We start from the raw sequence: 56,074 nt of genomic DNA, 5'->3' as shown, positions 1-56,074 counted from the left end.
CGCCGGTCCCAGCCGCGGAAGCCCGTGGCGCCGGCCACGACGAGGCGCCGGCCGCCCGGCACCGCCTCGGTGACCGCGACGACCGCGAAGCCCATCCCGGCGGCGACCGACCCGTCGGCTTCGGGCTGGTCGTCGGCGTAGGCCACGGGCTCGGCCAGGTCGACGTAGCCCGGCAGGCACGTGGCGGGGGCGCGTCCGGTAACCACCGTCCACGTCCGTCCGGCGCCGTCCACGGTGGTCGTCGTGCGGACGGGGTGGGGTGTGTCCAGGACGGCTGCGACGGCTCCCTCGGGGTTGGCGGTGCCCGCGCCGTCAGCCCCGGCCCCGGTCGCCCGGGAGACGAGCACCCCCGCCGGCGCGGAGACGAACGTCTCGACCGTGACGCCGTCGTGCGTGGAGCGGGCGACGCCGTCGCGCAGGTCCAGCTCGCGGGCGTAGGACGATCCGTCCGCGTCGGTGGCGTACGTCCACCGGAGGCGGCCGACCGGCTGGTACGCCTGGGTCCAGCGGCCCGACTGGTTCCGGCGGGCCAGCTGCTCCGCGCGGGCCAGGTCGCCGCCCGCGATCGCGGCCCGGATCTCGGTGAGGAGGACCGGGCCCGGCGCCTCGACGTCCGGCACGCCGGCGTCATCGTCGCCCGGTTCGGCCAGGGCCGCGGCGTCCTGCGGGCCGGCACCGTGCTCACCCGGCCCACCGGACCACAGGGTGTCGAGGTTGAGGTCCATCTCCTCGGTGCCCGGCCGGCCGCGCAGGGCGGCCCCCAGGCGCCCGTCGCCGAGCAGGAAGCTGTCGATGAAGGAGGGCGCGGGGGTGTCCAGGCGGATGACGTGGCGGGTCATGGGCGGGCTCCGTCGGCCGAGGGCGGTGGGGCGGGCGGCGGTCGACCGAGGTCGGGCCACGGCCGGGAGAAACCCTCCCACAGCCCTGGCTCAGCTCAGCTGGCCCTGCCGGCCACGAGACCTCGGTCTGGAGCCACCGGGACGGTGGAGACTTCCACCTACCCGACCACGAGGTGCCGGCGACCGTCGATCTGCTCCCCGACGATGTCGAGGTGGCCGGCGTGGTGGCCGTCTCCAGCAGGAGCCTGAGCACGCAGGCGCGTGCGTCGGCGAAGCGCGGGACGGGGAAGACCTCCTCGGGGGCCACCAGGCGGGGGAGGCGTCGAGATCCGCCTCGGCGAGCACGGCGTCCCTGCGGCCCCGCCGGCGTCGGTACTGCTCCACCGCTGCCGCACCGGTGGTGACCTGAGCCTTCCAGCCGTCCTGGACCAGGCCGATGCACTCCGTGTCACCGCCGACGATCGCGCCGGCCCAGAAGATCTCGACGTCGTACGTGAGGTGGTTGAGCATCTGAGCGATCGACCACCCGGATGGCATGACCGTTCGCGTCAGGTCGTCCTCGCCGAGCCCCGCGACGGCAGCCAGCACATGATCTCGTTCGGTGTCGAGGTGGGCGAGCAGGCCGGCACGTTCGCTACTCATCCCGGCACCGTTGGCCCCGCCCTAGGCTTCGGGAGGCTGTGAGGTGCTCCTGACCGGAGGAGAGGTGCCGGCGTTCGGAGCGGGTGACGGGAATCGAACCCGCGCTATCAGCTTGGGAAGCTGAAGTTCTGCCACTGAACTACACCCGCGTGCGCCTGAGCGCGCCGCCACTATACCCAACCTCGGGCGTCCGGGACGAACCGGCTCCGGCGCCGCGGTGTGTCCGGCGGCGGGCCGGCCGGGCTGCCGCTGCCGGGTGGCACAATCGCACGCGTGCTGCTCTCCGACCGTGACATCCGGACCCAGCTCGACGCCGGCCGGGTGACGCTCGAGCCCTACGACGTCGAGATGATCCAGCCGGCCAGCATCGACGTGCGTCTGGACAAGTACTTCCGCCTCTTCGACAACCACCGGTACCCGGTCATCGACCCGGCGCAGGACCAGCCGGACCTCACCCGTCTCGTCGACGTCGGACCGGACGACCCGCTGGTGCTCCACCCCGGTGAGTTCGTCCTCGGCGCCACCTACGAGCGAGTCACCCTGCCGGACGACATCGCGGCCCGCCTCGAGGGCAAGTCCTCCCTCGGACGCCTGGGCCTGCTCACCCACTCCACGGCCGGGTTCATCGACCCCGGCTTCACCGGGCACGTGACGCTGGAGCTGTCGAACACGGCAACCATGCCGATCATGCTCTGGCCGGGGATGAAGATCGGCCAGCTCTGCTTCTTCCAGCTCTCCTCGGCCGCGGAGCGCCCGTACGGCTCCGGCGCGACCGGGTCGCGGTACCAGGGCCAGCGCGGCCCGACGGCCTCGCGCTCGCACGTGAACTTCCACCGCACACCGGTGCGCTGAGCCGATGGCCGACGACACGACGGCCCGCCCCACCCTCGACCGCGGCCTCGCCGACCCCCACCACCTCCTCGTCCTGCCGGCGGAGGTGACCGCCGACGACCTCGAGGCGCTCGCCGTCTCCCGGGACGAGGACGCCGGCTGGGCGGGGCCGTCGCAGCTGCGCGTCCAGGCCGGCGTCCAGCTCACCGGTCCCTGGGGTCTGGACCGCGCCCTGCGCAGCGGCTTCGACCTACCTGCCTGGGCCGACCACGCCTACCTCCTGCTCTGCCCGGTGCAGCGCGGAGGACCGCTGCCGCCGGAGCTGCGGGGGATCGACCCGGTGCTCGACGCCTTCCCGGAGGGCGTCCCGCACGGGGTCGAGTCCGAGGCGCTGGGCCACCTTCGCGCCTTCGCCCGGCGCCTCGGTGGCGCGGTGCGGCTGGCGGGCTCCGGCGCCGTGGTCGTGCCCGACGCCGACGCCGCGGTCGACCTCACCGTGCTGGCGCCGGTCTGGCTCGATCACGACGTCTGCCTGCAGGTGCTCACCCAGACCCTGCCGGAGGTCCACTCCCTGCTCGACGACATCCCCGACGAGCTCGCGCGTCTGCAGGTGCTCGAGGGGTACGCCATCGTCGCCCACCTGGGCGAGGGGGACCTCGTCGAGGTGGCGGTGGGCGGCCTTCAGCAGCCGCCGGTCGTCCTGCGGGGGACGCCCTGGGCGCACGGCGGTGTCGTCGCCTACGAGGTCCGGTGGCGTCCGCATCACCCCGAGCAGGCGTTCGCGGCCCGGCCCTCGCTCGGGCAGCGGCGTGCGCGGGCTCGCGCCGGGGCCCTCATCGAGCGCACCGTCCTGGCGCTGCACGCCCTCACCGGCGGCGAGATCAGCGACGACGACGGCTTCCTCGTCGAACCCGGGGACCTCGGTCGGGACTGACGCGGTGGCGCACGGCCGAGCGAGTACCTCGCGGGTCGGGTCAGTGGGCTCGTCACCACGGGCTCGACCCGGTACCTGCTGAGTGGGCGGGCGCCGGACGGGGTGGAGCTGTCGGGACGCGTGAGTCGGACCTGGCGAGCACCGGACGGGGCGTGGCCCCTGGCACGCCGAAGGGGTCCCGGCCGGTGGCCGGGACCCCTTCGGTGGTGCGGTCAGGCTGGTCAGCTGGTCAGTGCTTCCTCAGTGCTGCCTCGGTGCTGGTGAGTGCTGGTCAGTACCCGCGGACGGTCCCGGCGGAGTCCTGCGCATGGCCGGACACCGCGTCCTTCTGGTGGGCCGCCTCACCCTTGACCTGCTGGGCGCCCTCGGTCGCGGTGGCCTTGACGTCCTGGGCCCCCTCGGTCGCGGTCGCCTTGACCTGCTGGGCGCCCTCGGTGGCCGTGCCCTTGACCTGCTCGGCCGCCTCCTTGGCGGGCTCACGGAGGTTCTCGCCCATCTCCTTGGCCAGGCCCTTCGCCCCCTCGGTGACGCCCTGGACGGCGTCGCTCTCCTTGGCCTGCGTGGCGAGCTCGCGCTCCTTGCGGGTCGAGGGGATGAGCGAGGAGGCCAGCAGACCTACGCCGAAGGCGATGACGCCGGCGGCGAGGGGGTTGCCCTTGGCCTTGGCCTTGACCTGCCCGGGGGCGGCCTTGGCGGAGCCGGCGACCTGGTGGGCGCTGTCGGACAGGCCGCTCGCCCGGTCGCCGACGGAGGTGGAGGCGTCGTCGGCGGCGCCGAAGACCTTCTCCTTGACGCCGGTGACGGCGTCCTTGACCTTCTCGCCCTGGCGGTGCGCGATCTGGCCGGGGCTCATCTTGTCGCCGAGCGCGTCGACGTTCTGCGAGAGGTCGGCGCGGGTCCGCTCGATATCGGCGCGGATCTGGTCGGGGTCGTTGCTGGTCATCATCGCTCCTGTCCCTTGAGGGCGGTCGGGATCTTCTTCACCGTGTCGGTCGTCTGGGGGAGCCCCTCGACCTGCTTGACGTTCTTCTTGCCCTGGAGGGCGAGGACCGCGGCGACGATCCCCCAGAGGACGGCGACGATCAGGCCGGACCAGCCCAGTGCGGGCTCGGCGCCGCCGTCACCGATCAGTGCCCCCAGGCCCCACCACAGGGCCAGGGAGAGGAACAGCAGGACGAAGTACCCGGCGACTCCCGCGCCGCCGAACAGGCCGGCGCCCTTCCCGGCCTTCTTGGCCGACTCCGCGGCCTCTGCCTTCGCGAGCGCCATCTCCTGGCGGATCAGCGTGGACAGGTCCTCGCTCACCCGGCCGATGATCTCGCCCACGGAGGCGTTCGCCGGGTCGCTCGCGGGGACGGCGGACGTGGGTCCGGGGACGGTGCTCATCGGACGTCACTCCCCAGCGGGTCGCCCGAGCCGTAGCTCGGCGTCCCGTAGGTCGAGCTCGTGGACCCCGACGTCGGGGTGCCGTGCGCCGGGAACTCCGTGGTCGTCCCGGCGGTGGTGCCCGGGACGGTCGTGGTCTCGGAGGTGTACGGGTCGGTGGTGACCCGGGCCCCGGTGAGCGGGTCGACCTCGGTGCTGCGCGGGGTCACCACGTGCCGGGCGCCGGTGTCGGTGTCGTTCCCGGCGTCCTTGAGGCTCCGCGCGAGGCGGCCGGCGACCAGCCCCAGCCCCGCCGCGATCGCGACGAAGGTCCCCGGGTGGCGACGGGCGTACGACTGGACGTCCGCGAGGACCTCCTCGGGCTCGCGGTCCTCGAACCAGCGTCCGGCCTTCTCGAGGTAGTCCCCGGCCTGGCGGGCGAGGTCGGCGGCGAGCCCGGTCTGGGCGTTGCCGTCGGCGAGGGCGGTGAGCTCGCCGGAGAAGGAGCGGAGGCCGCTCGCCAGGCGCGTCTGCTGGCCGGAGGCCTGCTGGCTGAGCTCTCCGCGGCTCTGGTCCCACAGCTGGCGCGCCTGGTCCTTGGCGACGGCGACGGTCTGCTGCGCCGTCTCCTTCGCCTGGCCGGCCGTCTCCTGGGCCTTCTCCTTCGCCTGGTCGGCGGTCTCGCGGGTCTTCTCCGCGGCGACGTCCTTCACCTCGCCGGCGCTCTGACCGGCGTGGTGCGCGACGTCGGACGCCTCCTGCTTGGCGGCGTCCTTCTTGCCCGGCTCGTCGGTGCCGTAGGCGGTGGTCTCGCCGTAGGTGGTCGTGGCCGCGGGGACCGCAGGCGCCGGCGGGTACGCCGGGGGCATCCCGGTGCTGCCGAGGGGGTCGCGCGGTTCCGTGGGGCGGCCGTACTGGTCCGTCATGGTCAGTCCCTTCAACGGTCGTCGTCTTCGGTTTCAGCGACGTTGCTTCCCATGCTTGGACGGTTCGTCCGATCGCGCACGCTGAAACGTCTGTGACGCGACATCGCGCAAGAACCTGAGTGTGCGTGTTTGAGGGCTGAAATGGCGGTCTGCCAACGAAATGTCGCGCTCGCAGGCGTGGGGAACCGATGTGGGACTCCCGGGGCGCTGAGACGAGTCGAGTAAAGACTTCACCAAGTGAACAAGGTACGAAGCGGTTCTGGCGCGATATGGGTCCGGCGCATGGTGTACGGCGGCGTGGCGCAGCTCGCGCGTTGCGGCGGTGCGCGTCGCCGGTCGTGCGCGTTGCTCCGGCTCTGCGCGTTGCTCCGGCTCTGCGCGTTGCTCCGGCGGTGCGCGTGGCGCGGCCGGACCTCACCGGCTCGGTGAGCCCCGTCAGTCGGCGGGGGCTGGATCGCCCCGGCGAACCGCCGCGAGCAGGAGCTGTGCGACGTCGAGGACCTCGACGTCGTCGCCGTTGGCGGCGGCACCGTCGGAGAGCATCGTCGTGCAGAAGGGGCAGGCGGTCGCGACCGCCGTGGCGCCGGTCGCCGCCGCCTCGCCCGCCCGCGCGGAGGAGATGCGCGTGCCGACGGTCTCCTCCATCCACACGCGTCCGCCACCGCCGCCGCAGCACATGGCCGTCTCGCCCGAGCGTGGCATCTCGGTCAGCGACAGGCCGGGGACCGCGCCGAGCAGCTCGCGTGGCGGCGCGTAGACCTGGTTGTGCCGGCCGAGGTAGCAGGGGTCGTGGTAGGTCACCGTCCGGCTCGCCTCGCCCGCGGCCGGTGCGACCGGGGTCAGCCGGCCCTCGCGCACGAGCCGGTCGAGGAGCTGGGTGTGGTGGACCACCTCGTAGTGGCCGCCGAGCTGCGGGTACTCCCGGGCCAGGGTGTTGAAGCAGTGCGCGCAGGTCACCACGATGCGCCGGGCCCCGACCTCGGCGAGGGTCTCGACGTTCTGCGCGGCGAGCATCTGGAACAGCAGCTCGTTGCCCGAGCGCCGCGCGGGGTCGCCGGTGCAGGTCTCGCTGTCGCCGAGGACGGCGAAGCTGACCTCCGCCGTGTGGAGGAGCTCGGCGACCGCCCGGGTGGTCCGGCGCGCCCTGTCCTCGAAGGCGCCCGCGCACCCCACCCAGAAGAGGTAGTCCACCTCGGCGGCGCTCTCGACGTCGGCGCCGACGACCGGGACGTCGAACGGCAGGCCCTTGGCCCACTCGAGCCGCTTGCGCGGCGCGAGCCCCCACGGGTTGCCCTTCGACTCGAGCTTGCGGAACATGCCGCCCAGCTCGGCCGGGAAGGCGGACGCCATGAGAACCTCGTGACGGCGCAGGTCGAGGATGTGGTCCACGTGCTCGATGTCCACGGGGCACTGGTGCACGCAGGCGCCGCAGGTGGTGCAGGCCCACAGCACGTCGGGGTCGATGACGTCCGGGACGAGGTCGGACGGGACGGCGGAGACGCCGCCCGGACCGGTCGCGCCCGCCTCGGAGAGGGCGCCGAGGACGTCACCGGAGTGCGGCCGGAAGCCGTCGCGGCCGGCGAGGGCAGCCGCACCGATCTCCTCGGGGGAGGCCGCGGTCGGTGCGGCGTCCGACGTGGCCGGACGTCCCGAGGCCGGCGCCGCGGCCCGCAGGAACGGGGCGGCGGCGCTCGCGTGGTCGCGCAGGGCGAGGGTGAACAGCTTGGGGGACAGGGGCTTGCCGGTGTTCCAGGCCGGGCACTGGTCCTGGCAGCGGCCGCACTCGGTGCAGGTGGAGAAGTCGAGCAGGCCCTTCCAGGTGAACTCCTCGACGTGCCCCACGCCGAGCGTGGCGTCCTCCGGCAGGTCGTCCAGGGCGGCGACGTCGAGCGGGGCACCGCCGACGAGCAGGGGCTGCGCAGGTCCCAGGGCCGGGCCGCCGTCGGGCTCGCGCCGGGCGTAGACGTTGACGACGGCGAGGAACCGGTGCCACGCCACCCCCATGGACGGCTGCAGCCCGATGACCACCATCCAGCTCATGGACACGACGATCTTCACCGCCGAGACGACGGTGATGGCGTCGGCGAGCGCTGCCTGCCCCGTCCCCACCAGCGGCTCGCCCAGCCACGCGGTGAGGGGGAAGTGCAGCGGCGTCGCGAGCTGGGCCAGGTCCGGCTCGCCGGCGTAGTAGGCGTACTCGAGCACCCGCAGGGCCAGGACGCACACGACGACGACGGCGATGACCGCCTCGACGAAGTAGGCCTGCCACCGCGTCGAGCCGAAGAACCTCGAGCGCCGGCGCTCGGGCAGCGGCTCCCCTGCGCGCGGGCGCCGGCGCAGCCGCACCCCGGTCAGGAGGACGATCCCGGCCAGGCCGAGCCACGCGAAGGCCTCGACCAGCCACTCCCAGGGCGGGAGGTGGCCCAGCAGCGGCAGCGCGAACGCGGGGTCGACCACCTGCCCGTAGCCGGTGACGAGGGTGAGGAACAGCAGCGGGAAGGAGACCATGACCAGCCAGTGCGCCGCCCGGACGGCGGGGCGCTGGCGGAAGTGGCCGTGCCCGAGGACCTCGCGCACGAGGGTCCGCGCCCGCCGGCCGGCCGGGGACAGTCGCCCGGGAGCGGGCCGACCGACCCGGACCTGACGCACGATCGACGAGGCGCCGCGGGCGAAGAGCGCCACGCCGGCCACCGTGGCGAGGACCACGACCACGAGGGAGATCGTCTGCAGCAACGAGGGGTCCTTCCGGTGGGCTGGGCCCACGGTACCGCCGGAGGCCGTAACGGCCGCCCCGCGGACGCCTGCCCGCGCGCCCGCAGAGCGTGACAGGGCGCACCGCCGCGCACCGGGGTTGTTCAAGAATTGATAAACTCGCCCAGGAACCCTCCCCCTGCCCCGAACGGTGCGACGGCCGGCACGGGTTCGTTCTTGACCGCACACGACTCCGGGGAGCGGCCATGCTGCAGCTGCTGGCGATCCACCTGGTCGCCGCGCTGCTCGCGCCCCCGCTCGTGGCCTGGCTCGGCCGGCGCGCGTTCCTCGTCCTCGCCGCGGCACCCGCGTCGGCGGCCGTGTGGGCGGCGGCCGTGTCCGGCCGGGTGCTGGCGGGTGACCACCCCGAGCAGGTGGTCGCGTGGGTGCCGAGCCTGCAGCTCGAGCTCGCGTTCCGGCTGGACACGCTCTCGTGGCTGATGACCCTCGTCGTGGGCGGGGTCGGCGCGCTCGTGCTGGTCTACTCGGCGGCCTACTTCTCCCGGTCCGCGCACGCGCTGGGCCGCTTCGCCGGGGTGTTCGTCGCGTTCGCCGGCTCGATGCTGGGCCTGGTCACCACCGACGACACGCTCATGCTCTACGTGTTCTGGGAGCTGACCACTGTCACCTCCTTCCTGCTCATCGGGCACTACCACGACCGGCAGTCCTCCCGGCGGGCCGCGCTGCAGGCGATCATGGTCACCACCTTCGGCGGGCTGGCGATGCTCGCCGGCCTGATCATCCTCGGCGAGAGCCGCGGCGGCTCCTACCGGCTCGGCGAGCTCGTCGCGACGGCCGCGGCCGGCGAGCTCGGGGTCGGCGCCCACCCGGCGCTGGTGCCGACCGCCGTCGCCCTCGTCCTGCTCGGCGCGGTGACGAAGTCGGCGCTCGTCCCCTTCCACTTCTGGCTCCCGGCGGCGATGGCCGCGCCGACCCCCGTCAGCGCCTACCTGCACGCCGCCGCCATGGTCAAGGCCGGCATCTACCTCGTCGCCCGGCTCGCCCCGGGCCTGTCGGAGCTGCCGGTGTGGCGCTGGACGGTCGTCGGGGTGGGCCTCACCACCCTCGTGATCGGCGGGTACCGGGCGCTGCGCCAGTACGACCTCAAGCTCGTCCTCGCGTTCGGCACCGTCTCCCAGCTCGGGCTGGTCATGATGCTCGTGGGTTACGGCGACGCAGCGGTCGCCCTGGCCGGGCTGGCGATGCTGCTCGCGCACGCCCTGTTCAAGTCCGCGCTGTTCCTCGTCGTCGGCGTGGTGGACTGGGCACTGGGCACGCGGGACCTGCGCAAGATCTCCGGCCTCTGGCGTCGCACGCCCGTCCTGGCGGCCGCCGGCGCGCTCGCCGCTGCGTCGATGGCCGGCCTCCCCCCGACGGCCGGCTACGTGGCCAAGGAGGCCGCGCTCGAGGGCCTCGTCCACCGCGGCGCACCGATCGACTGGGTCGTGCTCGTGGGCATCGCCGCCGGGTCGGCCCTGACCGTGGCGTACTCGCTGCGCCTGTGGTGGGGCGCTTTCGCCGACAAGCCCGGCGTCGAGGCGGCGGAGCCGCAGAAGACCTCCCGGCTCATCATGGCGGCGCCGGTGCTGCTGGCGGTCGCCGGCGTCGTCGTGGGTCTGGTGCCCGGGCTGGTCGAGCGTCACCTCGCCCCGCACGCGGGGACCTACCCCGGCGAGGAGGGCCACCTGACCCTGTGGGGCGGGGTGGGCGTGCCGCTGCTGACCACGGCCGCCATCCTCGCCACCGGCCTGGCACTGTTCCTCGCGCGGGGCCCGGTGGAGCGCCTCCAGCGCTCCTTCCGCGACCTCGAGGGCGCCGAGGGGGCCTACCGGCGGCTCCTGCGGGCCCTGGACAACGTCGCGGCCGATGTCACCGCCTGGACCCAGCGCGGCTCGCTGCCGGCGTACCTGTCGATCATCCTCCTCACCACGATCACGCTCGCCGGCGGGGCCGCCCTGCTCGGCGGCGACACCTGGCCCGAGGGGCTGCGGCCCTGGGACAACCCGCTGCAGGCCGTGGTGGCCGTCGTCGTCGCCGTCGCGTCCGTGCTGGCCGCCCGAGCCCGCCGCCGCCTCAAGGCGGTCGTCCTGCTCGGCGTGGCCGGGTACGGCGTCGCCCTGCTCTTCGAGCTCCACGGCGCCCCGGACCTCGCCCTGACCCAGGTCCTCGTCGAGACGGTCACCCTCGTCGTCTTCGTCCTCGTGCTGCGCCGTCTGCCGGCCTACTTCTCCAACCGCCCGCTCGTAGCGTCACGGTGGTGGCGGGCCGGGGTGGCCGTCCTGGCCGGGGTGACCGTGGCGGGGCTCGGGGTGCTCGCCGCCGGCGCGCGGATCCACGAGCCCGTCTCGGTGGACTTCCCCGCCGAGGCGTTCGAGTTCGGCTACGGCAAGAACATCGTCAACGTCACCCTCGTCGACATCCGCGCGTGGGACACCATGGGCGAGATCTCCGTCGTCGTCGTGGCCGCGACCGGTGTGGCGTCGCTGATCTTCCTGCGCGCCCGGAGCGGCCGCATCGACCGCCCCCGCAACCTGCGCTCCGAGGGCCGCGCCCCCGGCGCCCCGGCCGTGTGGGGCGGTGGACGGCCCGACCCGGCGGCCGAGCTGCGCCGCCCCGGGGCCGGGGCCGCGCAGGTCCGGGCTCCCGGGCGCGGGCGCACCTGGCTCGCGGGCGACGCCACCCTCGCCCCGCAGCGCCGCTCGGTGATCTTCGAGGTCGGCACCCGACTCGTCTTCCACACGCTCATCGTCTTCTCCCTGTTCCTGCTGTTCTCCGGTCACAACGCCCCCGGCGGCGGCTTCGCCGGCGGCCTCGTCGCGGGGACGGCGCTCATCGTGCGCTACCTCGCGGGCGGTCGGTACGAGCTGGGTGAGGCCGCCCCGGTCCACCCCGGACTGCTCCTGGGCGGCGGGCTCTTCCTCTCCGCCGGCGCCGGGGCGGTGCCCCTGCTCCTCGGTGGGACGGTCCTGGAGACGACGATCGTGGACGTCGTCCTGCCGGTCTTCGGCCCCGTGAAACTGGCGACGGCACTCTTCTTCGACATGGGGGTCTACCTGGTGGTCATCGGGCTCGTCCTGGACATCCTGCGTTCGCTGGGGGCCGAGGTCGACCGGCAGGGCGAGATCGAGGGCAACCAGGCCCCCGACGTCGCCTACGACGACCCGTCCCAGCTCGCCGACGACGCCCTGCCGGCCCGGGACGACCGCGCCGAGGTCCCTGACGCGCTCCCGAGGGGGCAGCGATGATCGAGATGACACCCTCCGCGGCCCTGGTCGTACTCGTCGCGGTGCTCGTGGGCACCGGCGTGTACCTCATCCTCGAGCGCTCGCTCTCGCGGGTCATCGTCGGGGTGGCGCTCATCTCCAACGGCATCAACGTCCTCATGCTCATCGCCGGCGGCCGCGCGGGCGGCCCGCCGCTCATCGGTGACACCGCGACCGAGGACATGTCCGACCCCCTGCCCCAGGCGATGGTCCTCACCGCGATCGTCATCACCCTGGGGATGACCGCGTTCCTCCTGGCCATGGCCTACCGCTCCTGGCAGCTCAACGGTCACGACGAGGTCCAGGACGACCTCGAGGACCGCCGTATCGCCCGCAGAGCGGCCCGCGACGAGCTCTCCGCCCGCGCGACCGACGACGTCGGCTCCACCCTCGCGGAGGACGCCGCGGCCACCCGGGACGAGACGGCCGTCCTGGGCAGCGAGCACGCCTCGCGCGGGCACCACGCCCCCGCGCTCGCGGCCGACGACGAGGAGGCCCGATGACCTGGCTCGTCGCCCTGCCCGTGGTCCTGCCGCTCATCGGCGCCGGTTTCGCGCTGGCGCTGGCGCGCCACCCGAAGGTCCAGGTCATCGTCTCGGTCACCACCCTCACCGTCGTCCTCGCCGTCACCGTGGTGCTGCTCGTCCACGTCAACGACGGCCCCGTCGTCCTCGACGTCGGGAGCTGGGCCGCACCCGTGGGCATCGCCCTGGTGGGTGACCGCCTCGCCGCGCTGCTGCTGGTCGTCTCCGTCGCCGTCACCCTCGGGGTGCTCCTGTACTCCCTCGCGCAGGGCATCGCCGACGGGGACGAGGGCGCCCCGGTGGCGATCTACCACCCGACCTTCCTCGTCCTGTCGGCCGGGGTGTCCAACGCCTTCCTCGCCGGGGACCTGTTCAACCTCTACGTCGGGTTCGAGATCCTCCTCGTCTCCAGCTTCGTGCTCATCACCCTCTCGGGCACCCGTGAACGGATCCGCGCGGGGACGATCTACGTCGTCGTCTCGCTCGTGAGCTCGATCGTCTTCCTCACCGCGATCGCGCTGGTCTACGCCGCGGTGGGCACGGTGAACCTCGCTCAGCTGGCGATCCGGCTGCCCGAGATCGCCCCGGGGACCCAGACGGTGCTCCAGCTCATGCTGCTCGTGGCGTTCGGGATCAAGGCGGCCATCTTCCCCCTCTCGGCGTGGCTGCCGGACTCCTACCCGACGGCCCCGGCCCCGGTGACGGCGGTCTTCGCGGGCCTGCTGACCAAGGTCGGCGTCTACGCCGTCATCCGCACCCAGGTGCTCCTGTTCCCCGGTGGCCAGCTCGACGAGCTCCTCAAGTGGGCGGCGCTGGCGACGATGGTGGTGGGCATCCTCGGCGCAGTGGCGCAGGAGGACATCAAGCGTCTGCTCTCCTTCACCCTCGTCTCCCACATCGGGTTCATGATCTGGGGGATCGCGACCAGCAGCGAGGCCGGCCTCTCGGCCGCCATCTTCTACGTCACCCACCACATCACGGTCCAGACCTCCCTGTTCCTCATCGCCGGACTCATCGAGCGGCGCGGCGGCACCACCTCGCTGGTGCGCCTGGGGTCCTTGGCCAAGGCGGCGCCGCTCCTGGCGGTGCTGTACTTCGTGCCGGCGATGAACCTGGCCGGGATCCCCCCGATGACCGGCTTCCTCGGCAAGGCGGGCCTCGTCCAGGCGGCGGCCGCGGAGGGCGGGGGCATGTCCTACGCCCTCATCGCCGGCGGGCTCGTCACCTCGCTGCTGACCCTCTACGCCATCACCAAGGCGTGGAACATGGCGTTCTGGCAGGAGGCGCCCCAGCCGCTGCCCGAGACCACGACGCCGCGCGGCATGGTCCTGCCCGCCGCCGGGATGGTCGTCCTCTCCCTCTTCCTCGCCGTCGTGGCGGGGCCGCTGTACGGCTACACCGACCGCGCCGCCGCCGACCTGCGCTCGCGCACGCCCTACATCACCGCCGTCCTGCCGGACTTCGAGCGGGGCACCGGCGAGTCCTCGGACGTGGCGCAGGAGGGCGAGCGGCGTGAGGACGCCGAGGACGAGCCCGAGGACGCGCCCCTGCCCACCGCCACGGAGGAGGCCTCGTGAACGCCGACGCCTCCGCGCCCACCCGCGCCGTGCCGCGCCGACCCCGCCTGCGCCCGCGCACCTCCTGGGGTGCGCTGGCGTGGCTGACCGGGGTGTGGGTGCTCCTGTGGGGCGACATCACGATGGCGAACGCGGTGGCCGGGCTGCTCGTGGCGCTCCTCGTGACGTGGGTGGCACCCCTGCCCCGGGCGCCGTTCGACGGGAGGTTCCGGCCCCTCGGGGTGCTGCGCCTGGTCGTGCGCTTCGCCGTCGACGTCGCGCTCGCCTCCGCCCAGATCGCGTGGATGGTGCTGCGCCGGCGCCAGCCCACCGGGGCCGTCATCCGCGTCCGGCTGCGCTCGCACTCGGACACCTACCTCGCCGCCACCTCGGGCATGGTCTCCCTCGTGCCGGGCTCGATCGTCGTCGAGGCGCACAGGCTCACCGGCACCCTGTACATCCACGTCTTCGACGTCGACCTCGCCGGCGGCCTCGAGCGGGCGCACCGGTCGGTCCTGGAGCAGGAGGAGCGGCTGCTGCGCGCGTTCGCCTCCCGTGACCAGCTCACCGACGCCGGGTACGTCCCGGGCTCGTCCCCGCGCCGGGGCCGGCTGGCCGAGGGGGAGGCGCGATGATCGTCGTCTACGTCCTCTGCTCGGTCGCGCTGGGCCTGGCGGGCCTGCTCGCCCTCGTGCGGATCGAGCGGGGCCCGTCGATGCTCGACCGCGCCGTCGGCCTCGACGTCGTCACCGCGGCCACCCTCGGGTCGGTCGCGCTCGTCACCGCGGTGACCGACCGCACCGACCTCGTCCCGGTGCTGCTCGTCCTCGCCGTCGTCGGGTTCGTCGGTGCGGTCACGCTCGCCCGCTTCGTCGCCGTCGACCGGGCGGAGGAGGCCCGGATCCTCACCCGGGAGGAGCTGCGCGCCGTCCTGGCCCAGCAGCGCGCCAGCGACGACGACGAGGCGCCCCCCGTCCACGACCCTGACGCGCCAGCCGCCACCGCCACGGCGCCGACGGCGCCGGACCGGGCCGACATGACCGAGGACGGCACGGTCAACGCCACGGGGGGCGGCGAGGGCACCGCGCCGCTGCCGGCCGAGGAGACCCCCGAGGGCGACGTCGGGCACGACGGGAGGCAGGAGCGATGACCTGGGAGAACGGCGCCGACGTCGCCGGGGCGGTCCTGCTGGTCCTGGGCAGCGCCCTCACGCTCGTTGCGGCCTACGCGGTGTACTTCCTCAAGGACCTCCTCTCACGCATGCACGCCGCCACCAAGCCCCAGGTCCTCGGCCTGGTGCTCATGCTCGGCGGGGTGGCCCTGTCCGTCCGTGAGCCGGTCCTGGTCTGGACGCTCGTGCTCGTCGTGGCCTTCCAGCTCATCACCGCGCCGATCTCGGCGCACATGGTCGGGCGCGCCGGGTACCGCACGGGCAAGGTCGACGGCGCCGGCCTCGTCGTCGACGAGCTCACCGAGGACCTGCGCGCGTCCCGCCGGCGCACCGAGGACGCGCGGGAGGCGGAGGCGGACGAGCGGGTGGTGGACCGGTAGGAGGCTCGCCCGGGTCGGCGCCGAGGCCACCGGTCGGGCATGATCGGGGACATCGTCGAGGAACGGGAGAGACGCATGGACATCGGCTGGAAGATCGTCAGCACCGGGGCGGTGCTCGCGGCGGGCGTGGCCACCAACAAGATCGTGGACGTGGGCTGGAAGCTCGTCACCGGCCACGAGCCGCCCACGGACGAGGACGACCCGGGTGTGCGGGTCTGGGAGGTCATCGCCTTCACCGTGGTCTCCGGCGCGATCCTGGGGCTCATGCGCCACTACGCCATGCGTGGGGCGAGCAAGTTCTACGGCGGGCCGGTCGAGAAGCGGGTGGACAAGGTCTAGCGGTCCCGGCCCGGAGGGCTGCCGGTGCGTCCCGGGCGCCGGTGCCCACGGGCACCCCGCCGGGCGCGGACCGCGCGGTGCTAGGCTCCTTCGCGAACGACAGGGGAGCGCCCACCGGGGGCGCTGAGAGTGCGGCCAGCCGCAGACCCTCGAACCTGCACCGGCTAGCACCGGCGAAGGAAGTCGAGCTTCTCCCCGCGCCGCCGGCGTCCGCGGGCGGCGCGGGCCCTCCTTGACCGAGGAGGACCGATGAGCACTACACCCACCCGCACCGCCGCGGCGCTCGGCGCCCTGGCACTGACCCTCGCCGGCTGCAGCCTCACCGGGGGCGGCGGGGACGACGAGGCAGGCGACGGCGGGGAGGTCACCGTCGTCACGCACGACTCCTTCGCGCTGAGCGAGGACCTGCTCGCCCAGTTCGAGGCCGAGACGGGGTACACCCTCACCTTCGTCGCCCCGGGCGACGGCGGCGCGCTGGTCAACCAGCTCGTCCTGACGAAGGACTCCCCGCTGGGCGACGTCGTCTACGGCATCGACAACACCTTCGCGGCCCGCGCGGTCGACGCCGGGGTCCTTGAGCCCTACACCTCGCCGGACCTGCCGGACTCGGCCGGGGAGTACGTCCTCGACGAGGCGCTCACCCCGGTCGACGTCGGCGACGTGTGCGTCAACGTCGACCACCAGTGGTTCGCCGACGCCGGGCTGCCCGAGCCGGTCACGCTGGAGGACCTCGCCGACCCCGCCTACCGCGACCTCCTCGTCGTCACCAACCCCGCCACGTCCTCGCCGGGCCTGGCCTTCCTCGCCGCCACCGTCGGCGCCTTCGGGGACGGCTGGCAGGACTACTGGGCCGACCTGGCCGACAACGGCGTCAAGGTCGTCGAGGGCTGGTCCGACGCGTACTACGTCGACTTCTCCGGCTCGGAGGGTGCGGGCCTGCGCCCGCTCGTGCTGTCCTACGCGTCCTCCCCGGCGGCGGAGGTCACCGCCGGCGGCGGCGACCCGCGCACCGGGGCCCTGCTCGAGACCTGCTTCCGCCAGGTCGAGCACGCCGGGGTCATCGCCGGGGCGCAGAACGTCGAGGGCGCGCGCGCCTTCGTCGACTTCCTCGTCTCCGCCGACGTCCAGGCCGACATCCCCGGCCAGATGTTCATGTACCCCGTCGACACCGACGTCGCGCTTCCCGAGGCCTGGGCCGCGTACGCACCCCTGGCCGAGGAGCCGCACGACGTGCCCGCCGAGCAGATCGCCGCCGAGCGCGAGGACTGGATCGCCGCCTGGACCGAGATCGTGATCGGCTGAGGTGACGACGACGCGCCCGACCTGGGCGGGACCCCTCTGGGCGCTCGCGGCCGCCGTGCCGCTGGCGTTCCTCGCGGTGTTCTTCGCCTGGCCGGTCCTGGCCCTGGTGGGCCGGGGCTTCGTCGCCGACGGCGGGGTCGACCTCGGCGGGTTCGCGGAGGTCTTCTCCCGGCCCCGCACGTGGCGCATCCTCGGCCTCACCCTCGCCCAGGCGGCGCTCGGCACGGCCGGCTCCCTGCTCCTGGGCGTCCCCGGCGCCTACCTTCTCTACCGCACCCGCTTCCCCGGCCGCGCCGCGCTCCGGGCGTTCGTCACCGTCCCGTTCGTCCTGCCCACCGTCGTCGTCGGCGTGGCCTTCCGGTCGCTGCTCGCCGAGGGCGGCCCGCTGGGGTTCCTCGGCCTCGACGGCACCTTCGCCGCGATCGTCCTGGCCCTGGTGTTCTTCAACTACGCCGTCGTCGTGCGCACGGTCGGGGGGATGTGGGAGCGTCTGGACCCGCGCGCCGAGCAGGCCGCCCGAGCGCTGGGCGCCTCGCCGGCCCGGGCGCTGCGCACGGTCACCCTGCCCGCCCTGGCCCCGGCGATCGCGTCCGCGGCGTCGGTGGTGTTCCTGTTCTGCGCGACCGCGTTCGGGGTGGTGCTCGTCCTCGGCGGTCTGAGGTTCGGCACGATCGAGACCGAGATCTGGGTCCAGACCACCCAGTTCCTCGACCTGCGGGCCGCCGCGGTCCTCTCGGTCGTCCAGCTCCTCGTCGTCGCGCTCGCCCTGGGGGTGGCCGCCCGCACCCGCGCCGGCCAGGAGCGTGCGCTGCGGCTGGGCGCCGCCGCGGCGGCGGCCCACCCCCTCCGGGTCCTCGAGCGGGACCCTCGCGGGCGGTGGCGGCCCGGGCCGGACCTCCTGCCCGCCGGGGTCACCGCGGTCGTCGTCGCCGGGCTCCTGGCGCTGCCGCTGCTCGGCCTCCTCGTGCGGTCCTTCCGCACCCCCGGCGGGGGGTGGGGCCTGGAGAACTACGTCAACCTCGGCACCACGGGCGGGCCCGGCACGCTGAGCGTCACGGTGTGGGAGGCGACCGCGAACTCCGTGCGCGTGGCCGTCGACGCCACCGTCCTCGCCGTCGTCGTCGGCACCCTGGTGGCCCTCGTCGTCTCCCGTCGGCCGCGCTCGCGGTCGGGACGCCGCGCCGTCGGCGTCCTCGACGCCCTGTTCATGCTGCCGCTGGGGGTCTCGGCCGTCACGGTCGGGTTCGGCTTCCTCATCACCCTCGACCGGCCCCCGCTGGACCTGCGCTCCTCCCTCGTCCTCGTGCCCGTCGCGCAGGCCGTCGTCGCCGTGCCGATGGTCGTGCGCACCGTCCTGCCGGTGCTGCGGGCGATCGACCCGCGGCTGCGCGAGGCCGCGGCCACGCTCGGCGCCGGCCCGGCCCGCGTGCTGGCCACCGTCGAGGGGCCGTTCCTCGTGCGCTCCCTCGGCCTGGCGGTCGGGTTCGCCTTCGCCATCTCCCTCGGGGAGTTCGGGGCGACGTCGTTCCTCGCCCGGCCCGACCGGCCCACCCTCCCGGTGGTGATCTTCCGGCTCATCGGCCGCCCCGGCGCGGAGAGCTACGGCATGGCCATGGCGGCGGCGGTGGTGCTGGCGGTGCTCACCGCCTCCGTCATGGCGCTCGCCGAACGGCTCCGCACGGCGGAGGCGACCCCGTGGTGACGGCCGAGGACGGCGGTGGCGACCCCGTCGTGACGGGCAAGGACGGCGAAGGCGATCCCACCGGCCTGCGGCTGCGCGGGGTGGTGGTGCGGTACGTCGCCACCACGGCGGTCGACGCGGTGGACCTCGACGTCGCGGCCCGCGAGGTCGTGGCCCTCCTGGGTCCTTCGGGGTCGGGCAAGTCGTCCCTCCTGCGCGCCGTGGCCGGTCTCGAGCCCGTGGCGGCCGGTGACATCACCTGGGCCGGCCAGGACGTCACGGGCGTACCGGTCCACCGGCGCGGCTTCGGCCTGATGTTCCAGGAGGGCCAGCTCTTCCCGCACCGCACGGTGGCGGGCAACGTCGGCTACGGCCTCGACGGCCTGCCGCGGGCCCGCCGCGCCGAGCGGGTCGCCGAGCTCCTCGAGCTGGTCGGCCTGGCCGGGTACGGCGACCGGTCGGTGGCGACCCTGTCCGGCGGGCAGGCCCAGCGTGTGGCCCTGGCCCGCGCCCTCGCGCCCGCGCCGGCGCTGCTCCTGCTCGACGAGCCGCTGTCGGCGCTCGACCGCGGCCTGCGCGAACGGCTCACCGGCGAGCTCCACGACATCCTCCGCGCCACCGGCACCACCGCCCTGTACGTCACGCACGACCACGACGAGGCCTTCACCGTGGCCGACCGGGTGGCGGTCATGGTGGACGGGCGCCTGGTGCAGGTGGACCGCCCGGCCCGGCTGTGGCGCCGGCCGGTGAACCAGGAGGTGGCCGGGTTCCTCGGCTACGGACCCTTCCTTCCCGGGCAGGTCCGCGGCGCGGTCGTCCGGACCGGGCTGGGCGAGGTCCCGCTCCCCGCCGCCGCGCCCGGTGAGGCCCCGGGTCCCGCGGCCCCGCACGGTCACGTGCTGGTCGGCCTGGGTCCCGCCGCCCTCCACGTCGTCACCGGCGAGGGGTGGGCCGGGGGCGACGACGTCGTGGTCCCGGTCCTCGCGACCCGGTTCGTCCGCGGCCGCACGGAGGTCGACGTCGCCCTGCCCGGGGGCGAGCGGGCCACCGCCGTCACCACCGCCACGGAGGTCGGCGCCCAGGTCCAGGTGCGGATGGACCCGGACGGCGTCGCCGTCGTCCCTCAGACCGCCTCGTCGTAGGAGCCCACGACGGTGACGTCCAGGGCGAAGTCGACCGGGAAGTCCCCGAACAGCAGCCGGCCGGCCGCGGTCGCGGCGGCGCGCACCGCCGCGGCGACCTCGTCCGCGGCGGCCTCGGGACTGTGCACCACCACCTCGTCGTGGAGGAAGAAGACGAGGTGCGGGGCCCCGCCGTCGATGCGCCGCAGCCGCAGCCGCAGCTCCGCCAGCCAGGCCAGCGCCCACTCGGCGGCCGTGCCCTGGACGACGAAGTTGCGGGTGAAGCGCCCCCAGTCGCGGGCGACGGCACCGGCACGGCGCCGGTCGGCGTCGTCGGCGTCGCCCTCGCTCGCCCGGCGCTGCACGCGGTGCCACTGCGGGGGCGGGGCCGGAGAGGTGCGCCCGAGCCAGGTGCGCACGACGTCGCCACGCTCGCCGGAGCGCGCGGCCTCCTCCACCACCCGGGTCGCGCGGGGGTAGGTGCGCTGGAGCCGGGGCATGAGCAGCCCGGCCTCACCGGTCGTGGCCCCGTACAGCGCGCCGAGCATCGCCACCTTGGCGCCGGCGCGCGTCTCGGCCACGCCCTCGTCGACGAGCGCCTGGTAGAGGTCACCGGCGCGGCTGGCGCGGGCCATGGCCTCGTCGCGCGACATTGCGGCCAGCACCCGCGGCTCGAGCTGGGCGGCGTCGGCGACCACGAGGCGCCAGCCCGGGTCGGCCACCACCGAGCCCCGCACCTGGTGCGGGAGCTGCAGCGCCCCGCCGCCACGGGCCGCCCACCGGCCCGTGACGACGCCACCGGGCACGTACGCGGGCCGGAACCGTGCGCGGCGCCCGGGCGCGTCGGGCGGAGCCACCCACGCCTCCATCCACGTCCAGCCGTTCGCGGCGAGCAGGCGGGCGAGCCTCTTGTACTCCAGCAGCGGCGCGACGGCGGGGTGGTCGAGGGCCGCGAGCTCGTGCTTGCGGGTGGTGCGGACCTCCAGGCCGGCCCCGCGCAGGGCGTGGCGCAGGTCGGTGGGCGAGTCCGGGTTGAGGGTCGGGGCGCCGAGGAGCTCCCGCACCTGCCCGGCGAGCGCCTCAAGGTTGGCGGGCCGGGCGCCCGGCCCGGGGCGTGGGCCCAGGACGGCGGTGAGCATCTCGTCGTGGCGGGCGGGGTCGAAGGGAAGCCCGTCGTGGGTCATCTCGGCGGCGACGAGCGCCCCGGCGGACTCCGCAGCGAGGAGCAGCCGGAGGCAGCCGTCGGTCCCGGCGAGGGCGACCTGCTGGCGACGGTGCTCGGCGAGGACCTCCTCGACGCCCACCGCCGCGGCGGCGTCGTCGAACAGGGTGGCGGCGTCGGGGTCCGGCCCGGTCGCGGCGACGCCGTCCCACGGCGACTCCTGGGACGGCAGCGCCCCGGCTCCCCGCAGGATCGCGTGGCACAGCCGAAGGTCGTGACAGCGCTCGACCCGGACGCCCGCGCGCAGCAGCGCCGGGTAGGTCGCGGCCGTGTCCGCCCAGACCCACCGGGGCCGCTCGCGCTCCAGGGCGCGCACCGCGGCCGGGAGCCCCTCGGCGTCGAGGACCGCCGGTCCGCCGACCGGCACCGGTCCGTGCCCGTCCGGAACGACCGTGAGGCGGGTGCCGCCCAGGTCGGCGGCGAGCAGGACCTCCACCCGGGCAGGCTAGCCCTGGTCGGTGACACCGCCGTCCCCGGCGTCGCCGGCGTCCTGGGCGGTCTCGCCGCGCTCCTCCGCGGCGACGTCCTGGACCGAGCGGGACAGGACGCAGAACTCGTTGCCCTCCGGGTCCGCGAGGACGACCCAGGAGACGTCCGGGCCCTGGCCCACGTCGGCCCGGCGGGCGCCGAGCGCGAGGAGCCGCTGGACCTCCGCCGCCCGCGTGGTGCCGTCGGCGCGCAGGTCGAGGTGGAGGCGGTTCTTCACCGTCTTGGGCTCGGGCACGGCGATGACGTCGATCCCCGCGCCGCCGCCGGCCGGGGCGATGCTCACGATCTCGGGCGAGGACTCCACCACCTCCCACCCGAGGGCGGCGGCCCAGAAGCGGGCCACGAGCGACGGGTCGTGGGCGTCGACGGCGATGGCCCCGATGGTGCTTGTCATGGGCCATCCGTACCACCTGACCCCGACACGGACCCCCGGCACCCGCTTCCGCCCACTCCCCGCACCTGGGACCATGGCGGACGTGGGCGAGACCGTCGCGCTGCGCTCGGACCCCGGGCGCCGGACCGTCGTCGCCGCCGTGCTGGGCTCCGGGATGGCCTTCCTCGACGGCACGGTGGTCAACGTCGCGCTGCGGCAGGTCGGCCTCGAGCTGGGCGCCGGGGTCGAGGGCCTGCAGTGGGTCGTCAACGCCTACATGCTCACCCTCGCCTCGCTCATCCTCGTGGGCGGCGCGCTCGGCGACCGTCACGGCCGGCGACGCGTCTTCGTCGTCGGGGTGGTCTGGTTCACGGTCGCCTCCCTCGCGTGCGCGCTCGCGCAGAGCACCGGCCAGCTCGTGGCCGCCCGCGCCCTCCAGGGCGTCGGCGGCGCGCTGCTCACCCCCGGCAGCCTTGCGCTGGTCCAGGGCACGATCGCCCGCGAGGACCGGGCCCGGGCCATCGGCATCTGGTCGGCGTGGGCCGGGGTGTCCACGGTGCTCGGCCCGCTGGTGGGTGGGTGGCTCGTCCAGACGCTGTCCTGGCGGTGGGTCTTCCTCGTCAACCTCCCTCTCGCCGTCCTCGTCCTCCTCGCGGCCCGGGCGGTGCCGGAGTCCGTTCCCGCCCGCCCCCGGCACTTCGACGTCGCCGGGGCCGTGCTGTGCGTGCTCGGGCTCGCCGGGGTCACCTACGCCCTCATCGAGCGCAGCCTGCCGGCGGCGGTCCTCGGCGTCCTCGCCCTGGCGGCCTTCGTCGCCGCCGAGCGGTGGACGGCGTCCGCCATGCTCCCGCCGGACCTGTTCCGCAGCCGGGCGTTCACCACCTCGAACGTCGTGACGTTCGTCGTGTACGGGGCCCTGGGCGCCGTGGCGTTCTTCCTCGTCCTCCAGCTGCAGGTGGTCGGCGGGTACACGCCGCTCGCCGCGGGGCTCTCGACGGTGCCGCTGACGCTGCTCATGCTGGGGTTCTCCGCCCGGGTGGGCGTGCTGGCCACGCGCACCGGGCCCCGGCCGCTCATGGTCGCCGGACCCGCCGTCGCCGCCGCCGGGGTGGCCCTGCTCGCCGGGCTCCCCGCCGACCCCTCCTACGTCCGGGACGTCCTGCCCGGCATGACGGTCTTCGGGGTGGGGATCACGCTGCTGGTCGCGCCCCTGACGACGACGGTCCTGGCCGCGGTCCCCGACGAGCGGGCCGGTATCGCCAGCGGGGTGAACAACGCCGTGGCGCGCGCGGCGAGCCTCCTCGCCGTCGCCGCCCTGCCGGCGCTCGTCGGGCTCAGCGGGGACGACAACGAGCGGCCCGCGGCCCTCGCGGCGGGCTACACCGCCGCCATGTGGTGGTGCGTGGGCCTGCTCCTCCTCGGCGCGGCGCTCGCCACCCTGGTGCCGGCGCGGCAGCGGGTGTGACGATGGTCCTCACCCGAGACCGAGGAGCACCATGACCGACCTGTCCGCCCTCGCGGCCGAGCACCTGGCCGCCGCGACCGCCTCGCCGCGAGGACGCAGCGCCCTGCTCGTCACCAACGACGGGCCGTTGCGCCAGAGCGTCATCGCCCTGCGCGGCGGCGAGCAGATCGCCGAGCACAACGCGCCGGCAGCGGCCACGCTCCAGGTCCTGCTCGGCACGGTGCGGCTCACCGGCGGACCGCAGGATCTGGAGCTGACGGCCGGCTCGCTCGCCCCGGTGCCCCACGCGCGGCACGGTGTCGACGCCGTCACCGACGCGGTGGTGCTCCTGACGACCGTCAGCGCCTGAGGCTCCCGGCTCAGAAGCCGCCGCGGCCGTAGTGCAGCGAGTTGGGCCGGCACGGGCACTCGGTGGCGATCCGCACCGGTGCGATCGCCCCGGCGTCGCGCAGCGCGTAGAGGCGCGGGACGACCATGTCGCGCAGCGAGTACGGGTCGATGGTGTTGAGGTTGATCTTCGTCCCGCCCTCGAAGCCGGCCAGGGTCGAGACCCGCCACTTGAGCATGACCCGCCACGGCATCGCCATGTCCACGTCGGCCGGCCGGTGGTGCCACTCCTCGTTGGTCGGCACGGGCGTGCCCGTGGCGGCGTGGCAGGCGTGCAGGAGGTCCGACATCCCGCGCACCTCCTCCTCGGTCTGCTCCCAGGGCTCGCTGCGCGGGCTCTTGGAGTACACCTCGAGGGTGGGGTAGCGGTGCCCGAAGCCCGCGAACGCCACCGCGTGGTCGTTCTCCGCGACGACGAGGTTCGCGTAGCCGGCGTAGTTCACCGCCACCTCGTTGTAGAGGTTGGGGTTGGTGCGCAGCCGCTCGAGCTCCATCTCCGTCTGGCGCCCGCGCTCGTCGATGGCCACGAGCTGCTTGTGCAGGTGGTCGAACGAGGCGCCGGCCGGGCGGAGCCAGTTCTGGAACACCGCGACGTAGCGGACGTACCGGTTGGCCGCGTACAGCGAGCGCATCGTCTCGACGGTGAACGCGGTGTACCGGTGGTGCTCCTCGGGGGTGAGCGTGCCGGAGGCGGCGAGCTGGTCGTCGTGGGTGGCGCCGTCGACGAAGTGCCGACGGGCGACGACGACGTCGTGCCCGCCGCCGAACAGACCGCTCGCGTGCGCGAGGCGCTCGTCCGTGCTCATGGCCTCCCACTGTGCGGGCGTGAGCCCGCCGGCGAGCAGGCGCGCCCGCAGGACTGCCAGGACGTGTGCCCGGCCGGTCTCGTCCGCGAGGTACGCCCGCGTCCGGGCGGCGACCGACCCGGGCACCTCGTAGCCGTAGTTCACGTGCCAGTAGTCGAGGGAGAGGATCTCGAAGAGGTTGGGGATCCGGCGGAACTCGGCGACGGTGCGCGTGAGCTCGTGGGCGGGCAGCTCGCGCAGGGTCTGCCACGTGGTGCCCGACCGGACGAGGCGCGACTTCTCGGGCGGGGTGTCGAGGTAGCGCAGGTGGCAGAAGGCGCAGTGCCGCCCGTGCGCCTCGGGGTCCAGCGGGACGGGGTCGCTCGCGGCCACGCCGAGGGGCCGGTGCGCCCGGCCCGGGACGGTCCAGACCTCGGTACCGGTGAGCGGGCTGACCTGCTTGATGGTGCCGTCGGCCATGCGCGTGATGGGTCCGGACCCCGCCGGGTGGGGAAGGAGCATCGTGGCCTCCACGTCGTCGTCCCCACCCTAACGAGCGCGGCCGGGGTCGGGCACCGGCACCGGCGTGCCCGGTGGGTTCGCCGTCAGCGCAGCCGGCGCAGGTCCGCCAGGGTCGCCGGGGCGACGAGGACCCCCACCTCACGCCGCACCCACCACTGACGGGTGCGGCGCAGCTCCGCCCACGTGGAGTAGCGGTAGCGGAACACCCGCGCCCGCACCCACGTCGGGCGCCCGCCGTCGAACGGGTCGACGGCGAGGAGCCGCAGCGTGGCCGGGTCCGCCTCGAGGAGGCGCTGGAGGAACCGGGTGAACCACACGTGCTGCGAGGGTGAGCCCAGCGCCAGGAACCACATCCCCCAGTCCAGGCGCAGGTGGTACGGCGCCCACTGCCGGGGCAGGCGGCCCGTCGGCCCCGGTTTTCCGCGGAACACGTACTCGCGCCACCCCGCCGCCTCGAACGGGTCGGCGGCGTCCGTCCCCTCCACGACCACCTCGTCGCGCCGGCGGGTGATGGAGCCGAACGCGCCGTACGCGCCCACGAGGTGCCAGCGGTTGAACGAGGCGTTCATGGCCTGCCGCGGCGAGAGCAGGTTGCGGGCCGGCCACCAGCTCAGGACCACGAGCAGGGCCGTCACCACCAGGACGACGACGCCGAACCACACCGGGAGCGGGCCGTGCGCGTCGGTGGCCGCGGTCCCCGGCACGACGGTGGACAGGGCGCCGTCGCCGACGGCCGAGAACGCCAGGATCATCGTGAGCCAGTTGAGCCACGCGAAGTTGCCCGACAGCACCAGCCAGCCCTGGGTCACCACGACGACGCCCGCCGCCACGGTGGCGACCGGCTGGGGCGCGAGGAGCAGGAACGGCACGAGGAGCTGGGTGACGTGGTTGGCGGCGACCTCCACCTTGTGCAGGGGCCTGGGCAGGTGGTGGAAGAACCAGCTGAGCGGGCCCGGCATCGGCTGGGTCTCGTGATGGTGGTACAGGCACGTGAGGTCGCGCCAGCACGGGTCGCCCCGCATCTTGATCAGGCCCGCGCCGAGCTCGACGCGGAGCACCAACCACCGGAACAGCCAGATCACCGTGACCGGTGCGGCCACCTCGTCCGAGCCGAGGAACGCGGCGAGGAACCCGGCCTCGAGGAGCAGCGACTCCCAGCCGAACCCGTAGAACACCTGACCCACGTTGACGACCGAGAGGTAGAGGCCGAACAGGGTCAGGAACACCACCATCGGCACCCACGGCGGCCCGGTCTGCGGCAGCCCGACGACGACGCTCGCGGCCAGGACGATCCCGGTGACCGCGACGGCGCGCAGCAGCCGGTCGGAGTAGCGCCACCGGAACAGGGTCGGGCCCGCCCGCCCGGCGCTGCGCCGCAGGTGCTCGGGGACCGGCAGGAGCCCGCGCTCGCCGAGCAGGGCCGGGAACTGGTGCCAGACGGCGACGAAGGCGACGAGGTAGACGCCGGCGATCCCGCGCTGCAGGACGATCCGCGCGACGTCGTAGTCCGGTGCCGTCAGCCAGTCCACGCTGTCCTCCCGCCCCCATTGCACACCCGGGCCGCGCCCGGCGCAGCGTCGCGTGCCGTCGTCGTGTTCCATGGGGCCATGGAGACCATCACCAGGAGCCACGACCGCTTCGAGATCGCCGTCGACGGCGACGCCGCCGGCCGCGCCCTCTTCGTCGACCGCGACGGCCGGCGGATCTTCTTCCACACCGAGGTGGGGGAGGAGTACGGCGGGCGGGGCCTGGCGGGGCGGCTCGTCGGCCACGCCCTGGACGCCACCCGCGAGGAGGGGCTGCGGGCCGTGCCGGTGTGCCCGTACGTCGAGCGCCTCGCCCGCCGCTCGGGCGGCTGGGCCGACGTCGTCGACGAGCCGAGCGAGGACGAGCGGGCCGCCGTGAAGGGCCTGGCGACGTCGTGAGGGTCCAGGTCGACAAGGAGCACCCCAACATCGCCAAGGCGCTCGCGGGCACGGTCGTCCAGGTGCGGATGGCCGCCGAGCGGCAGGGGGTCGGGCGCCGGCTCATGGAGCTGGTCAACGTGCGCTCGTCCCAGATCAACGGCTGCGCCCAGTGCCTGGACCTGCACGTCCGGCAGGCGCTCGACGCCGGGGAGGACGTCCAGCGCATCGGGGTCCTGCCGGCCTGGCGCGAGAGCGGGCTGTTCGACGACGTGGAGCAGGCCGCCCTCGAGGTCGCCGAGGCGGTGACCGCAGGCGGGCACCTCGACGACGAGACCTACGCCCGGGTCCTGGCGGTCCTCGGGGAGCAGCGGCTCTCCCTCGTCGTCTGGATCGCCGTCACCATCAACTCCTACAACCGGGTCTCGGTCGTCAGCGGGCACCGGCCGCGGGGCGCCCGGGAGTAGTCGCCGGACCTTGGTCTCTCGCGGCGGCCGGGGCGGCGGCGGTAGGACGGTGTGTGACCGCGCCCGCGGGACGGGCCCGCGACGGTGCGGGGGAGGCAGCGATGACCCAGGTGTACCGCGGGAGCTCGCGGGCCGGCAGCGGAACGGGGAGCCTCGCCGCTCGACGGGTGGCGAGGGTCGCCGGGGGGATGATGATCGCCGGCGCCGGTCTCAACGCCGTGCTCGTCGTCGCCCGGCCCGGGGTCTACGCCGGGCTCGGCACCTGGTTCGCCGAGCTCAGCCCTCAGGTCGACGCCCTCCAGGACCTGTGGAGCCGGACGATGGGCGCCCACCCGCGGGTGTGGGCGACGGCGGTCGGGGTGGGGTACGAGGCCGCCGTGGGTGTCCTGGCGCTCTCGGCCGACCCGCGCCGTCGTCTGGTGGGGCTCGGCGGCATCGCGGCCTTCAAGGCCGGGCTGCTGGCGATGGGGCTGTGGAGCTGGGCGCTGCCGTGGCTGGCGGTCCTGGCCTGGGCGGCGGCCGGCACCATGCGCGAGCGCGACCGGGCGGGCGAGGGCGACTGATGGGCTGGCTGCTCGGGGCGTTCCTCGTCGCCCACGGACTGCTCCACCTCGCGGTGTGGGTACCGAACGGCGAGGAGCTGCCCTACGACCCCGGTCGCTCGGTGGCGCTGGGCAACGTCCGCGCGCTCGCCGTGGGGCTAGCCGCGCTGGCGGCGACGCTGTTCGTGGCCGCCGGCGTCGGTGGGATCGTCGGTGCCCTCTGGTGGCCCGGCGTGACCGTGGCGGCGAGCGTGACGTCGCTGGTGCTCATCGCCCTGACCTTCAGCCCGTGGTTCCTCGCCGGGGTCGCCATCGACGTGGCCATCGGGGTCTTCGCCTGGCAGCAGCTCGGCTGAGCCAGGTACGGGTGCCCGGGCGCGTCGTCCGGCTGCCGGGGCGTCATCGGGAACTTGGGCGTCGTCGGGCTGCCGGGCCGGTCGTCCGGCTACCGGGGCGCGTCGTCGTCGTCGGAGCTGCGGGCCCGGTCGCGCGAGCGGAGCCGGGCCTCCTCGGCCCGGACGTCCGCCTGGGTGGCGCGCTCGCGCTGGAGCCAGACCGGCATCTCGTCGAGCAGGGCCTTGATCTCGTCCGTGGTCAGCGGCTCCTCGACACCGCCGCGCGAGAGGCCCGACGTCGAGACCCCCAGGCGCCGGGCGACCTCCTGACGCGGGTGCGGGCCGTTGCGTCGCAGGTCGGCGAGCCACGCCGGCGGGTCGGCCTGGAGCGCGTTGAGCTCGTCGCGGCTGACCACCCCGGCCCGGAACTCCTCCGGCGTCGCCGAGAGCAGGACGCCGAGCTTGCGGGCGGCTGTCTGGGGCTTCATGGTCTGCGGCTTCGGGGTGCTCATGACTGGCAAGCCTAGGCGTTGGGGGCCGGACCGCGGTGCCGCTAGCCTGGCGAGGTCGCCGCTCCGGCGGCCAGGCGAACGGGGGACCATGACGCAGGCCTTCCGCATCCGGTTCGTCCCCGGGGTGAGCCCGGACAGGTGGCTGCGCACGTGGAGCCGGCGACGCCCCGGCGCCGACCTGGACGCCGGCCCCGTGGACGTGGCCGACCAGATCAGGTGCCTGCGCGAGGGCACCGCGGACATGTGCTTCGTGCGGCTGCCGGTGGACCGCGCCGGGCTGCACGTCATCCCCCTCTACGAGGAGGTGCCGGTCGTCGTCGTCGCCAGGGACCACCCGGTCGCGGCCTTCGAGGAGGTCGACGTCGCCGACCTCGCCGGGGAGCACCTGCTCCAGGGCGCCGACGAGATCCCGGAGTGGTGGGCGGTCGCCGACGAGGTCCGCCACGGCACCCGGGTGCCCGTCCCCCCGATGAGCCTCGGGGAAGCCGTCGAGGTGGTCGCCTCCGGTGCGGGCGTCGTGGTGGTCCCCATGTCGCTCGCCCGGCTCCACCACCGCAAGGACGTCGTCCACCGGCCCGTGACCGGCGTGGCCGGCTCCCGGATCGGGCTCGCCTGGCGCGAGGGCGACGACGACCCGCGCATCGAGGAGTTCGTCGGCGTCGTCCGTGGTCGCACCGAGCGCAGCTCGCGGGGTGCGGCTGCACCGCAGGGCGGCGGGCGGGCCGCGGCGGCCGGCGGCCGGCAGTCCGGCGGGGGCCGTCCGGCAGGCGAAGGGAAGACCGGGGCGCGACGTCGCGGCGACCCGAGAGGTCGGCGGCGGCCCGGGCACCGCTGAGGGGCGTTCACGGTGCACCTGCCCGCTCCTCTGCCTACGCTCGACGCGCCGCCGATACCCGGCGGGGTACGCGAGCAGAGGATCTCCCATGGCCGAGCTGACCATCGTCCACATCGGCGACCTCCACGGACACCTGGTCCCGCGCCCGAACGTCCGCGGCGACGGCACCGGCCGCGCTGAGGGCGGCCTCGCCCACCTCGCCGCAATGGTCGCGCAGATCCGCGCCGAGCGGCCTGCCAGCCTGCTCGCCAACACCGGCGACACCATCCAGGGCAGCGCCGAGGCCCTCTTCACCCGGGGACAGGCGCTCGTCGACGTCGTCGACCGCCTGGGCGTGGACCTCTTCGCCCCGGGCAACTGGGACTACCTCTACGGCAAGGAGCGCTTCCTCGAGCTGTTCGGGCCCGGCACGGGCTCCGGTCCCTCGCGCACGCGGTGGGGCGCCGTCGCCGCGAACGTCTACCACGCCGGCACCCGCGACCTCCTCCTGCCGCCGTACCTCGTGACCGAGGTGGCGGGCCTGCGGGTGGGTGTGGTGGGGCTGTCGAGCGAGCGGGCCGTCAACGCCCTCGGTCCCTGGGTGACCGAGGGCATCGAGTTCACCGACGACGGCCACGAGGTCCCGGCGCATGTGCGCACCCTGCGGGAGGAGGAGGGCGTCGACCTCGTCGTCCTCGTCTCGGAGTTCGGCCTGGCCAAGAACGTCCTCATCGCCGAGGTGAACCCCGGCATCGACGTCGTCCTGTCCTCCGACATGCACGAGGAGACCCGTGACTGCGTCGTGACGTCGACCGGGGCGCTGGTCTCCGAGGTCGGTCAGGACGGCACCCGGCTGGCCCGGCTGGACGTCACGGTCGAGGGCGGACGGGTCACGGGCCACCGCTACCGCCTCCACACCGTCGACGCCGGGACGGCACCGGACCGCGGTGTCGCGCGGCTGGTGGACGAGGTCCGGGCGCCCTTCCTCGCCGGGCCGGCGTTCCGCCCCCACGTCAACCCCCTCAACGGCGCGGTGCTCGACCGGCCGATCGACGACGTCGTCGGCCGGACCGAGGTGGGGCTGCACCGCTCGGGCTTCTGCGGGGAGGGGTACCCGGCCGCGGTCGAGGGCACCTCGCACGACTTCCTCTCGGCCGCGATTTGCGAGGTGGCCGGGACCGATGTGGGCCACCTGCGCGGCTTCCGGTACGGCACCCACGTCGCGCCCGGGCCGGTCCGGCTCGAGGACCTCTACCACTACCTCCCGGTGGGGGCCCAGCTCGCCCGGACGACCGTCACCGGCGAGCAGCTCCGGCGGTCCCTGGAGGACTCGGCCGACGGGACCTTCAACCCGGACCCGTTCCGCTGGACCGGTGGCTGGGTCCACGCGTACGCCGGCGTGCGCTACGCCCTGGACGTCTTCGCCGACAAGGGCTCGCGCGTCTCGGCGGTGCAGGTCCGCCGCGGCGACGGTGACTGGTCGGACCTCGAGCCGGGTGCCACCTACACCCTGGCCGGGTACTGGTACCCGAGGGTGCCGGACAAGGTGGGGGGCATCGACGGCGGCGAGGTGACGGTGCTGGGCCGCGCGGGGGCCGCGCTCGACGGGCCCGGTGCGGCCGGTGGGCCGGGTGCGGCCGGCGCCGTCGACGTCACCGAGCACGTCGTGGACCACCTGGCCCGGCACGTCGTGCGGGCCGAGGAGCCGCGCGTCCGCCTCGTCCGGCCGCTGCCCGACCGGCTCTGGTCGTTCCCGGAGATCCAGCCGCTGCGCGGGGCGCGGTAGGCGGGCTGCCCCCGGTTGCCGGGCCCGGACGGCGGCCCCACGCTTGCCCGATGGCCACCGACACCGCCGCCCCCGCGCGCCTCCGGCGCGGCATCACCCCGCCCCTGCTGTTCCTGTTCATCCTCGGGGACGTCCTCGGCGCCGGCATCTACGCCCTGGTGGGGGTCCTGGCGGAGGAGCCGGGCGGCGCCATGTGGGCGCCGCTGCTCCTCGCGCTGGCGATGGCCATGTTGACCGCCGCCAGCTACGCCGAGCTCGTGACGAAGTACCCGCGGGCCGGGGGAGCCGCGGTCTTCGCCCAGCGGGCCTTCCGGCGCCCCCTCGTCTCCTACCTCGTGGGCTTCTCGATGCTGGCCGCCGGTGTGACGAGCGCGGCCGGGCTCTCGATCGCCTTCGCGGGCGACTACCTCGCCACGTTCGTCGACGTCCCGGCGGTCGTCGCCGCCCCGGTGTTCCTCGTGCTCCTCGCGCTGCTCAACGCCCGCGGCATCAAGGAGTCCGTCCGCTCCAACGTGGTGATGACCCTCGTCGAGGTCTCGGGCCTGGTCCTGGTGGTCGTCGTCGTCGCCGTGGCCGTCGGCGGGGGCCAGGGCGACGCGGGCCGCATCCTCCAGACCCCGCCCGGGGTCTCCGCGGGGGCGGCCGTGCTCGGCGGGGCGCTCATCGCGTTCTACTCCTTCGTGGGGTTCGAGGTCTCGGCCAACGTCGCCGAGGAGGTCCAGGACGTCAGCCGGGTCTACCCCCGCGCACTCTTCGGGGCGCTGCTCGTCGCGGGGGTCGTCTACGCCCTGGTCGGCCTCGGCTCCGCCGTCGTCATGGAGCCCGGCGAGCTCGCCGGCTCCTCCAGCCCGCTCCTCGACGTCGTCGAGGCAACCGGCGCCGGGGTGCCCGCGTGGGCCTTCAGCGCGATCGCGCTGGTCGCGGTCGCCAACGGCGCCCTGCTGACGATGATCATGGCCAGCCGGCTGGCCTACGGGATGGCCGACGAGGGGCTCCTCCCCGCCCCGCTCACCCGGGTCCTGCCCCACCGCCGGACGCCGTGGGTCGCCATCGCGGTGACCACGGCGCTCGCCGTCGCGCTCACCCTCGTGGGCGACCTCGCCGTGCTCGCCGAGACGGTGGTGATGCTGCTGCTCCTGGTGTTCATCAGCACCAACCTCGCCGTGCTGGTCCTGCGGCGCGACCGGGTGGAGCACGAGCACTTCCGCGCCCCTGTGGTCCTGCCGGTGCTGGCCCTGGTCTCCTGCGCCGTCCTGCTCACCCAGCAGTCGGCCCGCGTGTGGGCCTTCGCCGGGGTCCTGCTCGCCGTCGGCGTGGTCACCCACCTGGTGGTGCGCCGCCGCGTGCGTGCTTGACTCGGCCCATGGACGTCGTCATCGACCCCGCCTCCGACGTGCCGCCGTTCGAGCAGCTGCGCACCCGCCTCGCCGCGGACATCACCTCCGGCACCCTCGCCGCGGGCACGCGGCTGCCCACCGTCCGCACCCTCGCGGCGGAGCTGGCCCTCGCCACGAACACCGTCGCCCGGGCCTACCGCGAGCTCGAGGCGGACGGGTTCATCGAGACCCGGGGCCGCCACGGCTCCTTCGTCAGCGCCCAGGGCGACGCGGCCGGACGTCAGGCGCAGGAGGCGGCGACGGCCTACGCCGAGCGGGTGCGCCACCTCGGCGTCGACCCCGCCGTCGCGCTGCGGTACGTCGAGCGGGCCCTGGGCCTGTAGCGGACGGGCGGCGGCCTACCGCACGACGGTGGCCGGTGCCTGGGGCGCCGTGGGCCGGTAGACGAGGTGCACGACCCCCGTGGGGAGCGTCTCGGAGGAGATGAGCTCGAGCGGGGTGTGCTCGACGCCGTCGGTCCAGCGGCGCTCGCCCGAGACGACGACCGGGTCGACGAGGAGGTCGAGCTCGTCGAGGAGCCCTGCGCCGAGGAGCGAGCGCACCGTCGTCAGGCTCCCCGACATGCCGATGGTGCCCGGGGTCCGCTCACGCAGCTCGCGCAGCTGGCCGAGGTTGCGCACGACCGTCGTGCCCGCCCACGCCGGGTCGCTGAGGGTGGTGGAGAGGACGTACTTGGGCACCGGGTTGATGAAGTCGGCGAAGTCGTCGCTGTCGTTGTCCGGCCAGTAGCGGGACCACTGGTCGTACAGGACGCGGCCCATGAGGTAGGACTCGCACCGGCTCGTGTGACGGTCGACCGCCTGGCCCATGGCCTCGTCGAAGTACGGGCCGTGCCACCGGTCCGGGTGCTCGGCCGAGCCGTCGAGGGTGGTGAACAGGTTGACGGCGATGCGTCCCATGGGGCTGCTCCTCGCTCGGGGTCACGGGGGGGGTGGCCGCGACGCCGTCGCGCTGCGCGGGTCCGGCCGTTCCCGCACGGTAGCCGGACACGGGCCGGTGCGGTAACCCACGCCGGTGCGGCCGCGGCGCGCCCGCCCGGGGCGCCCCGCCCGCTCCCGGGGCGACCCCGCCCGCCCGGTCAGGGGCAGCGCGCGTCCGCCGGCGCCGCCTCGAGGGCCTCGGCGGCGCGGGTCCTGCCCAGGTTCCACGAGAGCGGGTCGTCGGCGTCGGGCGGCGACTGCCGCTCCACCACGCAGGCCGCCAGGCCCGCCGGCAGCCCCTCGAGGACCACGGGCGTCGCGTCCGGGCCGAGCGAGGCGAGGTAGTCGACGTCGACCTTGCCGGTCGTCTCGAAGCGCTCGATGTTCTGGCGCGCCACCCACGCCTCGGGGTTGACGGCCCCGACCACCAGCAGGAAGACCGCGGCGGAGACCAGCGCGGCGCGCGGGAGCCACCACCCGGACCATCGGATCCCGGCCACCATGACGAGGACGACGACCAGGCCCAGCCACAGCTCGAAGGCGTCGACGAGGACGCGGAGCACGGTGAAGCCGAAGGCGTCCTGGTAGACGGACATGCGGAAGAGCGCGGAGGCGACGACGACGAGGGTGAGCGTGAGCAGGAGCCCCAGCACCACGCGGAGCAGGAGCCGGTCCCGCGGCGTCGTCCGGGGTGCGCGGCGCACGGTGAGCGCGACGGTGAGCAGGGTGAGCGTCGTGGCGACCGTCAGCTGGCCGAAGCCCTGGTGGACGTAGTCGGCGTAGCTCATCCCCGTCACGCGGCGCACGTAGTCGTGACCGCCCCACATCGCCGAGGCCTGCGCCACCACGAACACGGCGAACACCGCGACGACGAGGCCGACCGGGACCAGCCACTCCCAGGCGCGCACCGGCCGCGGCGCCGGCGGCGCGAGGGTCTCCACCCGCGGCGGGTTGAGCGAGAGGTACGCCCCGGCCAGCACGACGCCGCCGACGAGGACGAGGACGAACGCGCGCAGGATGATCGAGTCCCACGCGAGGTCCGGGACCAGCGGCGAGACCCACGAGCCGAAGATCGCGTCGCCGGAGGCGAACAGACCGCCGAAGACGACGAGCGCGACGAGGGAGACCGCGGCGGTGCGCAGCACCGGCCAGAGCATGCGGTGCCGCGAGAGGGCGGACGCCGTCCGGCTGAGCAGGGGCAGGCCCCGCAGGCCGGACAGGGGCCACGCGAGCGCCCCGGCGAGGACCGCGGTGAGGCGGCGCGCGTCCGTCAGGGCCGTCGTGACCAGCAGGGCGACGACGAGCAGGGAGAGCACGGCCAGCCACTCCGCGGCGCGGAGGACGACGAACGACCCGAGCCCGACGGCCAGCGCGGCCGAGAGCACCGTCCAGGGGCGAGTGCGTCGAGGGGAGACGAGGAGGATGACGGCGCCGCCGAGGAGGAGCACCACGAGGGCGCCGAGGCCGAGGTTGCGCTCCGGGAGGACGACCGCCCCCAGCGCGCCGACGGCGAGGGAGGCGAGGAACGGCGTCGTCGCCGTCGCGGGACCGGACTCGGGCCAGATCTCGCGGAGGACGCCGTCGACCGCGGACGGCGGCCGGTTCGTCGCCGCGGCGGCGGGCGGCAGGGCGGGCACGGCGTGCTCGGTGCTCATGGGTCTCTCCTCGGGGGTGGGGTGGGTGGCACCGGGTGCGTGGGCGACGGGCGGGGAGGTGGGGCCGGCCACGCGACCCGGTCGGCGAGGCAGGACTGCCCGGACGCGGGCGCCGGTCGACCCGGGGGCGGGCGGCACCACGGCGATGGACCCGCCGTGCAGCTCGCACACCCAGCTGGCGATCGCCAGGCCCAGGCCCGTGCCGCCTCCGCCGTCGCCGGCCGCGGCGCCGAAGCGGAAGATCCGCTCCTCGTCGCCGTCGGCGATGCCCGGGCCCTCGTCGCGCACCTCGAGGGACCACCGCTCCGGGCCGTCGGCGGACGCGAGGACGGTGACGGTGGCGCCGGCGGGGGAGTGGCGTGCGGCGTTGTCGAGGAGGTTCGCGACGACCTGGGCGAGGCGGCCCGCGTCGCCGGTGACCGTGAGGTCCTCCGGCCGGACCTGCGTGACGTACCGGACGTCGCGGGCGAGCCGCGCCTCGGCGACGGCGCCCGCGACCAGGTCCGACACGCGAACGGGCGCGAGGTCGAGGTCGGCCGTCCCGTCGACGCGGGTGATGTCGAGCAGGTCGCCCACCAGGTCGCTGAGGCGCTCGGCCTGCGCGAGCGCGCTGGCCAGGGCGACGTCGTCGGGCCGGACGACCCCGTCGACGAGGTTCTCCAGGAGCGCGCGCTGCGCGGTCAGGGGGGTGCGCAGCTCGTGCGAGACCGTGGCGACGAGGCGGCGGCGCTGGTGGTCCGCCGTCGCCAGGTCGACCGCCATGGTGTTGAAGGCACGGGCCAGCCGGCCCACCTCGTCGGCGGAGGTGTCCGTGACGCGCAGCGAGTAGTCGCCGGTGGCCATACGGGCCGCGGCGGCGGTCATCTCGCGCAGGGGCGCGGTCATGCCCCGGGCGAGGGCCTGGGTGACGCCGAGCGCGGCGGCGACGGTCACCGGCAGGGTCATCCACAGCGGGGCGCCGGCGCGGTTGCCGATCTCGGCGACGAGCGCGGCCGCGACCACGCTGAGGCCGACCAGCAGGCCGATCTTGAGCTTGATGGAGCCGACGGCGTCCAGCGGGCGCCCGGCGGGGTCGGTGGTCATCGCAGCTCGACCGCGTAGCCGACGCCGTGGACCGTGCGCACGCGTTCGGGGCCGATCTTCGTGCGCAGGGCCCGGACGTGGGTGTCGAGGGTCCGGGTGCCCCGCGCGTCGGCCCAGCCCCACACCTCGCGCATGAGGTCCTCCCGGGTGCGGACGACGCCGGGCTCGGCGGCGAGGGTGGCGAGCAGGTCGAACTCGAGGGGGGCGAGGTGCACCTCCGCGCCGCGCACCCACACACGGCGGGCGGCGCGGTCCAGGGTGACCTCGCCGAGCTCCACGCGTGGTGCGCCGACGGCCGCGAGCTCCCGCGCCCGCTCGACGCGCCGGAGCAGGGCGCGGATGCGTGCGACGACCTCCCGCTGCCGGAACGGCTTCGTGACGTAGTCGTCGGCGCCGACCGCGAGGCCGACGAGGACGTCGGTCTCCTCCACGCGGGCGGTGAGCATGAGCACCGGGACGGGGCGGACGGCCTGAATCCGGCGGCAGACCTCGATGCCGTCGAAGCCCGGCAGCATGACGTCGAGGACGACGAGGTCCGGGGCGTCCCGCTCGAAGGCCGCCACCGCGCCCGGGCCGTCGTGGGCCTGGACGACGTCGAAGCCCTCGGCCACCAGGCGGTCGGTGAGTGCCTGGTTGATCGTGGGGTCGTCCTCGACGACGAGAAGTCTCGCGGCGTGCTCCATGGTCCTGAGCCTAGGAGCGGCGGCGTGCTGAGTCGGTGGGGCAGATGTGAGGGTCCTGCAAGGGATGCGGGAGCGTGCGGGCGCCGCCGCCGTGCGGGGTCCTCGTTGCCGCTCCCAGGACCGGTCAGCGTCCGATGGGCCGAGAGCTGGGCGGTCGAGCCAGCTCGAGCAGACGACGTGCGACGAGCACCGCGAACACGGCCCAGGGCACCAGGGACGCCATGGCGAACACCAGGCCGACCGTGCCGAAGTTCGACGGGACGGCCATGAGCGACGCGGCCACGAGGCCCCACACCGCCGTCGGCCGACCGAAGACGCTGCTCCGGTACATCAGCACGGCAAGGACGGGGAGCGTCGAGGGACGCTGACCGGAGGCGTGCAACGCGGTCGGATGACGCCGCAGCCGGGTCGTGAGGTCCGCGGCCGGGATCGGAGGACCGATGGTTGCCCTGGACGAGCGGGGGTCCGCAACGACCTCTTCCCCTGGTCGGGACTGCTCGTCACCGGCGCCTGGGTGGCGCTGGCGAGCGTGGCGCTCATCCTCGTGCAGGTCGGCATCTACCTGGTCGGCCCCCACCGGAGTCCACCGTGGGGCTCTTCGAGGTGCTCCTCGACAACCCGGTCCGTGGTGTCCTCGCGCTCGACATGCTCTACGTGGTGAGCAACCTCCTCGCGTTCCTGCTCTACCTCGCGCTCGCCGTCGTGCTGTGGCAGGTGAGCCGGTCCGCCGTCGTGGTGGCGCTGGGTCTCGGCGTCCTCGGGATGGCCGCCTACATGGCCTCACCGCGACCGGTCGAGATGCTCACCCTCGCCCGCGCGTACGGCGAGGCCGGCCCGGCGGAGCAGGTCGCGCTCGTCGCGACCGGTGACGGGATGCTGGCGACCTGGATGGGCACCGCGTTCGACATCTACTACTTCTTCAACCTCCCGCGCGCGGGCCGGCAGGTACGGAGGTCCCGTGCCGGGCTCGTCGGTACCGGCCGGGCTCGCGGCGCCGGCCGGGCTCACGTCGCCAGATCGGTCGCCCCTCGCCCGCTCGCGCCTCCCGCGGGCAGCCTGGTCATCGGCCCGGAAATCCAGTGCTCGATCTCCGGCCAGCTGCGAAGGCGCACGACCGGGAGGTCCGGTCGCCGGCGCCGGAGGTCCGCGACGCGCGCGGCGGTCTTGCGGTGGGTCGTCCAGGCCCACCGCACGATGTGCTCGCGGTCGGTGAGGATCGTCCACAGCGGTGGCTCGACGTTCCCGTTCCACAGCTCCTGCCGACGTCGCCGCCGGACGACCGTGCGCACGACGACCTGCTGCATGACCCGTGCGCGGGGCAGGTCCACCCAGACGAGAAGGTCTGCGCGTTCCGCCAGGGCCGCACGGACGGAGGCGTACTGCCACTCCGTCACCCAGGACGGCTCGGCGACGAAGCGCTGCACGTCGGCCTCGAAGGTCGGCCGCGGCGTCCAGCCGGGCCCGTGGTAGAGCGCGTCGATCTCCACGTGCTGGACCCCCAGCCGCTCGGCGATGCGACGGGCGGTGCTCGTCTTGCCCGCTCCGGAGGTGCCGGCGACGAGGACGCGAGCCGGCCGGGCCGGAAGCGGGTGGGCAGGTCCCAGCAGCGGCATGAACCACACGGTAGCGAGCCGCTCGGGCCGGCCGGGTGCCCGCCCCCCGATCCGCTGTGCCGAAGACAGCTCCCGGGGGTGGGAACAACAACAGCCGGTCGGTAGTTGAGCCTGACAGACTCAAGTTCGTCACGGCCGAGTTGACATGACCGGATGGTGGGGGAAACTTGAGTGCATACGACTCAACATGGAGCCGGCGACCCGTGCCGGCCCACGACGAAGGAGCGAACGCACATGGCACGAGCGGTCGGAATCGACCTGGGCACCACCAACTCGGTGGTCGCCGTCCTCGAGGGTGGCGAGCCCACCGTCATCGCGAACGCCGAGGGTGCCCGCACCACCCCGTCGGTGGTCGCCTTCAGCAAGTCCGGCGAGGTGCTGGTCGGTGAGGTCGCCAAGCGCCAGGCGGTGACCAACGTCGACCGGACCACCGCCTCGGTGAAGCGCCACATGGGCACCGACTGGTCCAAGGAGATCGACGACAAGAAGTACACGCCGCAGGAGATCTCCGCGCGGATCCTCGGCAAGCTCAAGAAGGACGCCGAGTCCTACCTGGGCGAGCCGGTGACCGACGCCGTCATCACCGTCCCCGCCTACTTCAACGACGCCGAGCGTCAGGCCACGAAGGACGCCGGCCAGATCGCGGGACTCAACGTGCTGCGCATCGTCAACGAGCCCACTGCGGCCGCGCTGGCCTACGGCCTGGAGAAGGGCAAGGAGGACGAGCTCATCCTCGTCTTCGACCTCGGTGGCGGGACGTTCGACGTCTCCCTCCTGGAGGTCGGCAAGGACGAGGACGACTTCTCCACCATCCAGGTCCGCGCGACCAACGGCGACAACCGCCTCGGTGGCGACGACTGGGACCAGCGGATCGTCGACTGGCTGGTCAAGCAGGTCAAGAACAAGGACGGCGTCGACCTGTCCAAGGACAAGATCGCCCTGCAGCGTCTGCGTGAGGCCGCCGAGCAGGCGAAGAAGGAGCTCTCCTCGGCGACGAGCACCAACATCTCCCTGCAGTACCTCTCCATGAGCGAGGCCGGGCCCATCCACCTCGACGAGAAGCTCACCCGGGCCGCGTTCGAGGAGATGACCAAGGACCTGCTCGAGCGCACCAAGCAGCCGTTCCACAACGTCATCAAGGACGCCGGGATCTCCCTGTCCGACATCGACCACGTCGTCCTCGTCGGTGGCTCGACCCGCATGCCGGCCGTGACGGAGGTCGTCAAGGAGCTGACCGGCGGCAAGGAGCCCAACAAGGGTGTGAACCCGGACGAGGTCGTCGCCGTCGGCGCCGCCCTCCAGGCCGGCGTCATCAAGGGGGACCGCAAGGACGTCCTCCTCATCGACGTCACGCCGCTGTCCCTGGGCATCGAGACCAAGGGCGGGGTGATGACCAAGCTCATCGAGCGCAACACGGCCATCCCGACCAAGCGCTCGGAGGTCTTCTCCACCGCTGAGGACAACCAGCCGAGCGTGCTCATCCAGGTCTTCCAGGGTGAGCGCGACTTCGCGCGGGACAACAAGCCGCTGGGCACGTTCGAGCTGACCGGGATCGCCCCGGCACCGCGCGGCATGCCCCAGATCGAGGTCACCTTCGACATCGACGCCAACGGCATCGTCCACGTCTCCGCCAAGGACCGTGGCACGGGCAAGGAGCAGTCGATGACCATCACCGGCGGCTCGGCACTGCCCAAGGACGAGATCGACCGCATGGTCAAGGAGGCCGAGGCGCACGCTGCCGAGGACCACAAGCGCCGCGAGGAGGCCGAGCTGCGCAACACCGCCGAGCAGCAGGTCTACTCCACGGAGAAGCTCCTGACGGACAACGCCGACAAGCTCCCCGAGGAGGTCTCCACGGAGGTGCGCGGCGCCGTCGACGCCCTGAAGAAGGCGCTCGAGGGCGACGACGTCGAGGCCGTCAAGACCGCGCAGGCGGACCTGACGACCAAGAGCCAGAAGATCGGTGAGGCGCTCTACGCCCAGCAGGCCTCCGAGGGTGCGCCCGCCGGCGGCCCGCAGGGTGCGCCCGGCTTCGACGACACTGCCAAGGCGGCCGACGACGACGTCGTCGACGCCGAGATCGTCGACGACGAGGAGACCAAGTGACGCCCCCCGACGCCCCCCCACACGACGCCACGCCCGACGAGGCAGCCGACAAGCCGCACGTCACGGACAAGCGACGGATCGATCCGGAGACCGGTAGGAGGCGGGACGCGGCGGCGGACGCCGCCGCCCCCGCCGGCCTGGCAGCCGACGCTGTGGGAGCCGCCGCAGCCGACGCCGCAGGTCCTGGCGACGAGGCGGCGGGTGAGGACGAGCTGGGCAAGGCCAGGGCGGAGGCCCTCGACCTGGCCGACCAGCTCGCCCGGCGCAGCGCCGAGGTCTACAACGTCCAGCAGGAGTACAACAGCTACGTCCGCCGGTCCAAGGCCGACGCGGCCGCGCAGCGGCAGGCCGGTGTCAACGAGGTCGTGGAGTCGTTGCTGGGGGTGCTCGACGAGATCGAGCTCGCTCGTCAGCACGGGGACCTGACGGGGCCGTTCGCCGCCATCGCCGAGAAGCTCGAGACCGCGCTCGCCCAGCGCTTCGCGGTCGAGCGCTACGGGCAGGTGGGTGAGGAGTTCGACCCCGAGGTCCACGAGGCGCTGATGCACAGCACGGACGCCGAGGCGAGCGCCACCACGGTCACGCAGGTTCTCCAGCCGGGCTACCGTGCCGGTGACAGGGTGCTGCGGGCCGCTCGCGTGGCGGTCAGCAGCCCCGCGTGAGCAGGACGGCCCAGGTGCCGCGGCGGGCGACCGCCGCGGCACCGCACGATCGAGGAGGTGAGGCGGGATGACCGGACAGGACTGGCTGGAGAAGGACTTCTACGCCATCCTCGGCGTCGCGAAGGACGCCGACGCCGACGCGATCAAGAAGGCCTACCGCAAGCTGGCTCGCCAGCACCACCCGGACCACAACCCTGACAACGCCCAGGCCGAGGAGCGGTTCAAGTCCGTGGGCGAGGCCTACGCCGTGCTGTCCGATCCGGAGCAGCGCAAGCAGTACGACGCGCTGCGGGCGATGGCGGGGGGCGGCGCCAGGTTCTCGGCGGGCTCCTCCGGTGGCGGCGGCACCGCCGGGTTCGAGGACCTCTTCGGGTCGATGTTCGGGCAGGGTGCGCCGGGCGGGTCCCGGGTGCGCTACAGCACCCAGGGGCCTGCCGGTGGTGCTCAGAGCACCCAGGGCTTCGAGGACATCCTCTCGGGGATGTTCGGGGCCGGCTCCTCCGGGTTCGGGTCCCGGCGTCGCCCCCAGCGGGGGGCCGACGTCGTCGCGAACGCGACGCTCCCGTTCCGGCAGGCGCTCACCGGATCGACCGTCCAGCTGACGGTCGACGGCCGGCAGGTCAACACCCGGATCCCGCCCGGCGTCCACGACGGTCAGCGGATCCGCATCCGCGGCAGGGGCCGACCCGGCGCCAGCGGCGGGGAGGCCGGCGACCTCATCGTCACCGTGCACGTCGAGCCGCACCCCGTCTTCGCGATCGACGGCAAGAACGTGCGCATGAACGTCCCGATCACGTTCGACGAGGCCGCGCTCGGCGCGACGATCGAGGTGCCCACCCTCGACGGCAGCACCGTCAAGGTGAAGATCCCGGCCGGCACGCCGTCCGGGCGCACCCTCCGGGTCCGGCGCAAGGGTGTCGACGTGCCCAAGGGCTTCGACGGCGACCTGCTCGTCACCGTCAACGTCGTCGTCCCGAACAAGCTGTCCTCGGCTGCCCGGGACGCCGTCAAGGCGTTCGCAGATGCGAACGGCGGGGCCAACCCGCGGGTGGGACTCGCGGAGATGGCCGCGCAGTAGCGCGCCCGTGAGACGGTCCGGAGCTGCCAGGCGGGTCGCAGACAGGAGGAGGTGGTTCGGTGTTCGAAGGTGCGCGTGAGGACGCCCCGGTGCTCACCATCTCCGTCGCGGCGGGCCTGGCCGGCATGCATCCGCAGACCTTGCGCCAGTACGACCGGCTCGGGCTCGTGGAGCCTCGGCGGACCCGCGGGCGCGGGCGGCGCTACACCTTCCGTGACGTCGCCGTGCTCCGCGAGATCCAGCGGCTCAGCCAGGAGGAGGGGATCAACCTTGCCGGCATCAAGCGGATCCTCGACCTCGAGCGCGAGCTCGAGCGGACGCGGGCCCAGGTGGAGCACCTGCGGGCGTTCGCCGAGCCCGGCAACCGCATCTTCGCGGCCGGGCCGTCCGGGGACGTCGTGGCGGTCCCGCGGGGCACCCGCGTGCGCCGGGTGAGCACCAGCAGCGGCGGCGCCCTCGTCCTGTGGCGGCCGCAGCGCTGAGAGGTACAGCGACGAGAAGTACCCGCTGAGAAGTACCCCGCTGAGAACTACCCGGCTGAGAACTACCCGGCTGAGAAGTACCCCGCTGAGAACTACCCGGCTGAGAAGTACCCCGTTACCCGAGAGGCCCTCCGACGCGTGAGCGTCGGAGGGCCTTCGTGGTTGGTGGGCGCGTCGGCGTGGCTGGCGTGGCTCGCCCCGGTCTGGCCCGGGTGGTGCGCGACGACGTGGGATCTGGCGGACGGAGCGCAGGTGACGGTGCGAGGCGCGCTCGAGTATCTGTCAGTAGGGCGGGTCGCCGGTGGGTGGGGGGCCGGGTGGTCGGGTGGGGTGGCGGGTGTAGGTGTGGCCGGTGGGGGAGGTCCAGGTGATGGTGGCGGTGTGGGGGTCGCGGGTGACGGTCCAGGTGCCGGTGGTCTTGAGGTTGTGGTGGCGTCGGCACAGGGAGTGGAGGTTGTCCTGGCAGGTCTGGTCCGCGGTGGTGGGGTCGCTGGTGCGGGTGGGGTCGTGGGGGTCGATGTGGTCGAGGTCGGTGCGGTAGGCGGGTTGGCGGCAGCCGGGGAAGGTGCAGGTGACGTCGCGGGCGATGATGTGGCGGGTCAGGTCCGCGCCGGGGCGGTAGGCGCGGGTGGAGAGGTGGTGGTACTCGCCGGTGTCGGGGTCGGTGAACAGGGCCCGCCAGGTCCCGTCGGCGGCGATGGTGCGGGCGAGGTCGGCGGGGATGGGGCCGTACCCGGCGAGGTGGGCGGGGTGCTCGCCCAGGCCCAGGAGGGTCCCGGCGGGGATGGTGACCTGGATGTGGGGGTGGCGGCCGTGGCGGCGGGGCAGTGCGCGCCCGTCCAGGTCCAGGCCGCGGGTGAGGAGGAGGGTGAAGGTGTCGGTCAGGACGTCGGCGCGGAGCTGGTCGCGGGTGCGGGTCTCGGCCGGTCCGGCCGCGGAGTCGGCGAGGGCGTCGAGGTAGGTGCGGATGGTGTGGGCGTGGTCGGCGCGGATGTAGGCGACCAGGTAGGCCATGGCGTCGGGGGCGTCGGTGATGGTCACGGCCCGGTGGGTGTGGGCGCGGTCGTGGCGGCGGGCCGCGGCGGCGGGGTCGGCGGTGGTCGCGGCGGTGCGCAGGGCCTGACGCAGCTGGGGTGGGGTGAGCTCGGTGGCCCGGTCCAGGAGGGTGGTGGCCAGGGCGCGCTGGTCCTCCAGGGTCAGGCCCGTCTCGTCCTGGGTGAGGATCTGGGCCTTGCGGGGGTCGATCCGTCCGGTGGTCAGGGCGTCGGCGACCTCGGGGAACTGGGCCAGGACCCCCGCGGCGTGGGTCCGGCGCTCGGCCGCGTGGTGGGTGATGCCCAGCCGGGCGGCGACCTCGTCCGCGACCCGGGCCAGCGCCGAGGTCCCGGACCCGCGCCGGGCGAGGAGCTCCTCCAGGGCCCGCGCCTGGGCGGCGGTCGCGGCCGAGATCAGCCGCTCGTGCGCGGCGACGGCCTCGACCAGGGCCGCGTCCGTGGCGTCCGCGACGGCCAGGCCGGCCAGGGCCGCGGTCAGCGCCGGGCCCGGGACCATCCGCTCGAGCCGGGCCGCGACCGGGTCGACCAGGACGAACCGGCCCGGCAACCGCTCCCCGACCAGCCCGGCCAGATCGGCGCCCTCCACCACCACCGCGCCGCCCGCCACGGCCGATCCCGCCACGCCCGGTCGCGCGGCGGCCGGTCCCGCCACGCCCGGCGTCGCGAAGGCCGGCGTCGCGGGGGCCGGTGTCGCGGCGGCCGGTGTCGCGGGGGTCGGTGTCGCGGGGGCCGGTGCGAGGGCGTGGTCGGCCATGACCCGGCCCCGCGCCCGGCCCGCGGCCACGGTCCGGGCCACCGCCCGCCGCACCGCCTTGGACCCCCGACCACAACTCGAGCGACCGGCCCGCCGCGCCCGCGCCCGCGCATCCTGCACGTACTCCTCCACCGCCGCCTCGAACCACGAGGCGGCCCCGCCAGCAGCAGGATCGCCAGCAGCAGCGACGTGAGCGGTTTCGTCGACGCGCCCCGCGTCGTGCTCGGCAGATCCGTGGACGGGCACGCGACCGGCCTGCCGGGAACCACCCGGGAGAGCCTGCGAACCACCGTCCTGAACCATGTCTCGAACCTATATTCGACCACTGACATCCGCCCCGGACCGGTGCACCGCCGATGCTCCGCGCATGCCGACCGCTCGACGTCGCGCCGCAGCGCAGCGCCGTCGCCCCGCCGTGCGCACGGGCCCTGACCGTCCTACGTTCACCCCATGCCTCTGGAGATCCTCCTCGTCCGTCACGGGCAGAGCACCGCCAACGTCGCCGCCGCCAGGGCCGAGTCGTCCGGCGCCGAGATGATCGAGGTCGACGCGCGCGACGCCGACATCACCCTCTCCGAGACCGGGCTCGAGCAGGCCAAGGCCCTCGGCAGCTGGCTGCGCTCGCTCCCGGACGACGCCCGCCCCGACCTGGTCTGGTCGTCGCCGTACCGCCGCGCGCTCGACACGGCCCGGACCGCGCTGGCCGAGGCGGGCATCGACGTCCCGGTCCGCACGGACGAACGCCTGCGCGACCGCGACCTCGGCATCACCGACATGCACACCCAGGCCGGGATCCGCGCGCGGTACCCGGAGGAGGCCGAACGGCGTGAGTGGCTGGGCAAGTTCTACCACCGCCCCCCGGGCGGGGAGTCCTGGGCCGATGTCGCCCTCCGGGTCCGGTCTGTCCTCGCGGACCTCGAGCGGCTGGGGCAGGGGCGGGTGCTCGTCAGTGCCCACGACGTCGTCATCATGATCTTCCGGTACGTGTGCGAGGGGCTGGACGAGGAGACCGTGCTGGACGTCGCGCGGTCGGACGGCGTGCGCAACGCGTCGGTGACCCGGATCGCGCAGGACGGTCCGGCGAGCTGGCGGCTCGTGGACTACAACATCGACACCCACCTCACCGACCGTGGCGTGCCCCCCACAGACGAGCCGGCCGTGGGGGAGCAGGAGTCGGCGGACGAGGACGTCGCGCCATGACGAGCCAGAAGCCGCGTGACGCCGGCCGGACCGGGCCGGCGGACCCCGAGGCCCTGCCGATCATGCCGGCGATGCTTCGCGGGTGGCCCCTGCCGGAGCCGTCGGGGACGAAGTACGGACGCGGTCAGGTGTTCGTCATCGGAGGTTCGCGCGCCACCCCGGGCGCCGTGCTGCTCGCCGGCCTGGCAGCGCTGCGGGTGGGCGCCGGCCGCCTCACCCTGGCCGTGGCGGAGTCCGTCGCGCCCGCTCTCGCGGTCGCCGTCCCGGAGGCGGGTGTCCGCGGCTTGGCGGAGGACGACGACGGCGAGGTCAGCGGCGCGGGCGTCGAGGGTCTCGGGAAGGACCTCGAGCGCAGCGACGTCGTCCTGCTCGGTCCCGGTCTCGGCCGGCCCGGGGGGACCGCGCGGCTGCTCACCGCCGTCGTCGCCGCGCTGCCGGAGGAGACCCCCGTCGTGCTCGACGCCTTCGCGCTCGGCGTCCTGCCCGACCTCCCCGACGTCGCGCGGTCCCTGGCGGGTCGCCTGGTCCTGACCCCCAACCTCGAGGAGGCCGCACGGCTGCTCGGGCGCGAGGAGATCGAGGATCCCGACGACGCCGCGTTGGCCGTCGCGCGGGAGTACCGGGCCGTCGTCTCCTGCCGGGGCAGCATCTCGGACGGCGAGCGCCTCTGGCGGGCCACCACCGGTCACACGGGCCTGGGCACCTCGGGCAGCGGTGACGTGCAGGCCGGCGCGCTGGCGGGCCTGCTGGCTCGCGGCGCCGAGCCGGCCCAGGCCGCGGTCTGGTCCACCCACCTGCACACCAGCGCCGGGGACTCGCTCACCGCGCGCGTCGGGAAGGTCGGCTTCCTCGCGCGCGAGGTGCTCGACGAGCTGCCCCGCATCCTCAACGAGCTGACGGTCTGAACCGCTGCCACCACGGACGGCGCACGTCGTCGAGCTGCTCGGGGACGACGCCGGCCCGGTCGTCCATGTGCTCGGACAGGGCGACGGCCACCCGGTCGTCCACGTGCACGCCGAAGTGGTCGCCGAACCCCTCGGTGAGCTCGGTGCGAACCCGGGTGCCCACGTGGTGGGCGAGCTCCTCGCGGCGCTGACGCCGCTCGGCGCGCACGAGCACCGCGTGCTCGTCGCGCAGCGCGCGGTAGGTGGCCACGCACATGCCGATCATCACCAGGCTCACCGGTAGGGCCGTGAGGATCGCCGCCGTCTGCAGGGCCCCGAGGCCGCCGGCCAGCAGCAGGGCGATGGCCACGAGACCCTCGAGGGTCACCCACACCACCCGGCTCCACCTCGGCGGGTCGATGTCCCCGCCGGAGGCGAGCATGTCCACCACGAGGGAGCCGGAGTCGGAGGAGGTGACGAAGAAGACCGCCACGAGGATGATCGCGATGACCGACAGCAGGCCCGACGCCGGCAGGGTGCCGAGGAAGTTGAAGAGCACGGACTCGGAGACGATGCCCACCTCAGGGTCGAACAGCCCGCCGTTGAAGTCGTCCCACGCCTGCCGGATCGCGCCACCGCCCATGACGGTGAACCACACGAACGTCACCGCGGTCGGGACGAGCATGACGCCGAGGATGAACTCCCGGACGGTGCGTCCGCGCGAGATCCGGGCGATGAACACGCCCACGAACGGTGCCCAGGAGATCCACCAGCCCCAGTAGAAGATCGTCCACGAGCCCTGCCACGCGAGCCCGTCGGCGCCGGTGTACGCGGAGGCGTTGAAGGTGAGCTGCACGATGTTCTGCAGGTAGCTGCCGAAGGACTGCACGAGGTCGCGCAGGAGGAACAGCGTCGGACCGAGCAGGAGGACGGCGACGAGGAACGCGCCGGCGAGGCCGAGGTTGATGTTCGACAGCCACTTGATCCCCCGCCCGACCCCGCTGAGCACCGAGGTGAGCGCGACGAGCGTGATGACGGTGATGAGCACGATGAGCAGGCCGTCGGACGGCTGCCCGACGGCGCCGAGCCGCACCAGACCGGCCGAGATCTGCTGCACGCCGAGCCCCAGTGACGTCGCCACCCCGAAGAGGGTGCCCACGATGGCGATGACGTCGATCGCGTCGCCCATCCGTCCGCGGAGGCGGTCACCGAGGAGCGGCTCGAGGGCCCACCGGATCGAGACCGGCCGGCCCCGGCGGTGGATGGCGTAGGCCAGCGAGAGGCCGACGACGGCGTACACGGCCCACGCGTGGAAGCCCCAGTGGAGGAAGGTCTGGGTCATCGCCGCCTCGGCCCGCTCGACGCGCGTCTCGGCGCCGGCTCCCGGCTTGGGGTCGACGAAGAACGTCAGCGGCTCCGCGGCTCCCCAGAACACCAGGCCGATCCCCATGCCGGCGGCGAAGAGCATCGCGAACCAGGACATGAGGCCGAACTCGGGCTCGTCCTCGTCCTTCCCGAGCTTGATGTCACCGAACCGGCTCATGCCCATCCACAGGGAGAACACGACGAAGCCGGCGACGACGACCACGAAGTACGGACCGAACCCGGCCACGACCGAGCTCTGGAGGGTGTCGAGCACGGCGTCGGTCTGGTCGGGCAGGGCGATGGCTAGAGCGACCGCGGCGAGGATGATCCCCAGCGCCGGGAAGAACACCGCCGGGGCCTGGACGCGCCGGCCGGTGGTGCCCTGGACCGGGGCGCGCGTGGGTTGCGACATGACGTCCTCCAGGGGCCGGGGAGAGGGTCGGTACGAACCTAACCCCGCCCGCCGCCGCGCACCATCGCGAAGAGCGGCCGGGGCGGCGCATACGCTCACGCGCATGACCGACCCGGCGCACACCGCCCCCCGTGCCGTCTCGCCGGCGGAGGTCGACGCCCTGCGCGCGGACCTCACCGGGGCGGGCTTCACCGTCGACGGCGTGGGCGCACTGCTCGACGACGTCGCCGCCGCCGCGCTCCACCGGGAGCAGCGGCTGCCGGCCCTCGTCGCCGCCCGGGCCGCCGACGAGCCCGCGGCCGCCCTCCTGCGGGTGTTCATGCTCGGCGACGACGTCCCACGCGCCGCGGTCGACCGGGCGCTGCCGCGCACGGGCACCGCCGGCGCGCAGCGGCTCGGCCTGGTGCTTGCCGCGGGCGACGGCGCGGCCGACGACGTCCGCGGCGTCGTCGACCTGCGGCCCTACGCCGCCCACGACGCCGCCGGGCCGGCGCACTGGTGGATCGCCTCGGACCTCGGCGAGGCCGCCACCGGGCGGCCGCTCGGGCCCGACCACGTCCTCGGCATCGGTGGCGCGTCGACGACGCTGGCGCAGATCACGGTCCGTGACCGTCGCGAGCGCTCCCTCGACCTCGGCACCGGGTGCGGCGTCCAGGCCCTGCACGCGGCCCGCCACAGCGGCGCCGTCGTCGCGACCGACATCTCCCGGCGGGCGCTGGAGTTCGCCCGGTTCAACGCCGACCTCGCCGGTGTCCGGCTCGACCTGCGCGCCGGCTCCATGCTCGAGCCGGTCGCGGGGGAGCGGTTCGACCTCGTCGTGTCCAACCCGCCCTTCGTCATCACCCCCGCCTCGGTGCGCGCCGCGGGCCTGCCGGTCATGGAGTACCGCGACGGCGTCCGCGCCGGTGACGACCTCGTCGCCGACCTCGTCGCGGGCGTGGGGCAGCACCTCGCCCCCGGCGGCGTCGCGCAGCTCCTGGGCAACTGGGAGCACCACGCCGGCGAGGACTGGCGCGAGCGCGTGGGTCGGTGGCTCGACCTCGCGGGCGTGGACGCCTGGGTGGTCGAGCGGGAGGTGCAGGACCCGGCCGAGTACGCCGAGCTGTGGCTGCGCGACGGAGGGCTGCGGCCCGAGGTGGACCGGCCCCGCTACGAGGCCGCCTACGAGGCCTGGCTCGCGGACTTCGCGGCCCGCGGCGTCGAGGGCGTCGGTTTCGGGTACGTCCTCCTCCAGCGGCCGGGCGGTGCGCGGCCGCCGTGGCGACGGGTCGAGGAGGTCACCGGCGCGGTGCGCCAGCCGCTCGGCACGCACGTCGCCGAGGTCCTCGCGACCCGCGAGTGGCTCGCCGGCGTCGAGGCGGCCACCGGGCCGGCGACCGCCACAGGACCGGCCGCGGCCGGCACCACGGCGATGCCCGGGCTTGCCGGCGAACGGCTCGTGGTGGCCGCCGACGTCACGGAGGAGCGCTACCTCGAGCCCGGCGCCGAGGACCCCCGGATCGTCCAGCTCCGGCAGGGTGGCGGGCTGGGGCGCGTGGTCCGGCCCGGCACCCTCGTCGCCGGAGCGGTCGGGGCGTGCGACGGCGAGCTCACCCTCGGCCAGATCGTCGGAGGGCTCGCCGCGCTCCTGGACGTCCCCGCGGACGACGTCGCCGCCGAGGTCCTGCCGGCGGCCCACGACCTCCTCGTCGACGGGTTCCTCCGGCGGGCCTGACGGTCGTCCGAGGTGCGGGCACCGCTGCGCCGTCCCACCATGGGCTCATGGCTTCCGACACCTCGAAGATCCCCGCCCAGCAGCAGCAGTGGCCCGGGACGACGTCCTCCCTCGACCCCGCGCCCGACCACGGCGAGACCAGCTGGACCGGTCGCCACCGGCTCACCGGCAAGAGGGCGCTCATCACCGGCGGCGACTCCGGCATCGGCCGCGCCGTCGCCATCACCTTCGCCAAGGAGGGCGCCGACGTCGCCATCAGCTTCCTTCCCGAGGAGCAGGCCGACGCCGAGGAGACCCGCAAGCAGGTCGAGGCGACGGGCCGCACGTGCGTGCTCCTGCCCGCCGACCTGCGCACCGAGGCGGCGGCGCTCGAGGTCGTCACCGGCGCCGTCGACGGGCTCGGCGGGCTGGACGTCCTCGTCTCCAACGCCGCCTACCAGATGAGCCACCAGGGGCTCGAGGAGTTCCCCGGCGAGCAGATCGTGCGGACCTTCGAGACGAACGTCTTCGCGACCTTCTGGCTGGCCAAGGCCGCGGCGCCGCACCTGGCCCCGGGCAGCAGCATCCTCGTGACGACGTCGATCCAGGCGTTCGAGCCCTCCGAGCCGCTGCTCGACTACGCTGCGACCAAGGCGGCCCTGAACAACCTCACCGTGAACCTCGCGGCCGAGCTCGGCGAGAAGGGCATCCGCGTCAACGCGGTCGCCCCCGGACCGATCTGGACCCCGCTCATCCCGTCCACGATGCCCGAGTCGAAGGTCGAGGGCTTCGGCGCCGACACCCCGCTCGGCCGCGCCGGGCACCCGGTCGAGGTGGCGTCGGCCTTCGTCTACCTCGCGAGCGACGAGGCGAGCTACGTCTCCGGGACCGTCCTGGGGGTCACCGGCGGCCGACCGGTCTTCTGAGGGGTGCGGCCCGCTCCCGGACCGGCCGGCCCGCTCCGGACCGGCCGTCCGGCCCACCCGGGCCGGCCGGATCCACAAGGCGGGTCCGGGGGCGGCCGGATCCACGCTCTGCGGGTCCTCGGGCGGGTGTGAACGGTGTCGCACCCCTCCCGATCGCGACGCCGTTCCTCCTCACGCAAGATGGGCGCGATGACTCCCGACCCCGCCGCCGTGCGCAGGACCTGGTCGAGCCACCCGCGGCTCGCCCTGGCCCTGCGCGCGGCGATCGCCGCGGCCCTGGCGTGGTTCGTCGCCCACCTGGTGCCCGGACCGGTCGCGGACTACCCCTACTACGCCCCGCTCGGCGCCGTCATCGCGACCACGTCCAGCCTGGCAGGCTCGGTCCGTGAGTCCCTCCAGGCGGTGGCCTCGATCACCCTGGGTGCCGTCGTCGCGCTCGGCGTGGCCGCCGTCAGCCCGTCCGACTTCGCCCCGCTCACGGTGGCGGTCGTCGTCCTCGTCGGGGTGTTCCTGGCCGGCTGGCCACGCCTGGGCTCGATGGGCAGCTGGGTGTCGACGGCGTCGCTGTTCGTCCTCATCCTCGGGCGGGGCGACCCGGTCGGGTTCATCGGTGCGTACACCGGCCTCACGCTGGTCGGCGCCGCCATCGGCGTCGCGGTGAACTGGGCCTGGCCCCCGCTCCCGCTCACGCCGGCCCAGATGGCCCTCGACGCGGTCCGGCGCACCCTCACCCGGCAGCTCGAGGACCTCGCCGAGGGCCTGGAGCAGGACCAGCCGCCCGACCCGGACGAGTGGGCGGGACGTCGCCGCAACCTCGACCCGCTGCTGCGCCGCATGCGCGACAGCGTGCAGGACGCCACCGAAGCCCAGATGTGGAACCGGCGGACTGCGCGCTACCGGGAGAGCATCGAGCGCCAGGACCGTCAGTCCCGCGCGCTCGAGCGGGCCGCCCTGCTGGTGGAGGACCTCACGATCTTCGTCAGCGAGGAGGAGCACGCGGGCCTGGAGCGGGTCGCGCTCGGGCCGGAGCTGCGCCCGCTCGCGGCCGAGGCGCTGCGCCGGCTCGCCGCCGTCTGCGCCGAGGTCCGGGGCGTCGCCGAGCACACCGAGGACGTGCCGCTGGCCACCGAGGCGATCGCGGACCTCGCCCACGCCGTCCACGAGGCGCAGGCCCGTGGCGAGAACACCGATACGGCCGCCACCCTGGTCGTCACCCTGCGACGATGCCTCCAGGCCGTCACCGACCCCCCGAGGAGACTGCGATGAGACGCCAGCGACCGTGCGAGGTGCTCCGATGAGCCGGCGCGCCACCGCTCTCGCCGCCGCCGTGCTCTCCGGCGCCGGGGTGTGGCTGGTGTGGTGGTTCTTCGTCACCACGGCGGCCGGCCAGGAGGTCGACGAGATCGCGTTCGAGGGTTCGCGCATCGGACGCTGGCGTCTCATGGACAGCGCCCGAGACCTCCTCGACGTCGTCTCCGTCCCGTTCCTCATGGTCGTGGTCCTCGTCGGGATGGTGGTCGCGGGTCTGCGGCGCCAGTGGTGGCTCGCGGTCGCCGTCGTCGTGGTCGTCGCGGCTTCGAACGTCACCACCCAGGTGCTCAAGAACACCCTCGAGCGGCCGGACATGAACCTCTCCGAGGCCACCGTGAACTCCCTCCCGAGCGGGCACGCCACCGTGGCCGGCTCGGTGGCGGCCGTCGCGATCCTCGTCACGGCGCCGCGATGGCGGTGGGTCACGGCGCTGCTGGGTGCCACCTACGCCGGCGCGACAGGCGTCTCGACGATGGTCGGCGGCTGGCACCGCGCCTCGGACGTGGTGGCCGCGATCCTCGTCGTCGGGGCGTGGACGTTCCTCACGCTGGCGGTCCTCGGTCCCGCCGCGACGCCGCTCGAGCTCGGTCCGGCCCGCCGGGCGCGCCTCGCAGCCGTCGGGTCCGCCGCGCCCGCGAGCGACGCCGACGGCGCCGGGACGGCCGACACCGCCGGGACGGCCGCCGGCGGCGCGGAGCCGCACCTCTCGCGCGACGGATTCGTCGAGGCGGACGAGGAGAGCGCGCCGGCGGCGCTGCGCGCCACCCGCACCACCGAGCACCTCTTCGGCGGGGCCGCGCTCTTCGCCCTCCTGCTCGCCCTGCTCTCGGTGCTCGTGACCAACTGGCTCGGCGGGGACTCGCGCACCGAGCTCGTCGTCGCCTATGCCGGTGCGGCCGTCGGGGTCGGCGCGGTGACGGCGCTGACCTTCCTGGCCGTGCTGCGCCTGTCCACGCCGCGCGTGTGGCACTGAGACGGGCCGGCGCCGGTGCCAGACTGGGCAGGCGCGACGCGGCGATGGACGGAGGCTGACGTGCTGGGACTGCCGGCGGGTGTCCGCGCCTGCCTCTTCGACCTCGACGGCGTGCTCACACAGACGGCGCAGGTCCACCGCGCCGCGTGGACCGCGACGTTCGACGAGTACCTGCGCGCACGCTCCACGCGCACCGGCGAGCCGTTCGTGCCCTTCGACCCCGCGGCGGACTACGCCGCCTACGTCGACGGCAAGAAGCGCGCCGACGGCGTGCGCGACTTCCTCGCCAGCCGCGGCGTCGTCCTCCCGGAGGGCACGGCCGAGGACGAGGGCACGGAGAGCGTCGCCGGCCTGGGCAACCGCAAGAACCGCCTCCTGCTGAGCCTCCTCCACGACGAGGGCGTGGAGGTCTTCGAGGGCAGCCGCCGCTACGTCGAGGCCGCCGCCGCCGCGGGCCTGGCCCGGGCCGTGGTGTCCTCCAGCGCGAACACCCGGCTCGTGCTCGACGTCACCGGCCTGGCCCCCCACTTCGACGTCGTCGTCGACGGTGTCGAGGCGCGCCGCCTGGACCTGCCCGGCAAACCCGCCCCCGACACGTTCCTCGAGGCGGCCCGCCGGCTGGGGGTGGCCCCCGGCGCAGCCGCGGTCTTCGAGGACGCCCTCGCCGGGGTGGAGGCGGGCCGGGCCGGGGGGTTCGGCCACGTCGTCGGCGTCGACCGGCTCGACCAGGCCGACGAGCTGCGCCGGCACGGGGCGGACGTCGTCGTCGCCGACCTCGAGGAGCTGCTGTGAGCACCCAGGACGCGGAGCCGGTCCCGGCGGAGGTGGCGGCGGTCGCCGGCGACGGGCACCAGGGCGCGGCGGCCGCCGTCGGGCCGGCCGAGGTCGGTGCGACCGAGAGGGCGGCCGCGTCGCAGGCCGCGCCGTCCGAACGGCCCCTGCACGTCGCGCACGGGCGCGGCTCCCTGCCGGTGGACCCGTGGTCGGTGCGCGAGCCGACCCTCGACCTCGCCGGGCTGGGTCGCACCGAGTCGCTCTTCGCCCTGTCCAACGGTCACATCGGCCTGCGCGGGAACCTCGACGAGGGCGAGCCGCACCACACCCAGGGCACGTACCTCAGCGGGTTCTTCGAGCACCACCCCCTGCCCTACCCCGAGGGCGGCTACGGCTACCCCGAGTCCGGCCAGACGATGGTCAACGTCACCAACGGCAAGCTCATCCGGCTGCTCGTGGACGACGAGCCGTTCGACGTGCGGTACGGCACCGTGCTGCGCCACGAGCGGGTCCTCGACATGCGCGAGGGGACCCTGCAGCGCTGGGTGGACTGGGTCTCCCCGGCCGGCCGGGCCGTGCGGGTGAAGTCCACGCGGCTGGTCTCCTTCGCGCACCGCGCGGTCGCCGCGATCGCCTACACGGTCGAGGCGGAGCAGGAGGTGCGGATCATCCTGCAGTCCGAGCTGGTCGCGAACGAGGCGCCGCCCGAGGTCGACAGCGACGACCCGCGCGTGGCCGAGGCGCTGGACAACCCGCTCGTCGCGGTCGGCCAGGACGTCGAGCAGCACGGGTCGGTCCTGCTGCACCGCACCGCGCACAGCGGCCTGCACCTCGCGGCCGGGATGGACCACGACATCGAGTGCTCGCGGCAGTACGACGTCGAGAACGAGGTGCGGCAGGACTGGGCCCGCACGACCGTGGTGACGATCCTGCGGCCCGGGGACAAGCTGCGCGTGGTGAAGTACCTCGGCTACGGGTGGTCCAGGACCCGCTCGGACCCCGCGCTGCGGGACCAGGTCGCCGCGGCCCTCACCGGGGCCAAGTACTCCGGCTGGGACATGCTCCGCCGCGCCCAGCGCGACTACCTCGACGAGTTCTGGCGCGCCGCCGACATCGAGATCGACGGCGACCCCGTCCTCCAGCAGGCGCTGCGGTTCTCCGCCTTCCAGGTCCTCCAGGCCGGCGCGCGGACCGAGGGGCGGGCCATCGGCGCCAAGGGGCTGACGGGCACCGGGTACAACGGGCACACGTTCTGGGACGTGGAGGGCTTCGTCGTGCCTGTCCTGACCCTCACGGCGCCCGACGCCGCCGCGCACGCGCTGCGGTGGCGGGCCTCGACCCTGGACCGGGCGCGGGAGCGCGCCCGGACGCTCGGCCTGGCCGGTGCGACCTTCCCCTGGCGCACCATCGACGGCGACGAGACCTCCGCGTACTGGCCCGCCGGCACCGCCGCCTTCCACATCAACGCCGACATCACCCGCGCGTTCGAGCTCTACCGCTGGGCCACCGGCGACGACGGCCTCGAGCGGTCGGTGGGGCTGGACGTCCTCGTCGAGACGGCCCGGCTGTGGATCTCGCTGGGCCACCACGACGCCGCCGGCCGCTGGCACGTCGACGGCGTCACCGGGCCGGACGAGTACACCGCCGTCGTCGACGACAACGTCTTCACCAACCTCATGGCCGCCGCCAACCTCAACGCCGCCGTCGGCGCCTGCACCCGTCAGCGCCGGGCCGCCCGGCTGCTCGGCGTGGGTGAGGCCGAGATCGCCCGGTGGCGCCGCGCCGCGCGGTCGGTCCACGTGCCCTTCGACGCCAAGCTG

General features: G+C 74.5%; 50 protein-coding genes, 1 tRNA gene and 2 pseudogenes (2 of these 53 cut by a window edge). 35 read left to right on the top strand and 18 right to left on the bottom strand.

Annotated elements, in window-relative coordinates; genetic code table 11:
• The 3 genes from EDD32_RS04985 to EDD32_RS04975 form a co-directional block, all read right to left on the bottom strand.
• On the bottom strand, positions 1 to 839 hold the 5' end (the start) of the coding sequence (locus tag EDD32_RS04985) for a glycosyl hydrolase family 95 catalytic domain-containing protein (RefSeq protein ID WP_123915316.1). The gene continues 1,588 nt to the left of window position 1, outside the view; the window shows 839 of its 2,427 coding nt (coding positions 1-839); its start codon is at positions 837 to 839; the stop codon falls past the left edge of the window.
• A 90-nt stretch (positions 840 to 929) separates the two neighbouring features.
• A complete protein-coding gene (locus EDD32_RS19990; RefSeq protein ID WP_123915313.1) occupies positions 930 to 1,481 on the bottom strand; it encodes a mycothiol transferase in 552 nt (183 codons plus the stop codon).
• A 78-nt stretch (positions 1,482 to 1,559) separates the two neighbouring features.
• A tRNA-Gly gene (locus EDD32_RS04975) sits at positions 1,560 to 1,630 on the bottom strand.
• A gap of 124 nt (positions 1,631 to 1,754) precedes the next feature.
• Here EDD32_RS04975 and dcd point away from each other — a divergent pair.
• Positions 1,755 to 2,333: a dCTP deaminase gene (gene dcd, locus EDD32_RS04970; protein ID WP_123915310.1), complete on the top strand. Its 579-nt coding sequence runs from the start codon at positions 1,755 to 1,757 to the stop codon at positions 2,331 to 2,333.
• 4 nt (positions 2,334 to 2,337) lie between these two features.
• Positions 2,338 to 3,246, top strand: coding sequence for a hypothetical protein (locus tag EDD32_RS18760; RefSeq protein ID WP_170175216.1), 909 nt, complete (start codon positions 2,338 to 2,340; stop codon positions 3,244 to 3,246).
• 271 nt (positions 3,247 to 3,517) lie between these two features.
• Here the strand turns inward: EDD32_RS18760 and EDD32_RS04960 are convergent, their stop codons facing one another.
• From EDD32_RS04960 to EDD32_RS04945, 4 genes are all read right to left on the bottom strand, one after another.
• Positions 3,518 to 4,189 carry a DUF3618 domain-containing protein gene (locus tag EDD32_RS04960; protein WP_123915307.1) on the bottom strand — a complete coding sequence of 224 codons (672 nt, stop codon included), beginning with the start codon at positions 4,187 to 4,189 and terminating at the stop codon, positions 3,518 to 3,520.
• Entirely contained in the window at positions 4,189 to 4,632 is a 444-nt protein-coding gene (locus tag EDD32_RS04955; RefSeq protein WP_123915305.1) for a phage holin family protein, read from the bottom strand. Before EDD32_RS04955 ends, EDD32_RS04960 begins: the two co-directional genes overlap by 1 nt.
• Entirely contained in the window at positions 4,629 to 5,537 is a 909-nt protein-coding gene (locus tag EDD32_RS04950) for a hypothetical protein (RefSeq protein WP_123915303.1), read from the bottom strand. Before EDD32_RS04950 ends, EDD32_RS04955 begins: the two co-directional genes overlap by 4 nt.
• A 435-nt stretch (positions 5,538 to 5,972) precedes the next feature.
• Positions 5,973 to 8,270, bottom strand: a complete 2,298-nt coding sequence (locus EDD32_RS04945) for a (Fe-S)-binding protein (RefSeq protein WP_246005981.1) — start codon at positions 8,268 to 8,270, stop codon at positions 5,973 to 5,975.
• A gap of 224 nt (positions 8,271 to 8,494) precedes the next feature.
• Here EDD32_RS04945 and EDD32_RS04940 point away from each other — a divergent pair, with 224 nt between their 5' ends.
• From EDD32_RS04940 to EDD32_RS04895, 10 genes are all read left to right on the top strand, one after another.
• Positions 8,495 to 11,533, top strand: a complete 3,039-nt coding sequence (locus tag EDD32_RS04940) for a Na+/H+ antiporter subunit A (RefSeq protein ID WP_123915300.1) — start codon at positions 8,495 to 8,497, stop codon at positions 11,531 to 11,533.
• Positions 11,530 to 12,054, top strand: a complete 525-nt coding sequence (locus tag EDD32_RS04935) for a Na(+)/H(+) antiporter subunit C (RefSeq protein ID WP_123915297.1) — start codon at positions 11,530 to 11,532, stop codon at positions 12,052 to 12,054. Before EDD32_RS04940 ends, EDD32_RS04935 begins: the two co-directional genes overlap by 4 nt.
• The gene (locus tag EDD32_RS04930; RefSeq protein ID WP_123915294.1) at positions 12,051 to 13,652 is read left to right on the top strand and encodes a Na+/H+ antiporter subunit D; all 1,602 of its coding nucleotides are present in this window, start codon (positions 12,051 to 12,053) and stop codon (positions 13,650 to 13,652) included. The genes EDD32_RS04935 and EDD32_RS04930 overlap by 4 nt, the downstream gene beginning before the upstream one ends.
• Positions 13,649 to 14,266: a Na+/H+ antiporter subunit E gene (locus EDD32_RS04925; RefSeq protein ID WP_123915291.1), complete on the top strand. Its 618-nt coding sequence runs from the start codon at positions 13,649 to 13,651 to the stop codon at positions 14,264 to 14,266. Before EDD32_RS04930 ends, EDD32_RS04925 begins: the two co-directional genes overlap by 4 nt.
• Complete coding sequence (locus EDD32_RS19065) at positions 14,263 to 14,781, top strand: MrpF/PhaF family protein (RefSeq protein ID WP_123915288.1); 519 nt, start codon at positions 14,263 to 14,265, stop codon at positions 14,779 to 14,781. Before EDD32_RS04925 ends, EDD32_RS19065 begins: the two co-directional genes overlap by 4 nt.
• A complete protein-coding gene (gene mnhG / locus EDD32_RS04915) occupies positions 14,778 to 15,182 on the top strand; it encodes a monovalent cation/H(+) antiporter subunit G (protein ID WP_123915285.1) in 405 nt (134 codons plus the stop codon). The genes EDD32_RS19065 and mnhG overlap by 4 nt, the downstream gene beginning before the upstream one ends.
• A gap of 39 nt (positions 15,183 to 15,221) precedes the next feature.
• Positions 15,222 to 15,521 (top strand): DUF4235 domain-containing protein, encoded by a 300-nt coding sequence (locus tag EDD32_RS04910; protein ID WP_123915282.1) that lies wholly within the window; start codon positions 15,222 to 15,224, stop codon positions 15,519 to 15,521.
• A gap of 249 nt (positions 15,522 to 15,770) precedes the next feature.
• Positions 15,771 to 16,823, top strand: a complete 1,053-nt coding sequence (locus EDD32_RS04905) for a thiamine ABC transporter substrate-binding protein (RefSeq protein WP_123915278.1) — start codon at positions 15,771 to 15,773, stop codon at positions 16,821 to 16,823.
• Position 16,824: 1 nt separating this feature from the next.
• Entirely contained in the window at positions 16,825 to 18,525 is a 1,701-nt protein-coding gene (locus EDD32_RS04900) for an ABC transporter permease (RefSeq protein ID WP_123915275.1), read from the top strand.
• Complete coding sequence (locus EDD32_RS04895) at positions 18,522 to 19,646, top strand: ABC transporter ATP-binding protein (RefSeq protein ID WP_447925888.1); 1,125 nt, start codon at positions 18,522 to 18,524, stop codon at positions 19,644 to 19,646. The genes EDD32_RS04900 and EDD32_RS04895 overlap by 4 nt, the downstream gene beginning before the upstream one ends.
• Here the strand turns inward: EDD32_RS04895 and EDD32_RS04890 are convergent.
• Positions 19,628 to 21,283, bottom strand: coding sequence for a bifunctional 3'-5' exonuclease/DNA polymerase (locus tag EDD32_RS04890; RefSeq protein ID WP_246005980.1), 1,656 nt, complete (start codon positions 21,281 to 21,283; stop codon positions 19,628 to 19,630). The genes EDD32_RS04895 and EDD32_RS04890 overlap by 19 nt on opposite strands.
• 105 nt (positions 21,284 to 21,388) lie before the next feature.
• A pseudogene (locus EDD32_RS04885) lies at positions 21,389 to 21,730 on the bottom strand (VOC family protein); the annotation flags it as partial.
• 73 nt (positions 21,731 to 21,803) lie between these two features.
• Here EDD32_RS04885 and EDD32_RS04880 point away from each other — a divergent pair.
• Positions 21,804 to 23,174, top strand: coding sequence for an MFS transporter (locus EDD32_RS04880; RefSeq protein WP_123915272.1), 1,371 nt, complete (start codon positions 21,804 to 21,806; stop codon positions 23,172 to 23,174).
• 31 nt (positions 23,175 to 23,205) lie between these two features.
• Positions 23,206 to 23,523 carry a cupin domain-containing protein gene (locus EDD32_RS04875; RefSeq protein WP_123915270.1) on the top strand — a complete coding sequence of 106 codons (318 nt, stop codon included), beginning with the start codon at positions 23,206 to 23,208 and terminating at the stop codon, positions 23,521 to 23,523.
• 10 nt (positions 23,524 to 23,533) lie between these two features.
• Here EDD32_RS04875 and EDD32_RS04870 read toward each other — a convergent pair whose 3' ends face one another.
• Entirely contained in the window at positions 23,534 to 24,868 is a 1,335-nt protein-coding gene (locus tag EDD32_RS04870; RefSeq protein ID WP_123915267.1) for a DUF4921 family protein, read from the bottom strand.
• An 83-nt stretch (positions 24,869 to 24,951) separates the two neighbouring features.
• Positions 24,952 to 26,397: a lipase maturation factor family protein gene (locus tag EDD32_RS04865; protein WP_123915264.1), complete on the bottom strand. Its 1,446-nt coding sequence runs from the start codon at positions 26,395 to 26,397 to the stop codon at positions 24,952 to 24,954.
• Positions 26,398 to 26,475: 78 nt separating this feature from the next.
• Here EDD32_RS04865 and EDD32_RS04860 point away from each other — a divergent pair, with 78 nt between their 5' ends.
• From EDD32_RS04860 to EDD32_RS04845, 4 genes are all read left to right on the top strand, one after another.
• Positions 26,476 to 26,793: a GNAT family N-acetyltransferase gene (locus EDD32_RS04860; RefSeq protein ID WP_123915262.1), complete on the top strand. Its 318-nt coding sequence runs from the start codon at positions 26,476 to 26,478 to the stop codon at positions 26,791 to 26,793.
• Positions 26,790 to 27,239, top strand: coding sequence for a carboxymuconolactone decarboxylase family protein (locus EDD32_RS04855; RefSeq protein ID WP_246005978.1), 450 nt, complete (start codon positions 26,790 to 26,792; stop codon positions 27,237 to 27,239). Before EDD32_RS04860 ends, EDD32_RS04855 begins: the two co-directional genes overlap by 4 nt.
• Before the next feature lie 101 nt (positions 27,240 to 27,340).
• Positions 27,341 to 27,802 carry a hypothetical protein gene (locus EDD32_RS04850; protein ID WP_148087402.1) on the top strand — a complete coding sequence of 154 codons (462 nt, stop codon included), beginning with the start codon at positions 27,341 to 27,343 and terminating at the stop codon, positions 27,800 to 27,802.
• On the top strand, positions 27,802 to 28,137 hold the full coding sequence (locus EDD32_RS04845; protein ID WP_123915256.1) for a hypothetical protein: 336 nt from the start codon (positions 27,802 to 27,804) through the stop codon (positions 28,135 to 28,137). Before EDD32_RS04850 ends, EDD32_RS04845 begins: the two co-directional genes overlap by 1 nt.
• Positions 28,138 to 28,226: 89 nt before the next feature.
• On the opposite strand, the gene EDD32_RS04840 is transcribed toward EDD32_RS04845, so the two are convergent.
• On the bottom strand, positions 28,227 to 28,628 hold the full coding sequence (locus EDD32_RS04840) for a DUF5997 family protein (protein ID WP_123915253.1): 402 nt from the start codon (positions 28,626 to 28,628) through the stop codon (positions 28,227 to 28,229).
• Positions 28,629 to 28,716: 88 nt separating this feature from the next.
• Here EDD32_RS04840 and EDD32_RS04835 point away from each other — a divergent pair, with 88 nt between their 5' ends.
• The 4 genes from EDD32_RS04835 to EDD32_RS04820 all read left to right on the top strand — a co-directional run bounded on the left by EDD32_RS04835 (position 28,717) and on the right by EDD32_RS04820 (position 32,948).
• Positions 28,717 to 29,463, top strand: coding sequence for a LysR substrate-binding domain-containing protein (locus tag EDD32_RS04835; protein WP_123915250.1), 747 nt, complete (start codon positions 28,717 to 28,719; stop codon positions 29,461 to 29,463).
• A gap of 88 nt (positions 29,464 to 29,551) precedes the next feature.
• Positions 29,552 to 31,228: a bifunctional metallophosphatase/5'-nucleotidase gene (locus EDD32_RS04830; protein WP_123915247.1), complete on the top strand. Its 1,677-nt coding sequence runs from the start codon at positions 29,552 to 29,554 to the stop codon at positions 31,226 to 31,228.
• Between the two features lie 50 nt (positions 31,229 to 31,278).
• Positions 31,279 to 32,583, top strand: coding sequence for an APC family permease (locus EDD32_RS04825; RefSeq protein ID WP_123915244.1), 1,305 nt, complete (start codon positions 31,279 to 31,281; stop codon positions 32,581 to 32,583).
• A gap of 8 nt (positions 32,584 to 32,591) precedes the next feature.
• On the top strand, positions 32,592 to 32,948 hold the full coding sequence (locus EDD32_RS04820) for a GntR family transcriptional regulator (protein ID WP_123915241.1): 357 nt from the start codon (positions 32,592 to 32,594) through the stop codon (positions 32,946 to 32,948).
• Between the two features lie 15 nt (positions 32,949 to 32,963).
• Here the strand turns inward: EDD32_RS04820 and EDD32_RS04815 are convergent, their stop codons facing one another.
• The 4 genes from EDD32_RS04815 to EDD32_RS04800 form a co-directional block, all read right to left on the bottom strand.
• The gene (locus tag EDD32_RS04815; protein WP_123915238.1) at positions 32,964 to 33,524 is read right to left on the bottom strand and encodes a dihydrofolate reductase family protein; all 561 of its coding nucleotides are present in this window, start codon (positions 33,522 to 33,524) and stop codon (positions 32,964 to 32,966) included.
• Positions 33,525 to 33,703: 179 nt separating this feature from the next.
• Positions 33,704 to 36,283, bottom strand: coding sequence for a DUF4153 domain-containing protein (locus EDD32_RS04810; RefSeq protein WP_123915235.1), 2,580 nt, complete (start codon positions 36,281 to 36,283; stop codon positions 33,704 to 33,706).
• On the bottom strand, positions 36,280 to 36,966 hold the full coding sequence (locus EDD32_RS04805; protein ID WP_123915232.1) for a response regulator transcription factor: 687 nt from the start codon (positions 36,964 to 36,966) through the stop codon (positions 36,280 to 36,282). Before EDD32_RS04805 ends, EDD32_RS04810 begins: the two co-directional genes overlap by 4 nt.
• A gap of 124 nt (positions 36,967 to 37,090) precedes the next feature.
• Entirely contained in the window at positions 37,091 to 37,303 is a 213-nt protein-coding gene (locus EDD32_RS04800; RefSeq protein ID WP_123915229.1) for a hypothetical protein, read from the bottom strand.
• 251 nt (positions 37,304 to 37,554) lie between these two features.
• On the opposite strand from EDD32_RS04800, the gene EDD32_RS19890 reads away from it, so the two are divergent.
• The 5 genes from EDD32_RS19890 (at position 37,555) to EDD32_RS04775 (ending at position 42,907) form a co-directional block, all read left to right on the top strand.
• Complete coding sequence (locus EDD32_RS19890; RefSeq protein WP_170175214.1) at positions 37,555 to 38,436, top strand: hypothetical protein; 882 nt, start codon at positions 37,555 to 37,557, stop codon at positions 38,434 to 38,436.
• Between the two features lie 377 nt (positions 38,437 to 38,813).
• Positions 38,814 to 40,685: a molecular chaperone DnaK gene (gene dnaK, locus EDD32_RS04790; protein ID WP_123915223.1), complete on the top strand. Its 1,872-nt coding sequence runs from the start codon at positions 38,814 to 38,816 to the stop codon at positions 40,683 to 40,685.
• A complete protein-coding gene (locus tag EDD32_RS04785; protein WP_123915220.1) occupies positions 40,682 to 41,347 on the top strand; it encodes a nucleotide exchange factor GrpE in 666 nt (221 codons plus the stop codon). The genes dnaK and EDD32_RS04785 overlap by 4 nt, the downstream gene beginning before the upstream one ends.
• Before the next feature lie 67 nt (positions 41,348 to 41,414).
• Positions 41,415 to 42,425, top strand: coding sequence for a DnaJ C-terminal domain-containing protein (locus EDD32_RS04780; protein ID WP_123915217.1), 1,011 nt, complete (start codon positions 41,415 to 41,417; stop codon positions 42,423 to 42,425).
• 59 nt (positions 42,426 to 42,484) lie between these two features.
• Positions 42,485 to 42,907, top strand: a complete 423-nt coding sequence (locus EDD32_RS04775) for a heat shock protein transcriptional repressor HspR (RefSeq protein WP_281274856.1) — start codon at positions 42,485 to 42,487, stop codon at positions 42,905 to 42,907.
• A 282-nt stretch (positions 42,908 to 43,189) separates the two neighbouring features.
• Here the strand turns inward: EDD32_RS04775 and EDD32_RS04770 are convergent, their stop codons facing one another.
• Positions 43,190 to 44,758 (bottom strand): HNH endonuclease signature motif containing protein, encoded by a 1,569-nt coding sequence (locus tag EDD32_RS04770; RefSeq protein WP_123915214.1) that lies wholly within the window; start codon positions 44,756 to 44,758, stop codon positions 43,190 to 43,192.
• Positions 44,759 to 45,166: 408 nt separating this feature from the next.
• On the opposite strand from EDD32_RS04770, the gene EDD32_RS04765 reads away from it, so the two are divergent.
• Together EDD32_RS04765 and EDD32_RS04760 are read left to right on the top strand one after the other, a co-directional pair.
• Positions 45,167 to 45,916 (top strand): histidine phosphatase family protein, encoded by a 750-nt coding sequence (locus EDD32_RS04765; RefSeq protein ID WP_123915211.1) that lies wholly within the window; start codon positions 45,167 to 45,169, stop codon positions 45,914 to 45,916.
• Positions 45,913 to 46,821, top strand: coding sequence for an NAD(P)H-hydrate dehydratase (locus EDD32_RS04760; protein ID WP_123915208.1), 909 nt, complete (start codon positions 45,913 to 45,915; stop codon positions 46,819 to 46,821). The genes EDD32_RS04765 and EDD32_RS04760 overlap by 4 nt, the downstream gene beginning before the upstream one ends.
• Here EDD32_RS04760 and EDD32_RS04755 read toward each other — a convergent pair.
• Positions 46,802 to 48,577, bottom strand: coding sequence for a BCCT family transporter (locus EDD32_RS04755; protein WP_123915206.1), 1,776 nt, complete (start codon positions 48,575 to 48,577; stop codon positions 46,802 to 46,804). The genes EDD32_RS04760 and EDD32_RS04755 overlap by 20 nt on opposite strands.
• Positions 48,578 to 48,680: 103 nt before the next feature.
• On the opposite strand from EDD32_RS04755, the gene EDD32_RS04750 reads away from it, so the two are divergent.
• The 6 genes and pseudogenes from EDD32_RS04750 to EDD32_RS04725 all read left to right on the top strand — a co-directional run.
• Positions 48,681 to 50,291, top strand: a complete 1,611-nt coding sequence (locus EDD32_RS04750) for a DUF7059 domain-containing protein (RefSeq protein WP_123915203.1) — start codon at positions 48,681 to 48,683, stop codon at positions 50,289 to 50,291.
• A 47-nt stretch (positions 50,292 to 50,338) separates the two neighbouring features.
• A complete protein-coding gene (locus EDD32_RS04745; RefSeq protein ID WP_123915201.1) occupies positions 50,339 to 51,196 on the top strand; it encodes an SDR family oxidoreductase in 858 nt (285 codons plus the stop codon).
• 189 nt (positions 51,197 to 51,385) lie between these two features.
• A complete protein-coding gene (locus EDD32_RS04740) occupies positions 51,386 to 52,462 on the top strand; it encodes an FUSC family protein (protein ID WP_170175213.1) in 1,077 nt (358 codons plus the stop codon).
• Between the two features lie 28 nt (positions 52,463 to 52,490).
• On the top strand, positions 52,491 to 53,480 hold the full coding sequence (locus EDD32_RS04735) for a phosphatase PAP2 family protein (RefSeq protein WP_123915193.1): 990 nt from the start codon (positions 52,491 to 52,493) through the stop codon (positions 53,478 to 53,480).
• Positions 53,481 to 53,540: 60 nt separating this feature from the next.
• The gene (locus EDD32_RS04730; RefSeq protein ID WP_123915189.1) at positions 53,541 to 54,272 is read left to right on the top strand and encodes an HAD family hydrolase; all 732 of its coding nucleotides are present in this window, start codon (positions 53,541 to 53,543) and stop codon (positions 54,270 to 54,272) included.
• A gap of 146 nt (positions 54,273 to 54,418) precedes the next feature.
• Positions 54,419 to 56,074, top strand: a pseudogene (locus tag EDD32_RS04725) (glycoside hydrolase family 65 protein) (its annotated part continues 93 nt past the right edge of the window); the annotation flags it as partial.

Origin of the sequence: Georgenia muralis (assembly GCF_003814705.1) — a bacterium.
GTDB lineage: Bacteria > Actinomycetota > Actinomycetes > Actinomycetales > Actinomycetaceae > Georgenia > Georgenia muralis.
Note: the sequence above shows the minus strand (reverse complement) of the source record. Positions and strands in the feature narration are given on the sequence as shown.

Bases quoted from the DNA above. Each gene is read 5' to 3' on its own strand.
- EDD32_RS19990 (WP_123915313.1), bottom strand. From the start codon at position 1,481: ATGAGTAGCGAACGTGCCGGCCTGCTCGCCCACCTCGACACCGAACGA.
- EDD32_RS04830 (WP_123915247.1), top strand. From the start codon at position 29,552: ATGGCCGAGCTGACCATCGTCCACATCGGCGACCTCCACGGACACCTG.
- EDD32_RS04860 (WP_123915262.1), top strand. From the start codon at position 26,476: ATGGAGACCATCACCAGGAGCCACGACCGCTTCGAGATCGCCGTCGAC.
- EDD32_RS04735 (WP_123915193.1), top strand. From the start codon at position 52,491: ATGAGCCGGCGCGCCACCGCTCTCGCCGCCGCCGTGCTCTCCGGCGCC.
- EDD32_RS04930 (WP_123915294.1), top strand. From the start codon at position 12,051: ATGACCTGGCTCGTCGCCCTGCCCGTGGTCCTGCCGCTCATCGGCGCC.
- EDD32_RS04850 (WP_148087402.1), top strand. From the start codon at position 27,341: ATGACCCAGGTGTACCGCGGGAGCTCGCGGGCCGGCAGCGGAACGGGG.
- EDD32_RS19065 (WP_123915288.1), top strand. From the start codon at position 14,263: ATGATCGTCGTCTACGTCCTCTGCTCGGTCGCGCTGGGCCTGGCGGGC.
- dnaK (WP_123915223.1), top strand. From the start codon at position 38,814: ATGGCACGAGCGGTCGGAATCGACCTGGGCACCACCAACTCGGTGGTC.
- EDD32_RS04840 (WP_123915253.1), bottom strand. From the start codon at position 28,628: ATGAGCACCCCGAAGCCGCAGACCATGAAGCCCCAGACAGCCGCCCGC.
- EDD32_RS04875 (WP_123915270.1), top strand. From the start codon at position 23,206: ATGACCGACCTGTCCGCCCTCGCGGCCGAGCACCTGGCCGCCGCGACC.
- EDD32_RS04745 (WP_123915201.1), top strand. From the start codon at position 50,339: ATGGCTTCCGACACCTCGAAGATCCCCGCCCAGCAGCAGCAGTGGCCC.
- EDD32_RS04810 (WP_123915235.1), bottom strand. From the start codon at position 36,283: ATGACCACCGACCCCGCCGGGCGCCCGCTGGACGCCGTCGGCTCCATC.
- EDD32_RS04835 (WP_123915250.1), top strand. From the start codon at position 28,717: ATGACGCAGGCCTTCCGCATCCGGTTCGTCCCCGGGGTGAGCCCGGAC.
- EDD32_RS04905 (WP_123915278.1), top strand. From the start codon at position 15,771: ATGAGCACTACACCCACCCGCACCGCCGCGGCGCTCGGCGCCCTGGCA.
- EDD32_RS04935 (WP_123915297.1), top strand. From the start codon at position 11,530: ATGATCGAGATGACACCCTCCGCGGCCCTGGTCGTACTCGTCGCGGTG.
- EDD32_RS04750 (WP_123915203.1), top strand. From the start codon at position 48,681: ATGACCGACCCGGCGCACACCGCCCCCCGTGCCGTCTCGCCGGCGGAG.
- EDD32_RS04955 (WP_123915305.1), bottom strand. From the start codon at position 4,632: ATGAGCACCGTCCCCGGACCCACGTCCGCCGTCCCCGCGAGCGACCCG.
- EDD32_RS04780 (WP_123915217.1), top strand. From the start codon at position 41,415: ATGACCGGACAGGACTGGCTGGAGAAGGACTTCTACGCCATCCTCGGC.
- EDD32_RS04870 (WP_123915267.1), bottom strand. From the start codon at position 24,868: ATGCTCCTTCCCCACCCGGCGGGGTCCGGACCCATCACGCGCATGGCC.
- EDD32_RS04940 (WP_123915300.1), top strand. From the start codon at position 8,495: ATGCTGCAGCTGCTGGCGATCCACCTGGTCGCCGCGCTGCTCGCGCCC.
- EDD32_RS04815 (WP_123915238.1), bottom strand. From the start codon at position 33,524: ATGGGACGCATCGCCGTCAACCTGTTCACCACCCTCGACGGCTCGGCC.
- EDD32_RS04765 (WP_123915211.1), top strand. From the start codon at position 45,167: ATGCCTCTGGAGATCCTCCTCGTCCGTCACGGGCAGAGCACCGCCAAC.
- EDD32_RS04950 (WP_123915303.1), bottom strand. From the start codon at position 5,537: ATGACGGACCAGTACGGCCGCCCCACGGAACCGCGCGACCCCCTCGGC.
- EDD32_RS04820 (WP_123915241.1), top strand. From the start codon at position 32,592: ATGGACGTCGTCATCGACCCCGCCTCCGACGTGCCGCCGTTCGAGCAG.
- EDD32_RS04880 (WP_123915272.1), top strand. From the start codon at position 21,804: ATGGCGGACGTGGGCGAGACCGTCGCGCTGCGCTCGGACCCCGGGCGC.
- EDD32_RS04740 (WP_170175213.1), top strand. From the start codon at position 51,386: ATGACTCCCGACCCCGCCGCCGTGCGCAGGACCTGGTCGAGCCACCCG.
- EDD32_RS04960 (WP_123915307.1), bottom strand. From the start codon at position 4,189: ATGACCAGCAACGACCCCGACCAGATCCGCGCCGATATCGAGCGGACC.
- EDD32_RS04910 (WP_123915282.1), top strand. From the start codon at position 15,222: ATGATCGGGGACATCGTCGAGGAACGGGAGAGACGCATGGACATCGGC.
- EDD32_RS18760 (WP_170175216.1), top strand. From the start codon at position 2,338: ATGGCCGACGACACGACGGCCCGCCCCACCCTCGACCGCGGCCTCGCC.
- EDD32_RS04845 (WP_123915256.1), top strand. From the start codon at position 27,802: ATGGGCTGGCTGCTCGGGGCGTTCCTCGTCGCCCACGGACTGCTCCAC.
- EDD32_RS04805 (WP_123915232.1), bottom strand. From the start codon at position 36,966: ATGGAGCACGCCGCGAGACTTCTCGTCGTCGAGGACGACCCCACGATC.
- EDD32_RS04755 (WP_123915206.1), bottom strand. From the start codon at position 48,577: ATGTCGCAACCCACGCGCGCCCCGGTCCAGGGCACCACCGGCCGGCGC.
- mnhG (WP_123915285.1), top strand. From the start codon at position 14,778: ATGACCTGGGAGAACGGCGCCGACGTCGCCGGGGCGGTCCTGCTGGTC.
- EDD32_RS04760 (WP_123915208.1), top strand. From the start codon at position 45,913: ATGACGAGCCAGAAGCCGCGTGACGCCGGCCGGACCGGGCCGGCGGAC.
- EDD32_RS04825 (WP_123915244.1), top strand. From the start codon at position 31,279: ATGGCCACCGACACCGCCGCCCCCGCGCGCCTCCGGCGCGGCATCACC.